The sequence below is a fragment of the Wolbachia endosymbiont (group A) of Volucella inflata genome, from assembly GCF_947250665.1.
Lineage (GTDB): Bacteria > Pseudomonadota > Alphaproteobacteria > Rickettsiales > Anaplasmataceae > Wolbachia > Wolbachia pipientis.
Window position 1 is genome coordinate 1,038,089 of the sequence record NZ_OX366338.1, and the last position, 57,671, is coordinate 1,095,759.

The window sequence follows — 57,671 nt, forward strand, 5'->3', positions numbered from 1 at the left end:
TTCCTCGTCTCTGGGATAAATCTCTTGAGCTACCTGCTACTGTGTCTAAAATTTTATCATCTTGTCCGTTCTTACTTTGGTTAGTGATACCCTTCCGGGTTTTTCTCTTAATTTTAGAATCACCTTGTTGTAAACTACCCAAGTTTTGTTCTTGCTCCGTTCTACCAGATACGCTACTCGGGTTAAGACCTGGATTGGTTATTTTATCTTCTTCACTAATATTCTGCTCATCTAAGAAAGCAGAAGAAGCTTTTTTAACTTTTTCTACTTTTTTATATAGTGTATTAAGTATCGTATTCGGTGAGTTATTTGTGATAAGATTATTTAAATAATCTGTTTTGCTTCCTGCTTTATCAAAACAAAAACCATGCAATTTTTCAAAGGCAGGACAAATACTAAGTCCTACTCTATGTAACACCCTAGATAAATTTTTTGGCGTAAAAAGTTTTTTCTCGGCTAAGAAGTGATTTAAATAATTTTCTTTATTAAAACATAATCTATGAAAATTTCTTAAAATATAAGTGGCCTTATTTCCTGCCATGGATAATATACTGGATAAATCACTCGGTCTAAAACTTGCCTGATAGAAATCATCTAAAGGCTGCGTTCTGTTTCCTGCCTCATCAAAACAAATATCATGAAAATCTTTTAAAGCAGAACAAATATTAGCTCCTGCTCCATGCAATATCTCGGATAAGTTTTCCGGCATAAAACCTTCTTTTAAGAAATGACTCAAATACCCTTTTGCTTCTCCTATAAAACAAAAATCATGAAATTTTTCTAAACTATCCGCTGCCGCACTCAATATGCTGGATAAATCACCTGGCCTAAAACCTGCATTATAGAAATCATCTAAAAGTTCTGTTCTTTCTCCTTCGTCATCAAAACAAACACTATGCAATCTTTCTAAAATAGAGGAAGCACGTATTCCTGTTCCACATAATATAGAGGATAAGTTACTTGGCCTGAAACCTGCATTATAGAAATCATCTAAAAGTCCTGTTCTTTCTCCTTCGTCATCAAAACAAACATTATGCAAATTTTCAAAAGCATCTTTAGCTTTAGCTCCTGCTCCACCTAAAATGCCAGATAAACTAGGCATCATAAAACTTTTTTCCCCATCTTTTTCCTTAATAAAATGCTTTAAATGCTGTTCTTTATTTCCTTGTTCATCAAAAAAAGTATTATATAGTTCTTTAAAAGCTTTAGGAGCATTAGATCCTGCTCCATTCAAAATACTGGACATTTGAGCTAGACCTACTCCATTGTCTTTTAGAGTTTTTAAATATTGTGTTTTATTTTCTTGCTTATCAAACCAAAGATCATATAACTCTTTAAAAGTTTTAGGAGCATTAGATCCTGCTCCATGCAAAATACTGGACATATTAGCTAGATTCATCCCATTTTTTTCTAGAGTTTTCAAATATTGTGTTCTATTTCCTTGCTTATCAAACCAAAGATTATATAACTCTTTAAAAGCTTTAGGAGCATTAAATCCTGCTCCACCTAAAACACTAGACATCTTAGTTAAATTTATTTCTTCTTTTTCTAAAATTTTTAAATATTGTGTTTTGTTTCCTTGCTTATCAAACCAAAGATCATATAACTCTTTAAAAGCTTTAGGAGCTTTAGTTCCTGCTCCATGTAAAATACTGGACATACTAGACAGATTTATCCCCTCTTTTTCTAGAGTTTTTAAATATTGTGTTTTGTTTCCTTGCTTATCAAACCAAAGATCATATAACTCTTTAAAAGCTTTAGGAGCATTAGATCCTGCTCCACCTAAAATACTAGACATATTAGCTAGGTTTATTTTTTTTTCTTCTAGAATTTTTAAAAGTTGTGTTTTGTTTCCTTGCTTATCAAACCAAAGATCATATAACTCTTTAAAAGCTTTAGGAGCATTAGATCCTGCTCTACTTAAAATATTGGACATCTTAGCTAGATTTATTCCTTCTTTTTCTAGAGTGTTTAAAAGTTGTGTTTTGTTTCCTTGCTTATCAAACCAAAGATCATATAACTCTTTAAAAGCTTTAGGGGCATTAGATCCTACTCCATTCAAAATATTGGACATCCGAGCTAGATCTACTCCATTGTCTTTTAGAGTTTTCAAATATGGTGTTTTATTTCCTTGCTTATCAAACCAAAGATCATATAACTCTTTAAAAGCTTCAGAAGCTTTAGCTCCTGCTCCATTCAAAATACTGGACATATTAGACAGATTTATCCCCTCTTTTTCTAGAGTTTTTAAATATGGTGTTTTGTTTTCTTGCTTATCAAACCAAAGATCATATAACTCTTTAAAAGCTTTAGGAGCATTAGATCCTGCTCCATTCAAAATACTGGACATTCGAGCTAGACCTACTCCATTGTCTTTTAGAGTTTTCAAATATGGTGTTTTATTTCCTTGCTTATCAAACCAAAGATCATACAACTCTTTAAAAGCTTTAGGAGCATTAGATCCTGCTCTACCTAAAATACTGGACATATTAGACAGATTTATCCCCTCTTTTTCTAGAGTTTTTAAATATGGTGTTTTGTTTTCTTGCTTATCAAACCAAAGATCATATAACTCTTTAAAAGCTTTAGGAGCATTAGATCCTGCTCTACCTAAAATACTGGACATATTAGTCAGATTTATTCCTTTTCTTTTTAGAACTTCTAGATATTTTGTCCCTTCTCCTGTAATTAAAAAATCTAAAAACTGATTAAATGCAGGTGTTCCTTCTCTACCAACCACACTTTTAGCAAATTTTATTTCTTCGTTAGACAAATCCTGTCTAGGTTCATCTTGTAAATCACTAGGAAATACCGAATCTTCATTACTAGTAACATTTACATCCATGCGCAGCCTCTTTGATACTGTACCATCTTTGTCTGTAACAGAACGCCCCTGTTTTCTACTCGTTTTACGATTTTTCTTACCTGAACTCCTCGAATGACTACCTTGTTCATGTGAGGAGTTTTCAGTATTTTGCAATGGTAACATAAAAACCTCTTGTTGTCGCTAGTCGCATAGTAGCAATAAAAATCAGCAAAGTAAAGTCATTTTTTTATGACTAGTAGCACTACTTTTCAATAGATATATATTTTCATACTCTTTATCATTAAATTAATAATATAGTCACTTTTATTTAATTAAAAATAACAAGCGTGAGAGCTTTTCGTTTTGGGATGCGTTGGACTACCGCTAGATCCGTGCGAACTTTTTTATATGGTGATTTTATTATACGCTAAAATCATTCATATTGGCTCACTTTCGCTAAATCTACATACGAACTAATTTACCTAGGCTCTGTGGACAAAATTTTAGAGAAGCCATACAAGAGCTCCAACAAAATTGAGAAAACCCATAAAAACCTCAGCAGTTTTATCAAATCTGGAAAAAATGCGCCTAAAATTTTTAATTTTACCAAAAAAACACTCAATCAAATGACGTTCTTTGTAGATATGCTCATCGTAATACCTTTGCACTTTTCGATTCCGTTTTGGCGGAATAACTACTGTACATCCCTTGTCTTCAAGACTTGTAACAAAGGCATTGCTATCGTAGCCCTTGTCAGCTACTACAGTAGAGTTATAGATACTTTCGGTCAACACTTGTGCCTGCGTAATTTCATTTCTTTGACCAGGAGTCAGAGTAAATTTAAGTGGATTTCCAAGTGCATCGACAAGCGCATGTATTTTAGTTGTAAAGCCACCTTTGCTCCTCCCTAAAGCTTCTTGATCCTTGGAGTTTTTTGTATATCCAGATGAACATGGATGGGCTCGGATGATCGTACCGTCGATTATAGCAACTTCTAAATCAGGCTCTTGTTTAGTATATTCAAGCAATTTTTTCCAGACATCTCTTTCACACCATCTTTTAAATCGCTTATGTATATTCCTGTAATTACCATAAGTTTTTGGTAAAAGTCTCCATTGGCAACCACTTCGCACTATGTACCACACTGCCTCTATGAATATTCTTAAACGTTTTTCATCTTTGCTGTGCATTCCTTTTACGCTTTTTATGAACTCTAAAATTTGTTTCCAATTTTCCTCTTTGATGTAATATTGCATATGGTAGTTTCTCCATTTTTTACCTATTAGGCTAAACTACCATCTTTTTCTCTCTTTTCATATTTTTTGTCCACAGAGCCTAGCTTCGGTGCAAGAATTTTAAGCTTCTATTTTTATAACCCTATTTTTACGCAACTCGTTCTCAAAAATATACGACCTTTTTTGAAAGAGTAAACAATTGAATTCTTTATAACACTAACTAGCATGGTACTTTTACTAAAGTATTTTTTGAAAAAGTTAGTTGACTTATAAATAATTCTCTACTAATAGTGGCATATGTTTGTTTATTCTGCTGAAGTGGCTCCGCAGGTTACTGTATAAGCTTGAGCAGTTTTTGCACTTCTTATAAAGCATAATCCATCATATTCCTATATATTAAATATAGCTGGTGTTCTCAATTTTGTTGATCTATAGTAAAATTGGCTAAAACTTCCAGTAATAAACAACTTTTAACCTAGTAGTAGTACTCACCATAAAAACTTAACAAAAATATGAGTAGTAAAAATATTATGTTGAAATTAGCTTGACTAATATTATATATTGTACATAATATATTCTATATCTAGGCTAGGAGGTAGTATGGGTACAGAGTCAGTAAAATATGTTGTAGAATCTATCAGTGAACAAAAGCTAGGAGAGGAATTAAATACTGAGCCATGGCATTCAAAAATTGAGCGTAATAGCAATGAGGGAACAACGCCTGAAGATGACATAACAGATTTAGATGATTATAGTTTGTTTGTTCAAGGAATAAGTAATCGTTCGGAATGTTATGACCTTGATCAGAGACATGAAACTAGGGAGGCTGTTGACACATGTGTAAAACATACATTGTCGTATCAGAGTGAAACTGATGATAGTGATTTATATTGGAAAAATTACCCTATTAGTCCAAGAGACTCTGCTTTAATTAAGCTAGATCTACCACTGACTGAAAGTGAGAGAAGTCTAATTGATGAATTTTGTAAAGAGTTAAAAGATGTAGTAGCAAAAAATGATCAAGGTTATAGGGATAAGCATGAAAATTTTACAAACACTGCTTTAGAGCGTATAGAGTGCATAACAAATAAATATTTGCAAAAAGGGATAAGACTCAATTCAAAATATAACGATGATAAGTATACTATAACAAGTTTAATTTTTAAGGAAATAAGAAATATCCCTGATAGAATACGACAGCATAAGGGATTACCACCTTATGAGAGTTTATCAGACGATAGTGAGACTATAACAAGTTTAGTTTCTAAGGGAATAAGAGATATTCCTGCCTACGAGGGTGTATCAGATGACAAAAATATAGGTATTATACGCAATATCATGAGTAATTTACTATTAAAAGGTGGAAGAGTAAAATGCAGTTCCTTTTATGATGATAAGTTATTGTATGCAACTTATGGGTTCAGTTATGAGATTTTTGCAGAACGTGAAGAAATCGATAACAAGCTAAAAAGTGTAGCAGATGAAGGTATTATAAACAGTAGTGCCCAAGGCAAAGCTTTACACGTAGAAATGGATAATGGATATTTTTATGTAAAATATTCGCAAGATAGCACTGTTGAGGTTGCAAAAGTTATAAATAATCCAAAAGTGAAAGATTTAAGTTTTAGACATCATATATTTCATGTTGGAAAGAGTATAGTAAGAGTTGAAAATGTAGGAGGAAAAAGAAATTATACAGACGTTTTAGAAGGTGGCATTGAAATGTCTTTTACTACTGAAGTAGGAAAGATTAGTATTCATCTACGTTCTAGTGATAAAGACAACAATACAATTGAAGTAAAGATAAGTGACGATGATAAGAAGAAACTTGATCAATTAAAAGATAAGGAAGAAATAGGAGAAAATTGCTTACTTGGTGGATATTCAGTACATGATGCGATTAAACGAGGATATTTTGAAAAACATGAAACACTACGTCAATCTTCTGAAAAAATTACCTTATCTAATGAAAAGAAAAAAAATAGTTGGTGTGAGATAGTAACAAATTCAAAACAGACAACAAGCCGTACTGTAGGGTAAATGCTATACTGCTTGATTGTCTAAAGATCTTATATTGCTTACCATAAAAGCTTAACAAAAGCTTAATCATATGAGTAGTAAAAAGATTATGGTTATTGACTTAATGTTACATATCGCATACAATATATCATGTATCTTAGCTTAAGGGGTAAGTATGGGTGAGTCTACTGGGATGGTAAAATCTATCATCAATCTACTAAAGCCAAAATCCAAATCAGAACTATATGATATTGAATATGAATCCATTATAGAACATCTATCATCTAAAGAACATTTATTAAATGAGCTGATGAATGATATGTGGTACTCAGGGGATTTGCCATCAGTTAGAAATTATAATGAACCACCATCTTTAATGGATAGTAAACTTGAACTAAGCGAACAAATTTGTGTTTGGTTTGCTCTAGATCACGATCTTACGCCAAGTCAAAAAAATTTAAACAAAAAGTTACTTAGTGCTCTAAAATGTTTAGCTTCTAACTGTGGTTCATTTGATAATACTGATCCCCTTGAAGAATTTTTATATGACAATAAAAGTAATAAAGATTTAAAAGTAATTCTTAACCTAAAGAGAGGAGAATCTGAGTCAACAGTATTACATGCAATTGCAGGAGCAAAGATTGGTGGATTTCGTCGCACAGGAAATCAGGCTATAGATTTACTCTTAGAAGCAGGCGCAGATCCTAACATACAAGATAATAAAGGAAAAACACCATTATACCTTGCTGCTGCCAAAGGTCATTACGATAATGCAAACTCTCTTCTTTTGAAAGGAGCTAAACCTAATATAACAAGTAGAAAGGGCAAAACTCCACAACGAATAGCAACTAATAATCTCTGCTATGATATTGAAGAATTATTTTTAACTGATAAACAGAAAAAGATGAATAAGGAATTGTATGACTTACTTGTATGTGATTCAGACTGCACTAAAAATTTAAAGGAGTTTTTAAGTAAGCATAAAAGAGATTCAGACCTAAAAGTAGTGCTAAATATTCGGCAAGGAATGGGTGAATCAAAAGTGTTTTCGTATGTTGATCGTTTTGCTTGGGATAATGAAGATCTTGCTCAAGAGTTAAGAAAAGTATTTCTAGAAGCAGGAGCATTAGATTATGGTATAAATATTATTTATCGTCAGCAAAAGAAAGGACAGGCCAGTAAATTACTCGTTAATTTAACCTCAAATCAAAAGGAAAAGTTAAATGAGTTTTCTGATAAGGTGTTTCAGGCTCAAAACATGGCTGAACTTGAAGAGATTGTAAACGATGCTATAAAGTCTGGTGTACGATTAAACTATTCTTCTTCACAAGATTTCTTTTCAGGTAATGAGTACACTTTTACCGATTATGTGATGAAAAAAATCAGTGAATTAGAAAAAAATCCTAAAGTTGCTAGTAATATAATATGTCAATTAGTATCAAAAGGGGCAGTGTTTGGTAATACAGTTGATGCTAACACACTGACATCAAAATTTAAAGAGCATAAAACTAACCTAAAAAAAGCTTATAGAGATTATATTAGCAATTCTCATAAGTTTATTGAAATCGCAAAAAGTGCAACCAATAGCGAGCTAAAAGATGCAAGAGTAGACAACTCCGTTTTTTACTTAGAATATTCTAAAGATAGTAAAATAGACATTATAAAGATAACAGATGGGGCAAGGGATTTAGGTCTAACCGATGGAGATGTAAAGTGTGGAAGAAATATAGTAAAGATCGGTAGTAGTGAAGTAGAAATTCAAACCGAAGGTGGAATAAGGTATTACACAGATCTTACAGAAGGCAGCGATATAGTATTAACCTTCTATACTAGTTTGGGAAATGTAGACGTTAGGCTGTATCCTGACATACAGAATAAAAGCAAAATTATAGTAGAAGTGAGTAATAAAGAGGAAGTATTGGAAAAATTCGAAGGTCATAAAGAAGAATTAGGCGAGGATTGTGCACTTGGTAATTATTATGTCTACGATGCTATTGAACAGGGATATTTTGAAAGATCTGGTGGATTAATTCGTCCTGAAGTAATAAGCGAGTCTAACAACAAAAAGGTTTCATGGGCAGAACGTGAAGAATTAAGAAGGGTTTCTAATTCGAGGGAAGAAATTGCTAGGTAGAAGGTATTAAATATTAACTAAGATAATTAGCAATCTAAGAAACGAATTATCTTAAGCTCTACACAAATCACTCGCTCTTTTTTACAATTAATTTGGTTTATAGAACTACTCGTAGTAATCAAAATAAGATTTTTTCTTATAGTCAAGTTATAGTAAAATGAAATGCGATAAAGTTGCATTATTCTTTCTACAGCTAAATTTTTGCCTTAGCGTATTTATTATACAGGTAGTACAAAGCCATCGTTACACTTATATATCGTCAATAATCTATTAACAATTCCTATAGTATAATTAATTTTGAAGGCTTTAGTAAGGGGGAAGTATGACAGAAGCAAATCCAATAGTTACATTAAAGGCTAAAATTAAAGAATTTGGTTTTAATAAATTAAGAGCTAAAGATAATAAAAGCGCAAATTCTGGTGAGCAAGCATATAAAGACATTAATAGAATGGATTTCATCATTAACGGAGAGAATATAGATAGGGATTTTGTTGACCGATTATATAAAAAACATATTAGCTTGGTTAAAAATAATAAAGATGGAGAAAAGAATTATCGTTCATTTGCAAAAGAGGTTTTTAAGGAGATGTTTCAACATTCTAGGCTCTGTGGACAAAAAATATGAAAAGAGAGAAAAAGATGGTAGTTTAGCCTAATAGGTAAAAAATGGAGAAACTACCATATGCAATATTACATCAAAGAGGAAAATTGGAAACAAATTTTAGAGTTCATAAAAAGCGTAAAAGGAATGCACAGCAAAAATGAAAAACGTTTAAGAATATTCATAGAGGCAGTGTGGTACATAGTGCGAAGTGGTTGCCAATGGAGACTTTTACCAAAAACTTATGGTAATTACAGGAGTATACATAAGCGATTTAAAAGATGGTGTGAAAGAGATGTCTGGAAAAAATTGCTTGAATATACTAAACAAGAGCCTGATTTAGAAGTTGCTATAATCGACGGTACGATCATCCGAGGCCATCCATGTTCATCTGGATATACAAAAAACTCCAAGGATCAAGAAGCTTTAGGGAGGAGCAAAGGTGGCTTTACAACTAAAATACATGCGCTTGTCGATGCACTTGGAAATCCACTTAAATTTACTCTGACTCCTGGTCAAAGAAATGAAATTACGCAGGCACAAGTGTTGACCGAAAGTATCTATAACTCTACTGTAGTAGCTGACAAGGGCTACGATAGCAATGCCTTTGTTATAAGTCTTGAAGACAAGGGATGTACAGTAGTTATTCCGCCAAAACGGAATCGAAAAGTGCAAAGGTATTACGATGAGCATATCTACAAAGAACGTCATTTGATTGAGTGTTTTTTTGGTAAAATTAAAAATTTTAGGCGCATTTTTTCCAGATTTGATAAAACTGCTGAGGTTTTTATGGGTTTTCTCAATTTTGTTGGAGCTCTTGTATGGCTTCTCTAAAATTTTGTCCACAGAGCCTAGAATGTTCTTTGCGGCTTTCGCTTGTATCTCATACGACTTAGACTTCTGATGAGAAGCTCCTGCGTATTGGTGAGTATAGTTATTATAATAAGTACGGAGACTAGAAAGTGCAGAAAGTTTCGCAGTTTCCAGTAATTCCAGCTCAATATCCTCTTTACTCCTTTCAACAATTTTCCCTCCTTCTGTTAAACAATAACTTTTTTGCCAGTCAAAACTCTTTGGTGCTTCATACCAATCATTCCCTGTTGGCTTACTTTCAAGCGTTGTTGTTTCAATTTGCTTGTTGTTTTCAAAATGTATGTAAATGGTCACAATTTCTTCTCACACCCAAATTTTATATGTAGCGTCCAATCCTGGACATTGCCAAGCCCTTAGCGTCCTTTCCACATCTACTTCAAGTCCTGTGGTTAGAAAATTGTTACGTATGTTATAAATCCCCCACTGGATAAATTGACTATAGATATGTATATCACCTGAAAGCATACCTTCACTAACTTTTCCTCTGGAATATAGATAAGATGATGTATAAAGTAATACTGCAACTGTTTTTCCTGCTGGAATTTCTACATTCCCAGATCCAGCAAAGCTGCTACTATAACCCGTGTGTACGTAAACATTTTTCCACGTTATCCTTGAAATTCTTGACTTATTAGCATTTGTGTTATCAGGAGTTCCCACAAATAATCCTGCACTTTGGTTGTATTTTTTACAAATATTACTCCAAGTGCAGCATATGGGTAGTATAGCTCTTTTCATAATAGTCCGGAAAGTTCATAGAAAAGCAGAATCAACAGCATGACGAAAAGATGTGAATAGAGGAATGTTTTTCCTAGGCTCTGTGGACAAAATTTTAGAGAAGCCATACAAGAGCTCCAACAAAATTGAGAAAACCCATAAAAACCTCAGCAGTTTTATCAAATCTGGAAAAAATGCGCCTAAAATTTTTAATTTTACCAAAAAAACACTCAATCAAATGACGTTCTTTGTAGATATGCTCATCGTAATACCTTTGCACTTTTCGATTCCGTTTTGGCGGAATAACTACTGTACATCCCTTGTCTTCAAGACTTGTAACAAAGGCATTGCTATCGTAGCCCTTGTCAGCTACTACAGTAGAGTTATAGATACTTTCGGTCAACACTTGTGCCTGCGTAATTTCATTTCTTTGACCAGGAGTCAGAGTAAATTTAAGTGGATTTCCAAGTGCATCGACAAGCGCATGTATTTTAGTTGTAAAGCCACCTTTGCTCCTCCCTAAAGCTTCTTGATCCTTGGAGTTTTTTGTATATCCAGATGAACATGGATGGCCTCGGATGATCGTACCGTCGATTATAGCAACTTCTAAATCAGGCTCTTGTTTAGTATATTCAAGCAATTTTTTCCAGACATCTCTTTCACACCATCTTTTAAATCGCTTATGTATATTCCTGTAATTACCATAAGTTTTTGGTAAAAGTCTCCATTGGCAACCACTTCGCACTATGTACCACACTGCCTCTATGAATATTCTTAAACGTTTTTCATCTTTGCTGTGCATTCCTTTTACGCTTTTTATGAACTCTAAAATTTGTTTCCAATTTTCCTCTTTGATGTAATATTGCATATGGTAGTTTCTCCATTTTTTACCTATTAGGCTAAACTACCATCTTTTTCTCTCTTTTCATATTTTTTGTCCACAGAGCCTAGAGTGATTAAATCAAAGCGGGGCATTTTCCAAGTGTAATCAATTGAAACTAAACTGCCATCCACTGCTCCTCTTATTTTACACCCTTGTTCATCCACATCTTCAGGGCTCACATGAGTGCGACAACGATAGGTTATCAGGTAACTGCTTCCTGGCGCTGGCTCTTTGCCGGGTAATGACCAATCAACATTTCCTCCACTGAGCTTATAATCTGTACTGTTTTCATAAATTACATCACCTTGCTTAACTTGAATAATCTCCTGAACTGCAGAGTCAGGTATCGGATCAACAACTCCAGAATATGAACCATGTGTCATGGTAATAGTTTTCTGAACAGTTATATCTATCCTTTTTATCTCACTAACCGGAAAATCATGAACTTTAAGTTCCATTACTCTTTGGCTATTTGGCTGAAAGGTGTGAAATTCTGATTTAACTACTTTTATATCTGGATCTTCATCAAAATACACTCGAATACTGTGAGGTAACTGAGTCTCATAGCCATCAACATGAGCTTTTCCCTCATTAATCACAAATACTTGTGCCCCTCTTTCTCCCTCTTCCCTCTGCAAAAACATTACTTCTAGGCCATTTACTACGTAAGATCCATTTGCCTCCTTGTCATAACGGGCAAGAGCAGTGGTCACTATGTTTGCTTGTGGTGGTGGTGAATGTTCTACCAACACTCCGTTTTCAATGTTATAAATTGGGTAAAATTCCCCTACAGCATTAGCAGTTACACCCTCAGCTCGATATCCCCAAGTAATGGTAGCTTTAAGCCTTGCTGCCCCTACTTCTTGATAATTACGCGTACCAACTGCAGGATCACGAAGATTTTCGTCCTCAAGTTCTGTGATGGTAGATTCTACATAATAAACACCTATGCGAACTATAGTATTAAGTGGAATAATAAATTCTTCTTTTTCGACTTTTCTAACTGCTCCACGAAGATAGATTTTTCCTGCTTCAAGTGTAACTTTTTCCCCATCTATGATACAATTGCTTCCTGTTATAACATCACCATCGCGGAATATCGCATCTCCTATGCCTTTGAGCCTCAAAAGAGCATAATCTTGAATCTCATTTAATTCTGCTGATTGCAAACCTCTTCCTGCAAGGAACAAGCTTTTTTCGTATTCTTTGTCAGAGCGATTATAATAGCTATTTAAAGTCATCTTTTTTCCCTTTTGCTAAAATGTAACGACAAAGGCAAAGGTTTCACGGGTTGCTGCAGATCTAATAAGTGGCACTGTGTGCTCTAGAACCAATAAAATTCCCGGGTCTTCTATATCTTGTGGTTCAAAATATCTCTGTCCTGGAAGCAATTCTTTTTTCACTTTTGTACCAACCATAACCCCGAGTTCCCTTATCACTTGATTTGCTGCGTCCGTGAAATCGAAAGTAAATTTGAGATAAAGATTATTGGTTGGTACAGCAGAAGATTTAAACTTCCCAGATGGAGTCAAAAGTTCACCGTTTTCATCACCTGTGCAGAAGAGAACTTCTTGAGCGGTACGTCTACCAAGTTCATTGAGCAGTTTTTCAGACGTAATGGACTCTGGTGGTGTATTTTGAGTATACTCTATAGTGACTGCACCACCATTTGCAATAGAACCATTTTCCGTACGTTTAATCACACCAGTATTGCTATCAACTGTATAGTCTATACTTGGCTGATAAATTATCTGTCCTGTAGTAACCTTCACATCTTTGACGGGGTGGTGATCTAGGGTATCAGGGGTGAAAAAATTTTCTACTTTATGGCGACTCTTCCAGCTTGCATCACCACTTCCCCAAGCAAGATGGTCTGTTCCGCAACTTCAGTGAATACAGTTGAATACTCCCTAAAACTGATTGTCATAACTTTACCCTACTTTGAATAATATTTTGATCATTACATATTGTAACAAAAAAAATCAACTCATTTCTTCCAAAGGCTCTATATTGAAGATAGAAAGTCCAGAAGCGATCTAAGGCTTGCACGAGTTGCAGCGGTAAGGTTTAAGTTGTCTTCTTATATTTTTAATTGTGTAATCTCCTGTGTTTGTAAATGTTTTTTCTATGCCCCACTGCAGTAATAAGTACTCTGCGCTCTGAATGATTTATGCTGTAAATTATACGGTAGTTGCTAACCCTTATCCTATATTGCCCTCTAAAGCTATGACATAAAGGCTTTCCTAGATTAAAAGGATCAACTGTAAGGCGTTTCTTTATGGCCTCCTGAACCATTAATTTAATCTTTGCCGGAAGAGCTGGAATTTCTTTTTCAATAACATTTTTTAAGAATTTTATAGTGTAAGTTTTATTTCCAGATGTTTTCATCATCCTCTACTTCTTCTTCACCTTCAGAGAGGCGATCGTCAGCTATTTTGGATAGCTCTACATCTTCTTCGAACTCTTCTTCCACTAAATCTACTAAAACTTCAGGAATAGTTTTATTTTGAGTCTCTGCCATTTCTGTAAGATACTGAGCCAATTTACTGTCAAAACTTACATTAACATTGAGCTTTTTTTGACTGTGAGCCATATATTAACCAGAAAATACTACTATAAACTATAACATTTTTACTTAATTTTGTCAACTTCTCTATTCGTTGAAAAAACAATCTTGCATAAAAAAATCAACTCATCTCTTCCAAAGGCTCTATATTGAAGATAGAAAGTCCAGAAGCGATGACGTGTGCTAAGGCCTGCACGAGAAACATTCTTGCAGCGGTGAGGTTTAAGTTGTCTTCCAGTATGAAACGCATGTTTAAATCACTTTTGCCATACCCCCATAAAACGTGAAACGCTTCTGTAACTTCAAGTAAGTAGAAAGTAATTCTGTGTGGCTCATAAAGCCTTGCTGCAGTTTCTACCACATCTGGCCACTTTGCTAAGGTTTTTACGAGGAAGAGCTCTCCACCCGTCTTTAAAAGTGAAGGATCTGCTGTTGGAAGCTCTTTTGGAGCATTACGCATTAACGAATGAGCACGAGCGTGCGCATATTGCACATAAAAAATAGGATTATCTTTTGACTGCTCTTTAACTTTGGCAAAATCAAAGTCCAAGACCATATCATTCTTGCGTGTCAGCATTATAAAACGAGTGATATCCCTGCCAACTTCCTCAACTACATCTCTTGCTGTTAGGAAGTTTCCTGATCTTTTGGACATCTTAACAGGTTTGCCGTTCTCGAAAAAATTCACAATATTATGCAGTTTTACCTCTATTTTTGCTTGATCATCACTGAGCGCAGAGACGACTGCTTTGAGTCTTTTGACATAACCGCCGTGGTCACTACCAAGCTCTACGATCATATTGTTAAAACCACGCGATATCTTATCAAAATGGTAAGCGATATCCGAGGCAAAATAAGTCCAACTGCCGTCCTCTTTCTTCAATGCACGGTCAACGTCATCACCAAATTTTGTAGAGCGAAATAACATTTCTTTTCTGGAAGTCCAATTTTCGCTTTCTTTGCCTTTTGGTTTCTCCAGGTACCCTTCATACACCAAACCCTTGTCAGACAATATCTTTATACTCTCTTCGATCTTGCCACTTTTTTGTAGCTCATACTCTGAAGTAAAGACATCATGACTTACCCCAAGTAAGTTCATGTCTTCCTTTATGATTTCTAAGATAGAACTTAAAGTATATTCTCTAATCACCTGATTATCTTGCTTTTCTAGAAGCTCCTTGCCATATTTTTTGGCCAGCCCATTCCCTATCGGTTTTAAATATTCACCTGGGTATAAACCTTTTTCGATGCTGATTTTTTCTCCCAGAGCTTCTTTATATCGCAAATATACTGACTTTATTAGTGTATCTATCTGCGCTCCAGCATCATTAATATAGTATTCCTTAGTAACTTTATAACCAACTTTTTTCAATAAATTTGCCAGAACGTCACCAAATACTGCCCCTCTTGCATGACCAATATGCAGTGGACCAGTTGGATTTGCAGATACAAACTCAACATTGATGGCCTGATTGTTCCCTATATCTAGGGTGCCAAACTCTGTTTTTAGCTCATTTATTTGTTTTAAAATCCCATGCCATACTTTTATTTTTAAGTGTATGTTGATGAAACCAGGGCCCGCTATTTCCACTTTTGCAACTTCATCAAAAAGTTCAAATTCTTTGGCTAAAACCTCTGCAATTTCAATGGGATTCTTCTTTTCATGCTTTGCAAGCACCATGGCAACGTTTGTGTAAATATCTCCATGCGCTCTATTGCTTGGAGGCTCTACGATAAAGTTTGTTGCATTCGTGCTTATAACACCCCTTTGCTTCAACTCATTTAATTTGCTGAAAATTAGAGAGGAAACCTGCTTGAAAATGTTCATCCACTAGAAAAACTATGAAAACCTATAGCAGTATAGTGGATAAATGGGGCTAGTTGAAGATTTATCTTATCTCTACTCTTTGTTTGGTGTAAGGCGACCTTTTCTGGGTCGGAAGACCCAGAAAAATTATAGTTTATATTAAGTCGCTATTGCTAGTATAATAAGAAGCGTTATTGTTCTCACTTCCATACATACTTGTTGCCATATCGGACTTGAGCATCTGGTCATTAAACGCAGGAATTTTTAATATAATCGTTTTATCTCCAGCATCCCAAATGGATTCGTTCAGTGTTTTAATGCACTTCTTGCAGGCTTCACCATTACCACAATCCTCTATCGATTTAGGTCTACCATCATCTTTAAGGTAACGCTGACATACAGCATAATGCTGATCAGTTTCTTCACCATCTTTATTTATTATCTTTCCTGTTTTGTAATTAACAAGCAACAGCGGCATACCCTGCTTCGTAATTATATTTTGTTCTTCCGATCCCATTTGAATAGGTTTACTAACAAGGTTAGGACATTCTTCATTAAAGAAGTTTTTGCTATATTCTTTAGTGTCGTAACTGCTCTTTGCAGAATAACAAAGACTTTTAGTCTCTGTGTCACTCTTGCAAACGGAGTCATTGGGAAGTTCTGTACACTTTTTACACCACATGTTGCTAGGCTCTGTGGACAAAATTTTAGAGAAGCCATACAAGAGCTCCAACAAAATTGAGAAAACCCATAAAAACCTCAGCAGTTTTATCAAATCTGGAAAAAATGCGCCTAAAATTTTTAATTTTACCAAAAAAACACTCAATCAAATGACGTTCTTTGTAGATATGCTCATCGTAATACCTTTGCACTTTTCGATTCCGTTTTGGCGGAATAACTACTGTACATCCCTTGTCTTCAAGACTTGTAACAAAGGCATTGCTATCGTAGCCCTTGTCAGCTACTACAGTAGAGTTATAGATACTTTCGGTCAACACTTGTGCCTGCGTAATTTCATTTCTTTGACCAGGAGTCAGAGTAAATTTAAGTGGATTTCCAAGTGCATCGACAAGCGCATGTATTTTAGTTGTAAAGCCACCTTTGCTCCTCCCTAAAGCTTCTTGATCCTTGGAGTTTTTTGTATATCCAGATGAACATGGATGGCCTCGGATGATCGTACCGTCGATTATAGCAACTTCTAAATCAGGCTCTTGTTTAGTATATTCAAGCAATTTTTTCCAGACATCTCTTTCACACCATCTTTTAAATCGCTTATGTATACTCCTGTAATTACCATAAGTTTTTGGTAAAAGTCTCCATTGGCAACCACTTCGCACTATGTACCACACTGCCTCTATGAATATTCTTAAACGTTTTTCATCTTTGCTGTGCATTCCTTTTACGCTTTTTATGAACTCTAAAATTTGTTTCCAATTTTCCTCTTTGATGTAATATTGCATATGGTAGTTTCTCCATTTTTTACCTATTAGGCTAAACTACCATCTTTTTCTCTCTTTTCATATTTTTTGTCCACAGAGCCTAGATTTTCATCAATGATTTTTTGTATTGCATTATTGATCTCATTTATCTGACCGTTAAAAAAGTCAATGGTTTTTTGGCAACTTTCTTTTATATGCTCGTTTTCAGGTGCTTTCAGTCTACATTTCTCTTGAACTCTCATTTGTGTAATGTCATCACGTCGTTGACAAAGTGCAACTAAGGCTGTTTGTTCTTTTGACATAGGCACAAATAGAGATAGAGTACTATAGCGTTCACATCCATATTGAGCAAGAGCTCTTGCATCTGATTGATCAGACTTTGCTAAAGTTCCATGAGATATGACAAAGCTTTTTACTTTGCGAGTATTAGCTCGATGTACAGCAACATTCTTATCAACAAGAAAATGTGCTAAGCCAAGCTCATATTTTCCAGTGTTTTCCAAAGTTACTAGAGAATTAGGTAGGATATCTGAAAATTTTTGAAACAACTGTTGCCAACCAGTAGCATCATTGTCAAACTTGATAGTGCTCTTTTGGTTGTGAGTTGCGGCAACATTTTTAAATTTTCCGATATCAATTCCAATGAAATTTTGATAAGATGTAATCATAATAAATAACCTCGATAGTTTAATTAATTTAAGATTGTAAACGGGTGCATACATATGTCCCATGCAACTATTCAAACGTATCGAGAGATGGGGCTAGTGTACCTTGATCTGAACGGTTGTAATACCAATGGCTCTTCGGTCGCACATGCCCGTGATAGCCCTATTCCTATAGTGAGTAGGGTTATCTTTCCCTCTTATCTCTTTTATATCACATTTTTAACTTACAATTTCCTTCATTTCACCCTTAGTCTTATCATCAATTTCACACTTAAGGTCTTTCTTCAGTTCATTCTTAACATTTTCCTTTATTTCACCCTTAGTCTTATCATCAATTTCACACTTAAGATCTTTCTTCAGTTCATTCTTAACATTTTCCTTTATTTTACCTTCTATCTCCTTCTGTATTGCATTCTTATCACATCCACCGGTCTTATCCTTGTTGATTACCAGCGGCATATTATTAGTATCACATATTCTAAGTGGTCGGTGATATATATAGCTTTTACCCTGTTGACATGGATAAAAAAGGTTATTTTTTAACATAGTATACCTCCATTGGTAAGTCATGATTATTAAAAATTAATTAATAAGTAGAGGTGCAGTGAATACCCACCTCTGTAGTGCTCCTAAATAACTTCAAAAGTATCTTCTGGTACTGACATCTCTTCAGAAAAAAATGCTGTTACTTTACGTGAATCTGATATAGAAGAATTTATTGTATCCACACAAGCTTTACATGAAGCATCGCTATCACATCCTCCTATGAGTTTATTGTTTGGGCCAATTTCAAGATCGTTTTTAGTTTCTTCTATAATTTTTTGACATTCTTTAAAAATTTTACCAGTAGATTCCTTAGTAGTGGCATCAAGAATCTCGCCAGTAACTGGGTTGATTAGTATTGCAAGCTTTGAAAAGTCAATTGGTTCTTTAGGTTCAGGTTTAGGTTCAGGCTGTGGACAAGGTGGTATACGTATGTTAATGATGGTAGGGTTGCATGGTTCAAAGCAAGGATGGTGGTTCCATAGTTTGGGAGTGTAAGTTGTATGTGTAGGAATACATGGATGCACGTGTGCACAATTTCGTGGTTCAGAGGTGTAAGCCGTGTATGGAGAAGCGTATGATTGTGAAAAAAGATTGTAGTTCATAATAGTTTCCTTAGTAATTAAAAATTACTACAATTATAGTATACAATAGTTAAAAAAATAATAATTTAAAGACTAAAATTAGCATACACAAAGTCCTTAACTTACAGTACATTTCAAAATACGACTTTAATGTAGCAGATATTAGAGTTAAAAGTTTTACTATGGTAGAATAATGATAAGATTCCAAGAAGAAGCTGTCAGTAGTCAAATAGTCAAATTAGTTGTGTTGCTGAAATAAATTGTGATAAAACTGCTATAGCCGCTGTGAATAACAAGTAAGCTCTTGCTTATCTTCTCAAGCAAAACATGAAACACATGGGTTGAATAACACCCATGTGCTCTTGGAAGCACGTATAGCTAGACGTGCGTTTATGAATTGTTTAAAAACAATCTTCTAACAAAAAAACCCAAATTCATCACAAGGATTATGACATGTGTCATAATAGTTATGATATGAGTTAAAATGATTGTGGCACGAATTAGTAGCACAAGGTGCGTATGCAGGTGCACAAGCTTGTGCACAGTTCGATACTGGTGCTGGTAAAGCTGATACTGGCAAATTAAAAGCCGTACATGGTAGTTTTGGTAAATGACTATAATTATAAACCATAATAATCCTTAAAAAAATACTATGAGATTATTATAAATTAAAATGATTAAAAATTTAATAACTTTAATTATAAATCTAGCATATCAACTAACGGTATGATTTAAATTTTCTTTCAATTCCACTGTATCTTCGCCAGTTTTGCATACATCCCGTCTTTACTCATTAGAGAGTCATGAGTTCCTACTTCTTCTACTTTTCCATGATTAATTACTATAATCTTGTCAGTTTTAAGTGCGGTTGATAGCCTGTGTGTAATTACGATTGTTGTTCTGTTTTGCATTAACTTGCTCAATGCTTTTTGCACGAGGTTCTCACTTTTATAATCAAGGGCAGAGGTTGCTTCATCCAGTATTAAAACCTGAGGATTGTTGAGTATGGCCCTTGCTATTACAATACGTTGTTTTTGTCCTTCAGAAAGTTTTAATCCTCTTTTTCCTACAAATGTATCAAATTTATCAGGCAGCTTATCAATAAATTCCATCGCATAAGCGCTGATGGCTGCTTGCTTCACTTCCTCATATTCGGCACCTGGTTTGCCATATAGTATATTTTCCATTATTGAGCAAGAAAATATCATGTGATCTTGTGGCACTAAGCCAAACAACGATCTGAGGTCATTTAGCGCAATTGACTTAATATTGTGCCCATCGATAGTAATGCTACCTTTGTTTGGATCATGAAAACGGAGCAGAAGCTTTAAAATGGTGCTTTTACCACTGCCAGATGGTCCAACAATTGATACTGCTTGACCTGCCTCTATAGAAAATGATACGTTATCTAATGCTGGCTTATCAGCATAAAAAAATGTTACACCATTAAACGAAATTCCCTTTTGAACACTACAAATTTTTATAGGATCATCGGGATCTGCTATAGAGCTTTTCATATTTTTAAATTCAAATAAACGCTCTACTATTCCAAGACCTCGTTGTAAATCACTGATATTATCGCTCAAATTATTTATAGCTCCTGCTGCGAGCGCTGAATAAAACACAAATGAGGAGAGTTTTCCAATAGTTATATTATTGCTTAAGACTTCTTTAATACCAAAAAAGAGCAAAACAACTAGTGAACCTATCACACACGTGATAACTAGAGTTACTAGAATAGCACGCAAGAGTACTAATTTTACGTATGATTTTGATACTGAGTTTAAATACTCCTTAAAACGGGTTTTTTCATTTTCTTCGAGTACAAACGATTTGATAGTCACTATAGATCTAAAATTTTCCTCACTAAATGACGCAAGCTCACTTAATTTATCCTGGGCAAAGCGTGCATAGCTACGCACTTTTTTTCCAAGTGAGGTCATGATAATTAGTAGTATAGGTATTATTGCGGCTGCATACGCAGTTAGTTGTATATTTGTATACAATAACATAGCAACACTACCAATCAGAATCACAAAATTTCGTAATATGGTTAGTAAGCTGCTGTTTATTATTGATTGCAACACAGATGTATCAGTAACTAACGCTGAGATAACATCTTGTACGCCTGTGTTCTCAAAGAAACTTGGTTGCAAGTTAGTGATACTGCTATATAAGTCATATCTGATTCTTGCGATAACTTTCTCGCTGCCAATGCCAATGAAATATAACCGAGTAAATGCAGTGAGAGAAATGGCTAAAACTATAAGTATTGCAACTAATAGTTTGGTAGTAAAATCGTGCTCTGTGCCAGAATCAATTATATCGTTTAAGCCTCTGCCAAAGAGGAGGATCGTTAAGGCTGAAAATAAAACTGCAATAAAAGCTATGATGAAATAAGATAGATTAGGCTTTATATAGTAAAATAACTGCCTAATATTAGATCGCATCGTATTTTAAAGTTTCTAAAGTTAAGTATATAGATTCTAGTTTCAGGGGAAAGGGAAAAGGTATGGCATTAGTCTACAGCATGTCTTCCAAGCGTAACACGCTCACGAAACTTTAATGCGATAGCTTGGTTTCTACTGAAAGACAGCATTATGCCAAGTGCGATGCTCGAAGATAAAAGAGAAGAACCACCATAGCTAAGTAACGGCAGGGTTATGCCGGTGGTAGGAAAAACACTCAATGTTACCCCTATGTTTATTATGAATTGTGTGATGAATTGCATTGAGATACCGAGAATCACTAACAGATTAAATAATTCATTTTCCCTATATGCAACGTAAAGCAAGCGGGCGGAAATGATACCAAATAACATCAATGTGGCTAAGCACGTAATCAAACCAAATTCTTCTGCTAAAACAGAAAACACAAAATCTGTATGACAATCAGGAAGAGAGGCTTTTACGCTACCTTCACCAGGTCCAACTCCAGTTAATTGACCTCTTTTGAATGCTTCTAATGATTTTGTGACTTGAAAGTTATCGCGCTGCGTAAAAAAGACAAAATTGTAAATCCTTTGCTTTATATGTGGGAGGCATAAGTAAGCTATTGTAGTTCCAGTTGTGGCCATTCCTATTATGCATAGAAAGTATAAAAATGGTATACATGCAATAAACATTTGACCAATAAAAGAATATGTTAAAAGCATGGACATACTGAAATCAGGTTGCAAAAGTAACAACACAAAAACTAACAGAAATATTATGATTGATATGCGCATTTTAAACCTCATTTCGCTGGCCAAGATACTAGCTATAACAACAGAAAAAAATGGCCTTACGAACTCAGATGGTTGAACAGAAATTTTGACAATATGTAACCATCGTTTCGCACCTTTTACCTCTATACCAAGTATTATCGCAATTGCTACTAGAATAGTAAATAAAATGAAACCTGCGAACGAGAGGTTAAGTATAGTTCTTGTGTTGAGAAAAGAAAATGTCACCAAGGTAATTAGTGACAGGACTATATAAATTGTATGGCGCCGTATAAAATAATCCTGTGGTAGAAAAAGACGCTGCGCAATTACAGGGCTTGCTGAATAAACAAGAATGAAGCTTATAGTGAGCAAAAAAAACACTGGAAGGATGAGATAATAATCCAGCGTTCTATACCAGAGTTTAATATTCATTTTGTTCCAATGTGTAATGCCACTATTCCATAGCTCATATTATGAAACTCAACATTCTTAAAACCTACCTCTTCAATCTCCATTTTAAAATCAGCCTGAGTTGGAAATTCTCTGATGCTCTTCACTAAATATTCATAAGAACTCTTGTCTTTAGCAACTATGCTGCCAATTTTAGGAATTACTTTAAATGAATATAAGTCATAAAGTTTGGTAAATATCTCATTTTGATAGTGCATAGGGGCAAATTCTAAGCAGATAAATTTTCCATGTGGTTTTAATACCCTGTGCGCCTCATTTAAAGCCTTCTTACGGTCAGAAACATTTCGAATGCCAAAAGCTATTGTGCAATAATCAAATTCGGTGTCTTCAAATGGTAAACTTTCTGCACTTGCACATACCCAATCAAAATTAATTTGGTTTGAATTTATAGCTTTATCACGTCCTCTGTTTAGCATGTTTTGATTTATATCGCATACTGTAACCTTAACACTTGGCTCTTTTCTTACTACTCTTATTGCTATATCTCCAGTTCCTCCAGCAACATCTAAAACCTTAGAGTTTTTTGTAAAATGCACACTATTTACCATTTTATCTTTCCACAATCTGTGCATTCCGAGGCTCATTATATCATTCATGGTGTCGTAGCGATTTGCTACGGAGTCGAATACCTCTTTAACTAATTGCGATTTCTTCTTGATTTTTATAGTAGACATTACGTAAAGTCGCTCAACTCCTTTATAATTAGTAAAAATTAATTTGAATTAACGCAAATGTCAACGACAAGCCTTAAGCCTGTTAAAATCTTCTTCAGCGTGGTATGATGACCGAGTTAGTGGGCTTGATGCAACCACTAAGAAACCTTTGGAGTAAGCAACGTATTTATAATGCTCAAATTCCTCTGGGGTAACATACCTATCAAGTTTTGCATGTTTTGGAGTTGGTTGTAGATATTGACCAATTGTAATAAAATCAACCTCAGCACTGCGCAAATCGTCCATAACCTGAAATATTTCCTCTTTTGTTTCTCCAAGACCAACCATAAGCCCCGACTTTGTGAAAACTTTAGGATTAATCTGCTTTACCATCTTCAGCAAATATAGTGAATGAAAATAGCGAGCTCGTGGTCTTATTTTTGCATACAATCTCGGCACTGTTTCAATATTGTGGTTATAGACATCAGGTGATGCAACAGCAATTGCTTCAAATGCTCCTTTCTTATTTAAAAAATCAGGAGTTAAAATCTCTATTGTTGTTTCTGAAGTTATCTTTCTAATTTCTTCTATGCACTGTATAAACTGATTTGCGCCACCATCTGGTAAATCATCACGATCAACAGAAGTAATAACAACATGCTTCAAGTTCAACTTTTTTATCGCTTTTGCTAAATTTTCTGGCTCATGAGGGTCTAACTTATCAGGAATGCCAGTTGCAACGTTGCAAAATGCACAAGCACGAGTGCAAACAGAACCGAGAATCATCACAGTAGCGTGACGTTTATTCCAACATTCACCAATATTTGGACATGCAGCTTCTTCACATACCGTATGTAAGTTATGCAGTTTAACGATGTTTAAGGTTTCATTGAATACTTCACCGGTCGGAGCTTTTGCTCTGAGCCATGGAGGCTTACTATGCATCTGAAACGGCTAACTCTACCTCTTGCTTTACTAAAACTTTTTTCAACCTTCTTTTTATCTTCTGCGCTTTCTCACTTAGTTTAATCGTTCTTGTGTTGAGCAAAAAAGCATCCAAATCACCTTTGTAATCTATAGTTCTCAAAGTTCTTGTTGCTACACGAAATCTAAACTTTTTATTCAATATATCACTCGTCAACGTAACCTTATGTAAGTTTAAAAGAAAGGTACGCTTTGTTTTACGATTTGAATGTGATACCTTATTACCAAAAGACTTTTTTCTATTTGTTAATTCGCAAACTCTACTCACTTTAATATTACCGAAGTTATTCTATGTACTTAGATTACCTTATATAGTCAAATAGTCAATACTCTCTTGCTTAATTTTTATACCATATACTGCTTTATAACCAAAAAATATCGTAATTTTTTCTATTATAAGAGAAATCATATGCTGAATTTCCAATGCTTTACTGCCATTTGTTACTACCAGATGCAACACACCCGAATTTATATTCTGTGCATATGAGATCTTTTTCGGTTTTGTACACTCTGCTATTTCTTTCCCTACTATATTTCGCCAGTTTAAAATCAGACGTATTTCATTTTTACTAATCTTATTTTTCATGCATTTCAATGCATAGTTTTCAATTATAGACTTTAATTTTTTTGGACCGCTGTGTTTGAGCATTTTTCTGTTTTGTTTCTAGTATAACTAAATAAGTAAGGTTTACCACTACATTGGATTTCTTAAAGCCCTGTCATTCCAGTGCGTACTGCACGAACATTGTAATTTGAGTCCACCAGGGAGGATGTCATCCCAGTGCTCAGACACAGTTATCTAAGTGGAGAAAGTCACCTCTCTCCACTCGACTTCAAAACCGGACTTGTGACTTTCACCACATCCGGCTTCTCTCTAACTTGGTGTTTGTCATACATACTTCTCCATGTAATTAACATTTCAAAGCTTGGTAAATTTGTTTTTATAGCTTAAATACAGCATTCTCTATATTACTAGAGAAGTCGTATTCATTCATACCTAACACTTAATGTTGGCTCATAACATATTAACCACTACTCACAACTTTACCTTCCAAATTACAGTGTCCACGTCAGCATATCCTAAACATTATTTTAGGCCTTGGCTTCTTAGACAATCCCTCATTATAGGTGCATACGGGTGGCTCCCTGCTTAAAGAATAAGAGCATCTATAATGTTACTCCGTTCCATGAAATTGTTTCATGTTAGACTTAGGTTCCAACTTTTTGCCGGGAGATGGGAAACATCTTAATCAGACCAGTCAAGTTCTAATTATCCACTTTCTCCGTACCTTTTGGTCTATGCGTTAACCAACCTTATTTCGCATATCGTTCGTTACGACAATTCAGGCATTGGTTCCTCTCGTAACCATATCTAACTCTGTTTGCAGGGATTCACTATAAGGTTTAGTGTTACCTGCTTTTATCTCATGCTTGCATCCTAGAGGTTGCCACTCTCTAAAATGTGAGACATACATTATCCCCGATGTCTAGGCTCTGTGGACAAAAAATATGAAAAGAGAGAAAAAGATGGTAGTTTAGCCTAATAGGTAAAAAATGGAGAAACTACCATATGCAATATTACATCAAAGAGGAAAATTGGAAACAAATTTTAGAGTTCATAAAAAGCGTAAAAGGAATGCACAGCAAAGATGAAAAACGTTTAAGAATATTCATAGAGGCAGTGTGGTACATAGTGCGAAGTGGTTGCCAATGGAGACTTTTACCAAAAACTTATGGTAATTACAGGAGTATACATAAGCGATTTAAAAGATGGTGTGAAAGAGATGTCTGGAAAAAATTGCTTGAATATACTAAACAAGAGCCTGATTTAGAAGTTGCTATAATCGACGGTACGATCATCCGAGCCCATCCATGTTCATCTGGATATACAAAAAACTCCAAGGATCAAGAAGCTTTAGGGAGGAGCAAAGGTGGCTTTACAACTAAAATACATGCGCTTGTCGATGCACTTGGAAATCCACTTAAATTTACTCTGACTCCTGGTCAAAGAAATGAAATTACGCAGGCACAAGTGTTGACCGAAAGTATCTATAACTCTACTGTAGTAGCTGACAAGGGCTACGATAGCAATGCCTTTGTTACAAGTCTTGAAGACAAGGGATGTACAGTAGTTATTCCGCCAAAACGGAATCGAAAAGTGCAAAGGTATTACGATGAGCATATCTACAAAGAACGTCATTTGATTGAGTGTTTTTTTGGTAAAATTAAAAATTTTAGGCGCATTTTTTCCAGATTTGATAAAACTGCTGAGGTTTTTATGGGTTTTCTCAATTTTGTTGGAGCTCTTGTATGGCTTCTCTAAAATTTTGTCCACAGAGCCTAGGCTAGATCCAAAAAATAGCATAATCAATATGCAAATTGTAATAGAAATCACGTTTGCGTATGGTTTATTGCTATGCGGTTAATCTTTCCTCAATCCAAGCTGCTTGAATAGCTTCGAGTATTTTTTCGTTACAGCGTTTTTCATCATCATCAAATTCCTCTAAACTCAAGACCTTTTTTTTAAGCTCAGTGAATCTGATACTAATTATATTCTCATCTGGAAATTTTTCCTCCAGAGCTTCTACAATATCTTCTATATCAAGCCATTTCATACTTTTTTGTATTTATCTGCTAAGTTAAATTGGTGCCCATGGGGAGACTTGAACTCCCAAGGTCGCAAAACCCACGGATTTTAAGTCCGCTGCGTCTACCGATTCCGCCACACGGGCTTTTTTTATCTATCTAGAGTAAAACTCTACTACTAAATTGACTTCCATGTCTGCTGAATAAGGAACCTCAGAATATTGAGGTGACCTCAAATACTTCACTGAATGCTCTTTACTATCTGCTTCTAAATAATCCGGAGCCTTGCGCTCTTGTTTTTGTTCAGCCTCTACTACTACAGGAATTTTTGCTGCCCTTTCTCTTATTTTTATTATATCACCTGGCTTCACTCGATAACTCGATATGTTAACCACCTTATCATTAACTGTAACGTGCTTATGAGATATGAGCTGCTTTGCTGAGTAAATTGTTGGAACAAGACCAGAGTGGTATAAAACAGAACTTAATCTCGATTCTAAGATACCGATAAAATTATCAGCCGTATAACCCTTTCTGTTATAAGCATCTAAAAATGTACGTCTGAGCTGCTTACTTGAAATCGCATAGTAAAACTTAAATTTCTTATGCGCAGCAAACTGCTTACCAAAGTCGGATAACTTCTTGAATCCAAGAATACCATGTTGACCTGGAGGGTATTTCCTTTTGTTTACTGGGTCTTTAGCTCTACCCCATAAATTTACACCAAGTCTACGGCTAATCCTATACTTTCTAGTGATAACAGTTGTCATATAAAAACTCTCACGACTTAACTTTAGATTATTAAGGATTTTAGCACTCAGTGTCAACTTGTTTTTGCTGATATAATCTTTTATACTTCATTTTTAAGTTTTTCTATTAACACATGAATCATTCACATTTAAAATCTATGGCAAACGCCATCCGTTTTTTATCAATTGATGCAGTACAAAAAGCAAACTCTGGACACCCAGGTATGCCACTTGGCATGGCAGATGTTGCAACTGTTTTGTTTGCTAAATATCTGAATCATAATCCTGATGATTCTAAATGGTTCAATAGAGATCGCTTTGTTTTATCAAACGGTCATGGGTCAATGTTACTATATTCAATATTATATTTGACAGGTTATATTAGCATAGATGAGCTAAAGAATTTCAGGCAAATGGGATCCAAGACCCCAGGTCATCCAGAGTTCGGCTTGACTTCCGGGGTAGAGGCAACAACAGGCCCGCTCGGTCAGGGGTTTGCCGCTGCTGTTGGCATGGCACTTGCTGAATCGATTCTTAAAGAACAATTTGGAGATAGCTTAATTAATCACTACACTTACGTGATGCTAGGGGATGGCTGTCTTATGGAAGGAATAAGCCATGAAGCAGCATCACTTGCTGGGCATCTTAAATTGAATAAGCTGATAGCTCTTTTTGATGATAATGATATCTCTATAGATGGCGCTACTTGTCTTTCCTGCTCTGATGATGTAGAGAAACGCTTCTTAGCGTATGGATGGAATGTTGACAAAATTGATGGCCATGATTTTGATGCCATATCCCTTGCAATAGAGCAAGCAAAAAAGTCTGATAAACCTACAATGATCTGCTGCAAAACCATTATCGGAAAATTTTCAAGCCGTGCTGGCACATCCTCTGCTCACAGTGGTGCTTTTTCGGAGGAAGATATAAAACAGATGAGAGAGAAATTAAACTGGAATTATGAACCATTCCATGTACCAGAAGATGTGAAAAATGCCTGGAAGAAAACTGTTGAGAGAGCAAAACAAAACTACACGATGTCATTCCAGAGCGTGACGCTGGAATCCAGGAAAGAAGAAAAAGAATGGATCCCAGTGTCAAGCACTGGGATGACAAGAGAGAGTACTGGGATGACAGAAGAGAATGCTGGGATGACAGGGTATCATGCAGAACTTCAAAGACGGTTAGATAAACATCTACCAGATAATATCGCTGGTGTTTTAGCTGACCTGAAGAAACAAATATGTGAGCTAATGCCAAACGAAGCTACTCGATCTTCTTTCGGCAGAGTAATGGAACTTTTAACTGAGTCTATGCCGGAATTAATCGGCGGTTCTGCTGATCTTACTGGGTCAAATTGCACTAAATATAAGCACATGCAGGTAATAAATAGCAATAATTATAGTGGCTCTTATGTCCACTATGGAGTGAGAGAGCACGCTATGGCAGCTTGTATGAATGGTATGGCACTTCACGGCGCGATTCTTCCTTATGGCGGCACTTTTTTGGTATTTTCCGACTATTGTCGTCCTGCTATACGTCTTTCAGCTCTGATGAAACAGCAGGTTATGTATGTCATGACTCACGACTCAATTGGAGTGGGAGAAGATGGCCCAACTCACCAACCAATAGAGCATTTAGCTTCTTTGCGTGCTATACCAAATCTATATGTTTTTAGACCAGCCGATGCAGTTGAAACTCTGGAGTGTGTTAGCATTGCACTCGAAAAGAAAGAATCTCCAGCACTGTTTGCGCTCTCAAGGCAAAACGTAAGTTACATGCATTCTGATATTGATCAATCTGCTAATCTATCGAAGTTTGGTGCATATATTTTGTGTGAATGTTCAAAAGAATTAAAAGTGACAATATATGCTACCGGATCTGAAGTTGAAATTGCAGTTGAAGCAAGGGAGAAATTGCAGGAAAAGGGTATAGGTACAAGGATTGTTTCTATGCCATGCTGGAGGCTTTTTGACGAGCAAAGCGATGAATATAAAGCGGCAATATTAAATAATGACAGCATTAAAGTTGCAATTGAAGCCGGAAGTGAAATGGGTTGGCATAAATACATAGGTTCAAACGGTATATTTATTGGCATGAAAAGCTTCGGAGAATCAGCACCTTATAAAACACTTTATGAGCATTTTAATATCAGCGCCGATCATGTGGTAAAATGTGTGTGTGAGAAACTGGTTTACATTCAGTAGACTTCTTGCATAACCATATGAAAGCCCACTCTTCTTTGTCATTCCAGCGCGTGACGTTATCCAATGATGTCATTCCAGTGCTTGACACTGGTTCCTTTATGACGACAGTGCCCAGAGGTGTCATCCCAGTGCCCAGACACTGGGATCCAGTTTTCTTTACAAATTCACCAAAAGTGCTTCATTCTATAACGCAAAACCCATACTCACCAGACCCAATGTATTACTTGCAATTAAGTTTCCTGGATCCCAGTGTCTGGGCACTGGGATGACACCTCTGGACACTGCCGTCATAAAGGAACCAGTGTCAGCTACTTGAATACATACCACCATGTCATTCCAGCGCGTGACGCTGGAATCTAGTAAACCTCTGGCTATATTATGTCATTGCCTTCTGAACTACTTGGTGATTCTAATACAACTGGTTGGTCAGATTCAGATGATGATTGTGTTGGCTCATCAGACCCAAACAACCATGAAAAAAACCCACCAAAAAATGATGCAACTAATGAAAAAGGCTTCATAAGTATACTAAACAAACTACCAAAAAAAGAGCTCGGCTGTTCTTCTGTTTGTGCAGGTTCTGTGGAAGCAACAGGACCTACATCGTTGTCTTGTACATCAGTTCCTTGTTCTGCACTGGTGGTGCTGGTTTTTTCCCCTTCTTTGCTATTATCTGATTGTAGTTCAGTATCATCACCTACTCGTTTTTCTTCCTCTTGACCCCCTTCACTATCTGTCGATGATCCACCCGCTGAACCATCATCAGATTTTTCTGCTGGTTGCAATAGAGTTTTTATTCCTTCATCAGTGGCTAATTTGAAAGGAGTATTTCTATCTTCATTTTCTATATTAACATCTGCTCCTTTTTTTATTAAGAATTTTACTGTTTCCGCAGAGGCGTTTGCTGGACGATCTGCATAACCCATAAACACTTTATTTTTTGTAGCAAAATGTAAAGGAGTCCATAGATCGTTATCTTGTATATTAACATTCGCTCCTTTTTCTAATAAAAGTTCTGCTATATCCGTATAACCTTCTCTAGCAGCCCAATGCAAAAGAGTATGTCCATATGAATCTACTGCATCAGCATTTGCTCCCTTGTTTAATAAAGCTTTAACTATATCTTTATGGCTACTATTGTAATTATATTCCATCATACTCTGAAGAAGTGATTCCATTACTGTATCAACATTTGCTCCATTATTTAATAAAACTTCAGTTGCATCTTTATGACCATAGAAAGCAGCTTCAAATAAAGGAACCCTTCCATTTTTATCTGCTATATTAACATCTGCCCCTGTTTGTATTAGAGCTCTTACTATTTCTACATTGCCCTTTCTAGCAGCAAAATGTAAAAGAGTTTTTCCATCGTTGTCTATTGAATTAACGTTTACTTTTTTACTTAATAGACTTTGAACTTCCTCATAATTATCACTTTTAACGGCTGAATACAAAGCTTCGATGTCCTTTTGCGTTTCTTCTAGAATTTTTACTATATGTTGCCTGCCTTGTTGAGAGGCAAGATTTAAAGGAGTGCTGCGAGTATTATCTAGTGGAGTAACATAAATTCCTTTTGCTTCTAATAGAACTGTTACTATTTTCTTATCGTAACTTTTAGCAGCTTCATGTAAAGGAGTTTTTCTATCTTGATCTGCTATATTAACATTGATCCCTTCTGCTTCTAATAGAGCTTCTATTATACTTGTATCAAGTGGTTGCATTTTGTTGGCTTCGTCAACAGCAACATGTAAAAGAGCGCGTCCAGTTTCAGACTGTGCATTAACATCTGCTTTGCTATCAATTAAAAGCGAGACCATATCTTTGTTTCCTTTGGCAATAGCATGCCGTAAAGGAGTAAATCGGTTTCCATCTAATGCATTAACATCTGCTCCTTCACTTATTAGACGCTTTACTTCATTAATATTACCACTTTTAGCAGCCTCAAATAAAGCAGCATTTTGTGGAACTTGGCTTTCTTCTTCATCATCTTGCAATACTGGACTAGCATTATCGGTTTTTCCTGCGTTTTGTAGTAGAGTTTTTATTTCTTCGTTAGTGGCTAAACCTAAAGGAGTCTCTCCTTTATCATCCTCTGCATTAACATCTGCTTCTTCACTTATTAGACGGTTTACTCCATCAATATCACCACTTTTAGCAGCCTCAAGTAAAGCAGTATCTATTAATAGAGTGCGTATTTCTTTGTTAGTGGCTAAATCGAGAGGAGTATCTCCATTTCGATTTACTGCGTTAACATTTGCCCCATTATTTAGTAAAACTTCTACTACCTCTTTACTATCTTTTCTAGGCTCTGTGGACAAAAAATATGAAAAGAGAGAAAAAGATGGTAGTTTAGCCTAATAGGTAAAAAATGGAGAAACTACCATATGCAATATTACATCAAAGAGGAAAATTGGAAACAAATTTTAGAGTTCATAAAAAGCGTAAAAGGAATGCACAGCAAAGATGAAAAACGTTTAAGAATATTCATAGAGGCAGTGTGGTACATAGTGCGAAGTGGTTGCCAATGGAGACTTTTACCAAAAACTTATGGTAATTACAGGAGTATACATAAGCGATTTAAAAGATGGTGTGAAAGAGATGTCTGGAAAAAATTGCTTGAATATACTAAACAAGAGCCTGATTTAGAAGTTGCTATAATCGACGGTACGATCATCCGAGGCCATCCATGTTCATCTGGATATACAAAAAACTCCAAGGATCAAGAAGCTTTAGGGAGGAGCAAAGGTGGCTTTACAACTAAAATACATGCGCTTGTCGATGCACTTGGAAATCCACTTAAATTTACTCTGACTCCTGGTCAAAGAAATGAAATTACGCAGGCACAAGTGTTGACCGAAAGTATCTATAACTCTACTGTAGTAGCTGACAAGGGCTACGATAGCAATGCCTTTGTTACAAGTCTTGAAGACAAGGGATGTACAGTAGTTATTCCGCCAAAACGGAATCGAAAAGTGCAAAGGTATTACGATGAGCATATCTACAAAGAACGTCATTTGATTGAGTGTTTTTTTGGTAAAATTAAAAATTTTAGGCGCATTTTTTCCAGATTTGATAAAACTGCTGAGGTTTTTATGGGTTTTCTCAATTTTGTTGGAGCTCTTGTATGGCTTCTCTAAAATTTTGTCCACAGAGCCTAGAGCAGCCTTACGTAATTCAGCATTTATATCTCTGTTTGAATTGCTCATCCCATACCTCCTGTAAAACTATATTGTTATGATAAAGCCGTTAATAATCTATGAGCTCTCACCCCCTGTAAAATTATATTATCATGATAAAGTCATTAATAACCCATGAGCTCTATGTTCCTGGATCACGTAAATAATGGCTATTCCCCGTGTTTTTCAGTACATTTGAGCTGGCTGTACATAAGAATTGCAATTGTAGAGCATGCTATTGTTAATAGTAAATTTGGTAAAATACCATAGCGAAAAAATTTTCCTACTATATATATTCCAATAGCCCCAAACATCATATTGCAGAATGAGAGGACTGCACTACCAAGCCCTATACCTCTGATTGTTTCTAAAGCAGAAGTTACGTTATTGCTGATTACTAATGCAAGTCCGATATTGGCTGGAATCCAAGCAGCTTGAAGAATGAATATATTCAACTTGTCCGCGAAATAAAAATATACCAATAAACTATCGGATATTATCGGTAACACCAAACCTATTATTAGCATTTTGCTAACCCCTACTTTTGGTACATACCTTCTATTAATTAAAGTTCCAATTATGTAGAATATGACTATGATCGATATGAGGTAGCCAAAATACTGTACTTCAATGCCCATCGATTCAAATATGAACGGGTAGTTAGCAATGTATGCCCAAAGCCACATGAAAGTTAATCCATGAATGGCTGAAAACCCAAGGAAACGATAATTTCTAAATATTGATATATATTGCTTGAAGATATTAGTAGTTATGTTAGTTATACTGGTTTCATTTTTATTTACAGTGAGTGTTTCTTGTAACTTAAAGTAGATAAAAATAAGTATAGCAATTGCTGCGAATGACATAATAAAAAACAAAAATTTCCAATGATAACCATGTGAAATTATATAACTGCCCACCACTGGAGCTATCCCAGGTGAGAGTGCCACAACCATATTTAATTTTGAAATTACTCTCGAGTATTCACTACCCGAGTACATATCCCTTATTGCTGCATACCCAACAACACCTGCAACACCAGCCCCTGCCCCTTGTATGAAGCGAATTAGTATCAAGAGCGCAATGCTGTCGGCTATATAACACATGACACTTGCTAAAGTAAAAATTGTCATACCAATCAGCATCATTGGGCGCCTACCATAATGGTCCGATAATGGACCATAAATTAATCCAGATACCGCAAATCCAACTAGATTCAAGCTAATTGTAAGCTGCACTACACTGCCTTCTACTTTAAAATAATTGGCAATGCTTGGTAGTGCAACTGAGTACAAATCAGTTGCCATATCGACAATTGCTACAGACAATATCATAATAAGAGAGATGATATTTTGCGAAAGAGCTGTTTTCACTTGATGATTTATTGGTAAATATGCTTAATTATAATATATTTTTTTCATTAGTATATTAATTTAACTACTGAAATTAAGAGCAGCTATTCGAGAAAAAGCCTGTGAAGGCTCTATCCAGTAGGGTGTCATCCCAGTGCCCAGACACTGGGATCCAGGAGAAATATGGTCAAGCGCTGGAATGACACCATCACTTAAATAATGGTTATATGAAGAACTCAATACACCAAAACGTAGCACTACTATAAGCCCCTCGTCGGTAGGTTCCATTACATATCCGTAAGTAGACTGTTTATTTGTGCTTGCGATAGGCTTATAATCCTTATCGTTGTACGAAACAAAGAGTGTTGCTCCCTTCCAATTCCTTTCCTCACCAATTAAAGTAAAGCTTGCGATATTACCTTTAACATGCGGTAAATCCATCATTTCTACGATGGTTTTGCTGATATGAGAAGGAGGGTATTCCTTCAGCATAAGAGACCTTGTTGAAGGAAAAGAAAGCTTATATATGGAGCTGTCATAACCAACACCACTTACTTGAATGGACATGCTTTCAAATTTTATTTTTATAATTCTCACCGTATCCTTTTTCTCACCGTCTAAGATCGCTATCACGTCGCTTGGCGCAAGCCATGCATATTTTATCGGCAGCTTGAAATTATATATATTTCTCTCTTGCCACGAAGAATAAAGTAAAACCTCAGCGATATTTTGCGCCTCCCCCTCCTCCATAATGAGTGGTATTTCAACTGTTATAGCAGTGCCTTGCTTTGGCAACTCAGCATATTTAACATCAATTGGATAGCCAAAATTGCGATTAAAATAAACGATGTTAACTTTATTGTTTAAATCCAGTTGACTAATATTAACAAGTTTTGAATTGTTACTGAAAACCGTTTCACCAATTGGCATTACAGTTGTAACTCCCCTGCCCTTTTGGACAAATTTCAGTTTAGAGTCCTGTTCAACCACATCAAAAAAATAGCAACTTTGCAGCATTTTAATAATAGAACGTACGGGTTGCTGGTCGTTTATCACATATCCAGACAATAACCCTTTGACGTTGCTTGTATCGAACTGATCGCTTTTTAAACCTGCTTTTTGTAACAGATCCGATAAAACATCGGAAATATTAAGCTGTGAAAGCTTTCCCTGAATCCAATGTTCCTGTCTGCCAGTTATGGCAGTCAGTCCACATATCACACAAATTGGGGAAATAAGGAAATGGCCTTGCATCCCATGCCCAGAGAAACATTTTTTCTACCATTTCCGAGCTTTGCCACTTCTTTAGCGTTCCTTCAATTGCAATTTTTTGCGAAAGAAAGCTCACCTCTCCGTTTGAATATCGTGGATATTTGCTCTCTATGCTGCCTTTATCAACAAACACATTTGGCTCATTAGTGCAGCCGTTCATACTGGGAAATCCATACTCAGTAAACCATATTTTTTTCATTTTTGGTTGCCATTTTGTTTTGCTACCACCTGGATTTGTATGAGTTTCACTCCACCATTTCTCTATATTTTTCCACGCATACCTGCTGTCGTTATACTTTACTTTTTCAGGCTCACTCTTTGAGTCATCATAGAAATAATCATACCCCACTCCACTGCTCCAACCACCCATTACATCTTCCGCAGAATAGCCAAAAGGAGGCTCTGGACCATCAGTCAGTGGAAAATAAGCATCTATGCCAATAACGTCGATGTACTCTGAAGACCAAAGCTCATCCATATTATACCAACCATCATATGAATGGTATTCGCTCCAATCCGCAGCGTAAGTTACCGTTACTTCTTTTCCAAGCTGAAGTTTTATTCGCTTTGCAAGCTTAACTAGCTCTATAACGGCAGGGTAATTCCCTTGTTCATCCCTGATTTTGGTAAGTTGCGCAAATTCAGATCCGATGATAAACCCTTCCACTTTAGTTTGTTTGGCAATGCTTGCATAATGCTCTATAAATTTGTCATATTGATTCTCAAAAAAATCACTTATATCCCCAGGGGTCCCGCTCAATTTTCCTCGCCACTCTTTGTTCTTTGTGTCAAGCAAGGGCATCGGATAGAGCATCACCTTGTAGCCTCTGCTATGCAGCTCTTCTATATATCTTATTAGCGCTGCATCACTAACTGTGCCACCATACCTTGGGTTTCCACTCGCATCTTTTGAAATTAGCTGAGCATTATTTCTGGTTACATCCCCTACTTGCCAATCATCAGGTAATATTGCGGAATCATCTTGAAATTCAACTGCAGGATATATTTTACAATCTTTAATGTTCAGATCATTCACAAACCAATTGACTACTACCGATACCCACTCAACATTTGGTAAATCTCCCTTTAATTGATCCAAAGAAAGCACTGCATCGCTCTTTTTAGTGTGGTTGTTGTGATTTACCCTTTGCGCCAGTCCATACGGGATATATTGGTTGCTGCTTATTTTCTCTTGCGCGATTTTCTTCTGTATTTTTGTATCATATACAAACTCTCCTGAGCCTGGTATTATATTGATATTCCGAATATTTTCTGCTATTGAAAATCCACTGGGTTTTAATGCAGTTCGCACTTCAAATGTAAATATCGGGACGCGATTGTTATAGTCTGCTAAAGGAAAATTCTTGATAACTATGTAAGATATTCCCCTATAAGCTGGTACATTCTTCTCACCTTCAATTGATGATATGAATGGATCAGGATTTTGGTCTTCTCTGCCGCTGTAAAAAGTATAATCTATTTCATCAAAGCTAAGTGATGTTGTATCTGCCCAGATTCTGTTTAATTTTTCTACTTTCCCCTTGCAGATCGCAATTGCAAGCGTTGCATAGTAATTATATGTAACGTTCATACCTCTTCCAATTTTACTTTTGGTGGTTATCGCCTCTTCTTTTATTGGCTGTGCCCAAATAATATTCCCTGCAACACGAGCAGTGCCATAGATAATTGGTATCAACTATGTTTTTTTAAATTTTTTGAATTTAGTCTTATTACAACTCTTGTTTATAACTTTGTATTTTTATTCAATTAAAAAATGTATTTTTGGCAACAAAAACCCTAGGCTCTGTGGACAAAAAATATGAAAAGAGAGAAAAAGATGGTAGTTTAGCCTAATAGGTAAAAAATGGAGAAACTACCATATGCAATATTACATCAAAGAGGAAAATTGGAAACAAATTTTAGAGTTCATAAAAAGCGTAAAAGGAATGCACAGCAAAGATGAAAAACGTTTAAGAATATTCATAGAGGCAGTGTGGTACATAGTGCGAAGTGGTTGCCAATGGAGACTTTTACCAAAAACTTATGGTAATTACAGGAGTATACATAAGCGATTTAAAAGATGGTGTGAAAGAGATGTCTGGAAAAAATTGCTTGAATATACTAAACAAGAGCCTGATTTAGAAGTTGCTATAATCGACGGTACGATCATCCGAGGCCATCCATGTTCATCTGGATATACAAAAAACTCCAAGGATCAAGAAGCTTTAGGGAGGAGCAAAGGTGGCTTTACAACTAAAATACATGCGCTTGTCGATGCACTTGGAAATCCACTTAAATTTACTCTGACTCCTGGTCAAAGAAATGAAATTACGCAGGCACAAGTGTTGACCGAAAGTATCTATAACTCTACTGTAGTAGCTGACAAGGGCTACGATAGCAATGCCTTTGTTACAAGTCTTGAAGACAAGGGATGTACAGTAGTTATTCCGCCAAAACGGAATCGAAAAGTGCAAAGGTATTACGATGAGCATATCTACAAAGAACGTCATTTGATTGAGTGTTTTTTTGGTAAAATTAAAAATTTTAGGCGCATTTTTTCCAGATTTGATAAAACTGCTGAGGTTTTTATGGGTTTTCTCAATTTTGTTGGAGCTCTTGTATGGCTTCTCTAAAATTTTGTCCACAGAGCCTAGATTTTCATCAATGATTTTTTGTATTGCATTATTGATCTCATTTATCTGACCGTTAAAAAAGTCAATGGTTTTTTGGCAACTTTCTTTTATATGCTCGTTTTCAGGTGCTTTCAGTCTACATTTCTCTTGAACTCTCATTTGTGTAATGTCATCACGTCGTTGACAAAGTGCAACTAAGGCTGTTTGTTCTTTTGACATAGGCACAAATAGAGATAGAGTACTATAGCGTTCACATCCATATTGAGCAAGAGCTCTTGCATCTGATTGATCAGACTTTGCTAAAGTTCCATGAGATATGACAAAGCTTTTTACTTTGCGAGTATTAGCTCGATGTACAGCAACATTCTTATCAACAAGAAAATGTGCTAAGCCAAGCTCATATTTTCCAGTGTTTTCCAAAGTTACTAGAGAATTAGGTAGGATATCTGAAAATTTTTGAAACAACTGTTGCCAACCAGTAGCATCATTGTCAAACTTGATAGTGCTCTTTTGGTTGTGAGTTGCGGCAACATTTTTAAATTTTCCGATATCAATTCCAATGAAATTTTGATAAGATGTAATCATAATAAATAACCTCGATAGTTTAATTAATTTAAGATTGTAAACGGGTGCATACATATGTCCCATGCAACTATTCAAACGTATCGAGAGATGGGGCTAGTGTACCTTGATCTGAACGGTTGTAATACCAATGGCTCTTCGGTCGCACATGCCCGTGATAGCCCTATTCCTATAGTGAGTAGGGTTATCTTTCCCTCTTATCTCTTTTATATCACATTTTTAACTTACAATTTCCTTTGCTAAATCAATCTTTTGCGGATCTAAACCATTGTTAGTGATGATTTTTTCACTTAACTTATTTAAAATAGGAATTGCATGAGTTTCATCTTTAAGCAGATTATATATATTTCCAATATTATTTACATTTAGCTTTTGACAAACTATCTTATAAAGCTCCAAACCATTGCTCCCTAAGCTTTGGTTTTGTGTACTAAGTATTTTTAATAGCTTCTCCTTATCCAAAGATAATAACTTCTTAATGTGTGTAGCATATAAATCACTTTCTAATAATTTTTCTATTATTTTATCAAGCGTACCAGAATTAACTAAGCCACTACTTATTAGTCCACTTCCATCATTAAGTTGATCTCTTACAATCAATTCTACAATGTAAGGAGAGAGACACCGTATTTCTAGTAACTTATTCCAAACTTGACTGGAGAAATTTATGTTATTATGCGTTAAGAAGCTAAGAAAAGTTTCGTCACGAAAGCTTCCTCTACATTCTTAAAGACGTTTTTATATTGGCTAGCTATACTGTCAAATAGCTTAAGTATGTTTACAACAAACCTATCAGTACTGACATCTACTCCATTGATATTTACTATCTCACCTTTAGGAATACTTTTGAATTTTTCTTCAGTAGATCCCTTTTTGGCTTGCAAGCTTTCCCTCTTGCCATAAGATTCGATTATATCACTAATCTTAAGATCCTTGACTTTCCCTTTTATTTTAGATACAGTGCCAATGTCATCATAAATTCTTTTAATGAACTGATCTCCATTTATATTATTCTTACATTCCACATATAGACTAATCATTGAATCAAAACTAGATTTTAGTATTCCATATCTGTTTTTCAATTCCTTTGCAAATTGCACTTTGATTAGCTTATATTCATATTCATATGATGAACCCTTTAAGTACAGCTGCTTAAGAAGATTAAAATGCTCATATAAATACAACCTCATATCACTTAGCCGATCATAATTATCAGTAAGCTGATCATACCGTTGTGGTAATGAAGGACCTTTTTTCTTTCTTTTTTGTATTTCATCCTCATTATCAATAAAATGCATTAACTTAACATAGTTGCATTAACTTAACATAGTTGCATTAACTTAACATAGTTGCTGAACAGATACAAAAAATCTATTGTTTTTTTATAAATTAAATCCTAAGGCATTTTTTACTGTAGATTAATCATTTGATTATAGTATCATTTTAATTAAGCTTATGCTTGGGATATTTATGAAAAATATTTTATATTTTATATTATTAGCTGTTGTATTCGGATCACTGAGCCTATTTGCTGTAGAGCAATTTGAAGAAAAGAAAATTGAATCAGTTCATAAAAACGAAAATGTAGGTGTAAGGAAGCAAGATAGCACAAATCAAAAAGATGAGTTAAAAAGCAACGTCGATGCTAAACAAACACAAGAGGCTGAGAGCAAAAGATTAGACGGCACTACCGATAAAGAGAAACTGCAACACAACGAGAACAAAGCTTTCGTGGTTGAAAAAACTATAAGTGAAGGTGAAAGGATTGATAAAGATTTGCCAAATGACCAGCTAGAAGGAAGCACAGACAAATTTGCTCAAAATTTACCAAATGTGGCCAATAAAGAAGTGAATAAAGATTTGAAACCAGAGCCTTTGCCTTTAAGTGCTGATTTAAATGAGAATATAGCTAACCCGCAAAAAAATCTACAAGCTGATCAGAAGATTGATATAAAAGATAATGAACTTTCAAAAAGTGATGCGAGTCAATTATTAGAGGGAAAAAAAGAAAAAGTAGAGAATCAGTCTGAAGAAAAAAAAGTGAAAGAAACAAACAGTAATTCCAAGGACCACAATAGAGTAAAACCTATAACTAAAAAAGATGAAGAAGAGCAAAGTGAAAAGAAAAGTTTACAAAAATGGACAAAGCTAAACAGAGAACCAATAAAAGAATGGGGTCATAAAGACATACAAAGCAAGTCAATATATAAACGACAATATGATAGCCTTAATGAGCATCTTCCTACAACTGTGTTTATTGATGATTACAGTAAGCAATTTTTTTACTGCATTAAGAAGAACAACTTAACTTGCTTAAGAGGAGTAATAAGTAAGCTAGAAAAAATTGGATTAACAATTCAAGAGATACTAAGGTTTAGAAATAAATTGGGTGATACTCCTCTCATTTATTCAGTTAAACAAGGTGAGGTAGACATAGTGCGCTTTCTCTTATTACAAGGTGCTGATCTTAGAGTAGTTAACAATAATTTTCAATCCCCAATTGATATAGCAATCGAAAAAAAGCAGATCAATATAATAAATGCGATTGCCGAAATGATGCCACATCTTTTGGAGGATAGAAAAATAGACAATAAAGAAAGCTCAGCAATGTACGATTGGGCTGTGAAAACGAAAGAAATGCAGTGCGATAAGCAAGATGATTAGATTTTTGATATTAATTTTAGTTGGTCATTTATGTTATGGAAACGAAATAAATGATGAAAAAAATCAGATTAGTGATTTTTTAAATGCTCTGCGTGATGCAAAATACGTATCTTACAGTAAGAAAGACTTTGCTGAATTTTTGGTGCAGTGCCACAAAGAGGGCGTGCCAGAAGATTTTAAGAAAGGTTTTGGTTCTAACTTAAATGGAGCTAACTTTAACCAACTGTACCTAAGTAAATCTGTTTTTGATGGAGTAAGTCTGATTGGTGCCGATTTTTCTAACACCGATTTATCCGACGTGTCTTTCATTAATGTTGATTTACGTGGTGCTAATTTCTCCAATGCTAATTTACATGGCATTAAAATAAAAGGTACAAATTTGAGTTTTACAAAATTTGTTTCTGCAAACTTAACAGATATCGTATTTGATCAGTCTAATGTTAGTTATGCTGATTTTATCAGTTCCGATCTCAAAAAAGTAAGTATGCACAACGTAATTGGTTTGCATACTAATTTCTCGAATGTGAAAATGAATTTCTCCAACTTATCAAACTCGAATGTTGGCCACGTAAATTTTAGTGATAGTGAAATAAACGATACCGTTATGCAGAAAAACAACCTTGATAATGCAAGTTTCTTTGGAGTGAATGCATATAAATTAAAGATACAATTTTCTTCATTAAAAAATGCTAACATATATGGTGCAGAGTTAAAAGAATCAGACTTTACAGGTAGCAATCTTTCCGATGCCTACCTTAATTCTTCTATCATAATTAATAGTAACTTCGACGAAACTAATTTAAGCAACACACAAATTTCCTATGTGAATGACGATAATTCAAGTTTTGTTCAATCTATACTAAATGGTTCCAAGATAAAGCATACATATGTTTCTGAAGCAAATCTTCAGGATGCTGATTTATCTAATATTGATTTTAGTTTTAGTGAACTGCATCAAGTTAATGTCTCTAATGCTGATATTCGTCACGGAAAGTTTCATAATACTAAAGTTGCGAATTCTAACATGAATGGCTCATTTTTTGACTATTCACTATTCACCTCTGCGAAGATAGAAGATTCAGACCTTTCTACAACTTCAATGTATAAGATAAAAATCCAAGACTCTCAAGTTTATAACAGTACGCTTTCTCACCATAATATTGATTCCAGTGAAATAGAAAATTCAACATTCTTTAATTTATTAGCTGATAATTCAAGCTGGTCCAATTTAAAAGTAACCAATTCAAATTTTATTGAAAGCGATTTCAGATCTTCTTTGCTTCACGCTAATGCCTTTAGGAAAACTAGCTTTTTTCTTAGCAATTTGAGCAATTCAACAATTAGTGATATGTCTTTTCACTCTTCAAGCATATATAAAAGTTCAGTTGCTGATGTTCACTTAACAGGTTGCAAATTTGATAATTCAATTTTGATTGACAATCAAGGGCAGGAGAAACTCACAGGTTCAGAAAATGCTATAACTTCAATTGAAAATTTGCAAGAGAAAATATCACAGGGTGAAAAATTTAATGTAAATTATTCTTACTTTGAATTTAAGGATATGAATTTAGAAAATGCCGATTTTTCTAATTCAACATTGAGTAGAGCAAAGTTTGTAAACGTTAATTTGAATAAGGCAAATCTTGAAAAAACCGATTTGCGCTATCCCGTCTTTGATAACTCTTCTCTTATTGGCACCAACTTATCAAATTCTAATTTAGAAGGTTCTAGCTTCTTAAACTCTGATCCAAAAAGCGTCATGTTAAAAAATGCAAAGAAAAATGACCGTAAAAAGTGAGGGCGTATTATTGGTTCTATCCTCCCCTTCTGGAGCTGGAAAAACTACCATATCAGCAAAATTACTTAAGCAATCAACTAATTTAGTTAGGTCTGTTTCTATGACTACGCGCAAGCCTCGCTCCGGCGAAATAAATGGAAAAGACTATTTTTTCGTTACCGAAGAAAAATTTCACGAGTTATGCGAAGCTGGTCAGATGCTTGAATACGCCAAAGTTTTTGAGAATTTTTATGGTATACCAAGAGATTTTATAGAGCAAAACTTAAGCAGTGGAATAAGCGTTTTACTAAGCATAGACTGGCAAGGAGCATTTCACTTATTCAAGCTCATGAGAAAAAAAGTTGTGAGTGTTTTTATACTTCCCCCTTCAATGGAAGAGCTTAGGTTGCGTTTGCAAAAGCGTAATAGTGATGATGCAAGCGAAATAGAGCGCAGATTAGCCGAAGCTCAAAAAGAGATAAGCAAACGTGATAAATATGATTATGTAATAATCAATGATGATATTGATAAAAGTGTAGAAGAGATAAGCTCCATACTAAATAAAGAAAGACTTAAAAAATCAGAAGAAAAACCAAGCCTGGAAGACTGATAAAAACATCAATTTGCAGCTATAGTTTCTTATCCTATTTTAGCCAGTGGCACGTTTTGCAGTTTAGCTATATTTATTATTTTTTAAGACAAAATGGTTAAAATAGTAGACAACTGTTCAAGTGAGGTTTAACTATGACGGCAAACTTTCTTACAGAAATTAATTTTCTGCCTTCTTACCTGCCTTTCTATCTGTATTTCAACTACATATAGCTAAAAGTAACTTAGGTTTACCGAAATATGTTTATGGTTAATTATAGGTGATATCTTAAGGTGTCATTCCAGCGCTTGACGCTGGAATCCAGATCTTTTTAGACTGGATCCTATGGTCAAGCCATAGGATGACAGAAGCGGGCTTTGTTAGCTATATACAACGTTTGACTTAATTAAAAAAATTGAATCTTAGCTGACAACTTAAATAGCTTTTAATATTGAGGTTTTAGTATGGATATAGATCTAAACGCACTAACTACTAATGCAAAAAAATTAGATGAATACATAGATAAAAATGAAAAGCAAGAGCGGGATAGAAAAGACGAACAATTGTATGGCATTATAGAGAGAAAGGTAAAAAAAGAAGAACACAAGCGTGAAAAACCAAGAGGTCAAGATGGAGCTCTCAAGGAGTGTAAAAGGTTATTCAAGGAAGGTGCTAGCCCTGAAGTATTAACTAAATTAGAAGAATCACTTAGAGAACAAGAAAAATATTATAGGTATTATGTCCAATGCTTCCTTCCAGTGCTAGATAAAGCAATAAAACGATCGAAAAAAATATCAAATGAAACAAAAGAACGAGTAAAGCAAGTAATTTCAGAAATTACTGATAATAGCAAATATTGTTCTAATAGTATTACCCACAACAAAAATGATCGTAGGAATAGTGAAGATAGTGAAGCAGAAAGTGGCTACTGTAGCGATATTGAAGATGATCATAAAGTAGAAATAAGCAACGAAATAACAAATAGCAATGCTCTATTACTAAAAGCGATCAAAAATGGAAATAACAGGAAATTTAAAAAATATCTAAAAGATTGTACGGATATTAATAGTGTGAAAGGTGAAAAAGACAACAATATTTTACACCTTATCGTGTCGTTGGAAAAGAAACAGAAATGCAAGTTTCTAGGTACCCTAATAAAAACGGTCACCGAGGAAGATTTAGCACAACTCATTAATAGTAAAAATCAGGAAGAACAAACGCCTCTTCATCAGTTGCTTCAGCATATAAAAGAAAAGAATGAGGATCGATCATGTACAGATAGAAAATTTGAAAAAACAAATAGGTATAAAGCCTTAGAGTTATTTCTACAAAATGGTGCAGATATTACTGTGCAAGATAAAGATGGAAAAAATGCTCTGCACTATATTGCTTCATTCAAAGGAGAACAAAAAGTTACATGTTTAGAGTTGATTTCAAATAAAGATGATGCTGTAAATACTACTAACAGGGAAGGATTAACACCTCTTCATCAGCTGCTTCAGCATATAAAAGGAAAGAATGAGGATCGATCATGTACAGATAGAAAATTTGAAAAAACTAAAAGGTATGAAACCCTAGAACTATTGCTAAAAAACGGTGCAGATATTACTGTGCAAGATAAAGATGAAAAAAATGCTCTGCACTATATTGCTTCATTCAAAGGAGAACAAAAAGTTACATGTTTGGAATTGATTTTAGGTTTAGTAAAAAATGGAACAATATCTAAAGATAAATTAGGTAAAGCTATAAATGCTAAGAATGGAGAAGGGAACACACCCCTAGAATTGGCATTAAAGAAAAAAGCAGAAAAAAGAAGTATCGAATACCTACCGCAAGGAACAATTTTTGATACAGCAACTGCTTATGACAATACAACAAAATTTTGTACAATGCTGCTAGAAATAGGCGCTGATCCCTGTTCTCTGGAGCTGAAAGATCCAAAATTCCATACTAAAAAGTACTATTTAACTTTACGAGATCTAAAAGATTATTCAGGGACTCCACAGAAAGCACAGGAGAAAGCTAAAGAACTAAAAGAGAAGCTTGAAGAAAAATACCACTGTAAAACTGCTTCAAAAAAATGCAAGTCTGGCATTAAAGAAGCAGGTTCTGGTATAAAAAAAGGAGTATCTGCTGTAGCAGGATTCATAGATCCAGCAAAAAGGACCCGCGAACTGTTAGCAATCACGATAACGATTACTGTTATTGCAATGGTAACATTTGCTTTCTTTCAGGGTCAAATGGCAATTGGAGCAGCCATTCCTATCATAGCTGTTGCTGGAGTTATATGCCTTACTTTAACTTTAGGATTTAGTGGTATTAAGAAACTTTTTGAAAAATCAACCAACAAAGCACAGGACACATTTAACGACAAAAACCGCTCTAATTCAACAACAGAGCAGAATCAAGCTTCGAAGAACCTTGTTAATAATGATCAACAGAATTTAAGAAATGAGACTAAAAATCAAGCAGTACAAGAGTCACCAAATCAACCAGAGCATACAGAAAACCCAGCTACTAAAATGAGCGATGTATCAATACTACGTCAATTCATGAATAAGCTAGATGGGCTGACTAATAAACCCTCTTCTCTGGCACTATGAAATCAATCTCACCGCTCAGAGTTTTTTCAGCCACTTTTTTATAATCAATTTTTACGTTAATTTGCCCTTTCTTTTCTTCAAGCCACGCTATAGTGTGCTTCATCCAGTTTTTGTCATCACGTTCAGGAAAGTCTTCACGAGCATGGGCACCTCTGCTCTCCTTTCGATTGGCTGCGCATTCCATGGTAATAACCGCTTGTGGGATCATGTTAGCAAGCTCCAGTGCTTCAACTAAATCACTATTCCACATCATACTGCGATCCTCAAGTGAAATATCAGGCATCATTTTTGCTACCTTTTTTATAGCTTTTTTGCCTTCTTCTAAAACTTCAGCAACACGGAACACTGATGCGTACTTTTGCATAGTGTGCTGCATTTCGCTGCGTATTTTTGCTACTTTGAGCTTCCCAGAAGCAAATCGCATTTTATTAAACCTATCTATTATCCAATCTGTACAATCTGAGCTCAATTTTTTATGTGGTGTACAGGATTTTAGTTTCTCTTTTGCTCTGAGCGCTGCAGCTCTGCCAAAAACCACAAGATCAAGAAGCGAGTTAGAACCAAGTCGATTTGCACCGTGCACAGAGACACACGCAGCTTCTCCAATTGCAAATAGTCCATCTACCACTTCTTCCTTACCTTGCTTCAGCGTGATCACTTCTCCATAATAATTGGTTGGAATGCCACCCATGTTATAGTGAACAGTCGGAATGACCGGTATTGGATCTTTAGTGACATCAACTCCACCAAAAGTTCTTGCGGTTTCGCTAATGCCCGGCAATCTGAGTTTTATTACTTCCGGATCAAGATGTGCTATAGTTAAATACATGTAATCTTTTTTTGGTCCAACTCCCCTTCCCTCTCTAATTTCAATTGTTATTGCGCGACTTACCACATCACGAGAAGCTAAATCTTTTGCTTTTGGTGCGTAACGTTCCATAAACTTTTCGCCCTGAGAATTAACGAGATATCCCCCTTCGCCACGGCACCCTTCTGTCATCAAGCACCCTGAGCCATATATTCCTGTTGGATGAAATTGTACAAATTCCATATCTTCAAGTGGTAATCTAGCCCTTACTACCATGCCATTACCATCACCTGTGCAGGTATGCGCACTTGTTGCAGAGAAATAAACACGTCCATATCCACCTGTTGCTAGCACCACCCTATGCGCGCGAAATCTATGTAATGTACCGTCGCATAGCGACCAAGCAAGAACTCCGCAGCATGCTCCGGTTTCGCTATCCATAATTAAATCAATCACAAAGTATTCAACAAAAAACTCAGCGTTGAATTTAAGACACTGCTGATATAGAGTGTGAAGGATTGCGTGCCCAGTTTTGTCTGCTGCCGCACAAGTGCGTTGAGCTGATTTTCCTTTACCAAAGTGAGTTGTCATTCCACCAAAAGAGCGCTGGTATATTTTGCCATCTTCTGTACGAGAAAAAGGTACGCCAAAATTTTCAAGTTCAATAACAGCTTTAGCAGCGTTTTTACACATATATTCTATTGCATCTTGATCACCAAGCCAGTCTGAACCTTTTATTGTGTCATATGCATGCCAGCGCCAATCGTCTTCACCGATATTACCTAAAGCTGCACTAATTCCGCCTTGTGCTGCAACTGTATGACTTCGTGTAGGGAAAATTTTAGAAATGCAGGCAACTGAAAAATTAGTTGCAGCCATCCCAAGCGTTGCTCTGAGCCCTGCTCCACCTGCACCTACTACTACCACATCATACTCATGTTCTATGATCTCATACGCTGACTTATCCATATTTACTTATTTTATCATCACGGGCTTATGATATCACAGAAGTAGAAAAAATCTATACAAGTTTTCTATAGCTATATCGCTGCGGTATTTCATAATAGATCCCGCTAACACGTAGCGGGGTGACAGCAGTCCTACGTCATACCGCCGCAGTATCTCAGCCACTAACACGTAGCGGGATGACGGTTGTCAGGGTGTCATCCCAGTGCCTCTATGATGTCATCCCAGGCTTGACACTGGGATCCAGCTTTTTTGTAATTTTATTGAAAATGTTGTATAGTCGTTTGTTTACAATCAATTTTTCTAGATCCCAGTGTCAAGCACTGGGATGACACCCTACTTAGCCGTCATACCGCGATTCATTTGCGGTATCTCATCCGCTAACAAGAGATCCCGCTAACACGTAGCGGGATGACGAGCTTATTGTCATGCTGCCGCGAACCGTCATACCGCCACGAACCGTCATACCGCGATTCATTCGCGGTATCTCTAGGCTCTGTGGACAAAAAATATGAAAAGAGAGAAAAAGATGGTAGTTTAGCCTAATAGGTAAAAAATGGAGAAACTACCATATGCAATATTACATCAAAGAGGAAAATTGGAAACAAATTTTAGAGTTCATAAAAAGCGTAAAAGGAATGCACAGCAAAGATGAAAAACGTTTAAGAATATTCATAGAGGCAGTGTGGTACATAGTGCGAAGTGGTTGCCAATGGAGACTTTTACCAAAAACTTATGGTAATTACAGGAGTATACATAAGCGATTTAAAAGATGGTGTGAAAGAGATGTCTGGAAAAAATTGCTTGAATATACTAAACAAGAGCCTGATTTAGAAGTTGCTATAATCGACGGTACGATCATCCGAGCCCATCCATGTTCATCTGGATATACAAAAAACTCCAAGGATCAAGAAGCTTTAGGGAGGAGCAAAGGTGGCTTTACAACTAAAATACATGCGCTTGTCGATGCACTTGGAAATCCACTTAAATTTACTCTGACTCCTGGTCAAAGAAATGAAATTACGCAGGCACAAGTGTTGACCGAAAGTATCTATAACTCTACTGTAGTAGCTGACAAGGGCTACGATAGCAATGCCTTTGTTACAAGTCTTGAAGACAAGGGATGTACAGTAGTTATTCCGCCAAAACGGAATCGAAAAGTGCAAAGGTATTACGATGAGCATATCTACAAAGAACGTCATTTGATTGAGTGTTTTTTTGGTAAAATTAAAAATTTTAGGCGCATTTTTTCCAGATTTGATAAAACTGCTGAGGTTTTTATGGGTTTTCTCAATTTTGTTGGAGCTCTTGTATGGCTTCTCTAAAATTTTGTCCACAGAGCCTAGGATGCAAGCATGAGATAAAAGCAGGTAACACTAAACCTTATAGTGAATCCCTGCAAACAGAGTTAGATATGGTTACGAGAGGAACCAATGCCTGAATTGTCGTAACGAACGATATGCGAAATAAGGTTGGTTAACGCATAGACCAAAAGGTACGGAGAAAGTGGATAATTAGAACTTGACTGGTCTGATTAAGATGTTTCCCATCTCCCGGCAAAAAGTTGGAACCTAAGTCTAACATGAAACAATTTCATGGAACGGAGTAACATTATAGATGCTCTTATTCTTTAAGCAGGGAGCCACCCGTATGCACCTATAATGAGGGATTGTCTAAGAAGCCAAGGCCTAAAATAATGTTTAAGATATGCTGACGTGGACACTGTAATTTGGAAGGTAAAGTTGTGAGTAGTGGTTAATATGTTATGAGCCAACATTAAGTGTTAGGTATGAATGAATACGACTTCTCTAGTAATATAGAGAATGCTGTATTTAAGCTATAAAAACAAATTTACCAAGCTTTGAAATGTTAATTACATGGAGAAGTATGTATGACAAACACCAAGTTAGAGAGAAGCCGGATGTGGTGAAAGTCACAAGTCCGGTTTTGAAGTCGAGTGGGGAGAGGTGACTTTCTCCACTTAGATAACTGGAATGAATCGCGGTATGACGTAGGATTGCTGTCATTCCAGTCTGGAATCCAGGAAACTTAACTTTACACCAGGTAATAAGAACTGGATCCCAGACTGGGATGACACCTCTGGGCACTGCCGTCATAAAGGAACCAGTGTCAGCTACTTTCATGACATCAATAATTGACCTCGACTTACCGTCCAACTAGAAAGTTGTATATAGAACGACAGAAATCCAGATGTTATTCATTTACTTTCGATCTTTTCTATCAATTTTTTAACTAAGCCTCTTAGCTTTTTACTGGATTCATCAAGCTCTTGAATCTGCGAGCTGTGCTCTTTCATTAGTTCCTTATAGTTACCTCTTATGTAGTCACTCATTTCCTTCATCTGAGCAATCATCTTGTTGATATCCATACTGCCCAAATCAGGTATCATGCCAGGCATAGCCCCTTCTAACATACCGCCAGCCATAAGCTGCTGAGACATTTGCATAAATGGTTTTAAAGTCTGATTAAGCAATTCAGGATCCTTGGCTAATTTTTCTATTTGCTCTTTGCAAGTATCCATATACTGCTTCATAAATTCATCTTCTTGCCCTTTGCCTATCATAATTATAACCTACCTAAAAATACGTGTTCTTTATTATATATTATTTTAAAATTAAAAACAATACAAAATACCTGTCACAATTGCATTAATACTTTTTAAATAATAAAAAATGCTCCTTTGCTTATAAAGGGTCACATACCTTCTTTAACCATTCCTTATCTTTTACGCTATTTTCTAAGTTTTTATAGACAAATTGATGGTAGCCATTTATCCATTCAATTTCATCCTTAGTAAGCATTTGCACATTTATTAGTCTTCTATCATATGGAATAGAGGTCAGTTGTTTAAAGTTTAAGAAGCCGTCTTCTTGTCTGTCGACATATATCAGATTTTCAATTCTTATTCCATACTCTCCCGGAATGTAATAGCCAGGTTCGTTGGATAGTATCATGCCTGGCGTGAGTTTCACTTTATTTCCCTTTGATATTGCTTGTGGTCCTTCGTGTACTGATAGGTAACTTCCTACTCCATGCCCTGTACCATGCATATAGTCCATTCCAAATTTCCATAAATGCGTACGTGCCAATATATCCAATTCTCCACCAGTAGTGCCAGGAGGAAAGATGACACTTGCTATAGCAATGTGAGCTTTCAACACTATTGTATAGTGGATTATTTGCTCATTGGTCGGATTACCAACTACTACAGTTCTTGTCACATCAGTTGTGCCACTAAGGTATTGGCCACCAGAGTCAATCAAATATAGTCCATTTTTCTGAATTACCTTATTCGTCTTACTGCTTGCACGATAGTGAATTATTGCACCATTTTCATTAAATGCGGAAATTGTTGGAAAGCTCAATTGTTTAAACAAATTCTGCTCTTTTCTGTATTCTAAAATCTTTTCTTCAGCTTCAAGCTCTGTACCAACATTACTTTCAAGCCAATGTAGAAAATTTGTAACTGCTGCTCCATCTTCAATGTGTGCATTTATAGCCCCAGCTATTTCAGTTTGGTTTTTTACTGCTTTATAAATTAGACAAGGATCCTCTCTTTCAATTACCTGTTTATCTTTTATTACAGCCATGATACTCATTGGAGTTGTGTTTGGATCTATAACTATTGAATTTAGCTTGTGCAGCGAATTTTCTAGCTCACTAATATCAAAAATATTTATATGATTGCCTAAATTTGCTTCTATAGTTGAATGTTCTTTATCTTGAATAAACAAATCAACATTACCGCTTTTATACAATATAGCACGACCCAATATACATGGAGTATATTTAGCATTTTCGTTTCTTAAATTTAATAACCATGAAATTGAATTTGGATCAGTTAAAAGCACTGCTTCAGCTTCTTTATCTACGCTTCTAGCTATTTTTTCACATTTGTCCTTACTACTTTTACCAGCATATTTAATAGAATGTAAAACCACTGCTTGTTTTCGATAGTCACTTTTTTTTCCAGCTAAACAGGGTATTAATTTACAGATATTCTCATACTTTCTTATATCTTCTATGGTAAAATATTGCAAATAATAACCTAGTGAGGCAGTCGATGTTAAGTTTGCTTTTATCCATTCGCGTGGATCCTCTTCTTGTATATTATATACTTGAAAATTGTCCCGATCGAGCTGATTGCGAGCTTGTGTGATATAGCGTCCATCCGTAAAAAATGGGCACTTGTTGTCTTTTGTAACGATAAGTAGCCCATTTGTTCCTGTAAAGCCACACAGCTTTGTTAGCTCCTCTGAATACTCATTTAAATATTCATCTTTAGTATGCAACATAAATGCATCAACGTTTATCTCGTGCATAAAAGAACGAAATTCTTCGATTTTTGACATAGAACACCTCATACAAAATTAGCAGCCACTTTCGTTTTCCTGTTTCTCAAATACACTAATATGCTCACTATCGCTGCAGGAGTGATGCCTTGTATTTGCTTTGCAATGCCAATCGTCGCTGGTTTTATCATCTGCAACTTTTCTATTACTTCATTTGACAGGCCTTTAACTTGTGAATAGTTGAAATCAATTGGAATTTGAGTGTTAATTTCCTCTCGTAAAAACTTCATATCCGCTTCTTGTCTTATTAGATAAGGTTTGTATTTTGCTTCAATTTCAACCGCTTCGCATATTTCATTCTTAGCTCTATTATCCGCTTTGGTGTGTCCCATTTTGTCATTCCAGCGCGTGACGCTGCTTAACTCCAGCCATATTTCTTGTAATTTATTCCAGTCGATGTTTGGATAGCTAAGTAAATCTAGTGCCGTTTTTCTTATCCCATCATAAGATATTTTGATACCATAAGACCTAAGCTGCTCAGGAGTAATCGTCAGACTCCCTAACTTCTCTTCAAGCTGCTTAATGGATTCAAGTTTATTCTGTAAAACAGAGTATCTCTCATGCGAAACAAGGGAAATATCATAACCTTTTTGTGTTAATCTTCTATCTGCATTGTCTGACCTGATAGCTAGCCTATATTCTGCACGCGAGGTAAATAATCTATAAGGTTCGATCACCCCTTTGGTGACTAGATCATCTATCATTACGCCGATATATGAGTCTGTGCGATGAAGAACAAAACTTTCTTTTTTGCCAGATGAGAAGAGTGCTGCATTAATTCCGGCGATAATTCCTTGCCCTGCTGCTTCTTCATATCCAGTGGTGCCATTAATTTGGCCAGCAAAATATAGGCCTTTAACTTTCTTAGTTTCAAGAGTATGAAACAGCTCTCGTGGATCAATATAATTGTACTCAACCGCATATCCAGGTCTTAATATTTCTGCATTTTCAAGTCCTTTGATACTCTTTATCATTTCACGCTGCACTTCAATAGGCAATGAATTTGAAATTCCGTTCGGGTATACAGTATCATCATCCAGGCCTTCTGGCTCTAGAAATATTTGATGACTACTTTTTTCTGCAAATTTATTAACTTTAACTTCAATGGATGGACAGTATCTTGGTGCTATAATATCATCCAAATACGAAGAAGCTGACCTGTGCAGATTCTCTCTAATTATTTTATGCGTGTTTTCATTAGTATGGGTAATAAAGCATGATACCTGAGGTTGGTTAATTTTTTCTGTGAGATAAGAAAACGGCACAGGTGGATTATCACCCACTTGTTCTTGCAATATTGACCAATTTATAGTGCCACGATCGAGCCTTGGTGGAGTTCCGGTGCGCAGTCTACCTAATTTGAAATTATATTTCTTCAACGTATTTGCAAGTTCTACGGCAGGCTTATCTCCCATTCTCCCTGAAGGAGTTGTTTGCTCTCCTATATGAATTACACCTTGCAGGAAAGTTCCCGTAGTTAAAACAACTTTACCTGTTAGTATATGTTCCCCTGAGCTTGTTATTACAGCTTTAATGCACAATTCTCCATTGTTATTACTCTCTATAAGGAAATCGTCAACCGACTCTTCTTTTACCGTCAAATTGTTATAATTTAGAATGATTTCCTGTATTGCTTGCTTGTATAATTTTCGATCTGCCTGTGCACGTGGTCCCCACACCGCCGCACCTCTGCTGCTATTTAAAATGACTGAGTGTATGCTTGCTTGATCGATTGCTCTTCCCATTATTCCATCAAGAGCGTCAACTTCCCTGACTACAACACCCTTTGCAACTCCTCCGATTGCTGGATTGCAGGACATTTCTCCTATAGTTGAAATTTTATGAGTTATGAGCAGCGTGCTTGCACCAAGGCGAGCTGCGGCTGCAGCCGCTTCGCACCCTGCATGACCACCACCTACTACTACTACATCATATTTATGCATGCCTTCTTGAGTAATTCTTACCCTACTAATATTCCGACTATTAGCGGTTAATGTCAAATTTTATAGTGATACCTCTCCTGTTACTCCGTACTGCACATACAACTATACGCACATTCGTTTTTGCTAAGGTAATTCGCACGACAAATGATGTCATGCCAGCACGTAACGTACAGCTGTACAAACATTGCAGTTTGCAGGTAATTTGTGTGGCAGGTAGTCAGTGCCCCTATAATGTCATCTCAGTGTCCTCTTCTTGTCATTCCAGTGCTTGACACTGGAATCCAGCCTTCTCATAATCATCAAAACGTTGTATTTTAACATAAAAAGGCTACTTTTATGCTTACCAACTTAATAAAATTTCTGGATCCCAGTGTCTGGGGACTGGGATGACACCCCTTTGTGTTTGAGGCAAAACCGGCTATAACACTTAACACACTGCCTTTGCAAACAAATGTTCGTACAGCTAGTGCGACCCGAAAGTCGTGATTTTGTGATGGTTAAATTCCATCTTCCCTAGACATCGGGGATAATGTATGTCTCACATTTTAGAGAGTGGCAACCTCTAGGATGCAAGCATGAGATAAAAGCAGGTAACACTAAACCTTATAGTGAATCCCTGCAAACAGAGTTAGATATGGTTACGAGAGGAACCAATGCCTGAATTGTCGTAACGAACGATATGCGAAATAAGGTTGGTTAACGCATAGACCAAAAGGTACGGAGAAAGTGGATAATTAGAACTTGACTGGTCTGATTAAGATGTTTCCCATCTCCCGGCAAAAAGTTGGAACCTAAGTCTAACATGAAACAATTTCATGGAACGGAGTAACATTATAGATGCTCTTATTCTTTAAGCAGGGAGCCACCCGTATGCACCTATAATGAGGGATTGTCTAAGAAGCCAAGGCCTAAAATAATGTTTAGGATATGCTGACGTGGACACTGTAATTTGGAAGGTAAAGTTGTGAGTAGTGGTTAATATGTTATGAGCCAACATTAAGTGTTAGGTATGAATGAATACGACTTCTCTAGGCTCTGTGGACAAAAAATATGAAAAGAGAGAAAAAGATGGTAGTTTAGCCTAATAGGTAAAAAATGGAGAAACTACCATATGCAATATTACATCAAAGAGGAAAATTGGAAACAAATTTTAGAGTTCATAAAAAGCGTAAAAGGAATGCACAGCAAAGATGAAAAACGTTTAAGAATATTCATAGAGGCAGTGTGGTACATAGTGCGAAGTGGTTGCCAATGGAGACTTTTACCAAAAACTTATGGTAATTACAGGAGTATACATAAGCGATTTAAAAGATGGTGCGAAAGAGATGTCTGGAAAAAATTGCTTGAATATACTAAACAAGAGCCTGATTTAGAAGTTGCTATAATCGACGGTACGATCATCCGAGCCCATCCATGTTCATCTGGATATACAAAAAACTCCAAGGATCAAGAAGCTTTAGGGAGGAGCAAAGGTGGCTTTACAACTAAAATACATGCGCTTGTCGATGCACTTGGAAATCCACTTAAATTTACTCTGACTCCTGGTCAAAGAAATGAAATTACGCAGGCACAAGTGTTGACCGAAAGTATCTATAACTCTACTGTAGTAGCTGACAAGGGCTACGATAGCAATGCCTTTGTTACAAGTCTTGAAGACAAGGGATGTACAGTAGTTATTCCGCCAAAACGGAATCGAAAAGTGCAAAGGTATTACGATGAGCATATCTACAAAGAACGTCATTTGATTGAGTGTTTTTTTGGTAAAATTAAAAATTTTAGGCGCATTTTTTCCAGATTTGATAAAACTGCTGAGGTTTTTATGGGTTTTCTCAATTTTGTTGGAGCTCTTGTATGGCTTCTCTAAAATTTTGTCCACAGAGCCTAGTAATATAGAGAATGCTGTATTTAAGCTATAAAAACAAATTTACCAAGCTTTGAAATGTTAATTACATGGAGAAGTATGTATGACAAACACCAAGTTAGAGAGAAGCCGGATGTGGTGAAAGTCACAAGTCCGGTTTTGAAGTCGAGTGGAGAGAGGTGACTTTCTCCACTTAGATAACTGTGTCAGCTACTTGCATGACGCCATTGCCTGAACGGGTACCAATGATTACCTATCAATCTCACCAAAAACTATATCGAGTGAGCCAATAATTGCTGCAACGTCAGCAAGCATGTGTCCTTTTGCCATAAAGTCTAAGGCTTGTAAATGCGCAAAGCCAGGTGCTCTTATTCGGCACCTATAAGGTCTATTGGTACCATCTGAAACTATATACACTCCAAACTCACCTTTTGGTGCCTCAACAACTGCGTAAGCCTCACCTTCTGGTACGTGATATCCTTCTGAATAGAGCTTAAAATGGTGAATCAGAGCTTCCATAGATTTTTTCATCTCTGCTCTTGACGGTGGAGAAATTTTTCTATCTTCAGTTTTTATTGGCCCTTCAGGCATTTTCTCTATGCACTGCTTCACCAAACTGATAGATTGCCTAATCTCTGCCATTCTAACTAGATAACGGTCATAACAGTCGCCATTTTGGCCGATCGGTATATCAAAATCTAGTTGATCATATATCTCATATGGCTGGCTTTTTCGCAAATCCCAAGCAAGCCCAGCAGCGCGCAACATTGGGCCACTAAAGCCCCAATCAAGTGCCTGTTTAATTGATATTTCACTAATTCCTACAGTGCGTTGCTTCCATATCCTATTTTCTGTTAAAAGTTCATCAACATCGTCTATATATTTTGGAAATTGCTCTATAAACTTTGCAATATCCTCAATCAAATCTTCTGGAACATCTGCTGCAATTCCACCTGGCCTGATGTAAGCTGCGTGAAACCTTGCACCTGAAGCTCTTTCATAAAATTCCAGTATTTTTTCTCTTTCTTCAAAGAGCCATAAAAGAGGGGTCATTGCTCCAACATCAAGTGCTTGAGAAGAAACGTTCAGTAAATGATTTAGTATTCTCGTCAGTTCACAAAACAAGACACGTAAATACTTTGCCCTAATTGGCACTTCACATTGCAACAATTTCTCCACACAAAGTGAATATGCATGCTCTTGTGACATTGGTGATACGTAATCAAGGCGATCAAAATAAGGCAAAGCTTGAAGATACGTTTTATGTTCTATTAATTTTTCAGTACCGCGGTGCAAAAGCCCAATATGGGGATCTGCCCTCTCGATCACTTCACCATCCATCTCT

At 35.9% G+C, this 57,671-nt stretch carries 45 protein-coding genes, 1 tRNA gene and 5 pseudogenes (2 of these 51 running past the window's edge); 15 read left to right on the forward strand and 36 right to left on the reverse strand.

Going from position 1 to position 57,671, the window contains the following annotated elements; translation table 11 throughout:
• Together OOK85_RS05370 and OOK85_RS05375 are read right to left on the reverse strand one after the other, a co-directional pair.
• Window positions 1-2,989 carry the 5' portion of a hypothetical protein gene (locus OOK85_RS05370; RefSeq protein ID WP_264702616.1) on the reverse strand. The gene continues 1,202 nt to the left of window position 1, outside the view, so only the first 2,989 of its 4,191 coding nucleotides appear in the window; it begins with the start codon at window positions 2,987-2,989; the stop codon falls past the left edge of the window.
• Window positions 2,990-3,309: 320 nt separating this feature from the next.
• A complete protein-coding gene (locus OOK85_RS05375; RefSeq protein WP_264702604.1) occupies window positions 3,310-4,062 on the reverse strand; it encodes an IS5 family transposase in 753 nt (250 codons plus the stop codon).
• Between the two features lie 579 nt (window positions 4,063-4,641).
• Here OOK85_RS05375 and OOK85_RS05380 point away from each other — a divergent pair.
• The 4 genes from OOK85_RS05380 to OOK85_RS05395 all read left to right on the forward strand — a co-directional run bounded on the left by OOK85_RS05380 (window position 4,642) and on the right by OOK85_RS05395 (window position 9,629).
• Window positions 4,642-6,081 (forward strand): hypothetical protein, encoded by a 1,440-nt coding sequence (locus tag OOK85_RS05380; RefSeq protein ID WP_264702618.1) that lies wholly within the window; start codon window positions 4,642-4,644, stop codon window positions 6,079-6,081.
• A gap of 154 nt (window positions 6,082-6,235) precedes the next feature.
• Entirely contained in the window at window positions 6,236-8,194 is a 1,959-nt protein-coding gene (locus tag OOK85_RS05385) for an ankyrin repeat domain-containing protein (RefSeq protein WP_264702620.1), read from the forward strand.
• Window positions 8,195-8,516: 322 nt separating this feature from the next.
• Window positions 8,517-8,819, forward strand: coding sequence for a hypothetical protein (locus tag OOK85_RS05390; RefSeq protein ID WP_264702622.1), 303 nt, complete (start codon window positions 8,517-8,519; stop codon window positions 8,817-8,819).
• A 57-nt stretch (window positions 8,820-8,876) separates the two neighbouring features.
• Complete coding sequence (locus OOK85_RS05395) at window positions 8,877-9,629, forward strand: IS5 family transposase (protein ID WP_264702624.1); 753 nt, start codon at window positions 8,877-8,879, stop codon at window positions 9,627-9,629.
• Here the strand turns inward: OOK85_RS05395 and OOK85_RS05400 are convergent.
• The 19 genes and pseudogenes from OOK85_RS05400 to OOK85_RS05490 form a co-directional block, all read right to left on the reverse strand.
• Window positions 9,621-9,962 (reverse strand): annotated as a pseudogene (locus tag OOK85_RS05400) (hypothetical protein); the annotation flags it as partial. The gene OOK85_RS05395 and the pseudogene OOK85_RS05400 sit on opposite strands and share 9 nt — an antisense overlap.
• 9 nt (window positions 9,963-9,971) lie before the next feature.
• Window positions 9,972-10,393 (reverse strand): annotated as a pseudogene (locus OOK85_RS05405) (hypothetical protein); the annotation flags it as partial.
• Between the two features lie 107 nt (window positions 10,394-10,500).
• Complete coding sequence (locus OOK85_RS05410; protein ID WP_264702253.1) at window positions 10,501-11,253, reverse strand: IS5 family transposase; 753 nt, start codon at window positions 11,251-11,253, stop codon at window positions 10,501-10,503.
• Between the two features lie 74 nt (window positions 11,254-11,327).
• Window positions 11,328-12,509: pseudogene (locus OOK85_RS05415) on the reverse strand (DUF4815 domain-containing protein); the annotation flags it as partial.
• Between the two features lie 15 nt (window positions 12,510-12,524).
• Window positions 12,525-13,040 (reverse strand): hypothetical protein, encoded by a 516-nt coding sequence (locus tag OOK85_RS05420; RefSeq protein ID WP_264702626.1) that lies wholly within the window; start codon window positions 13,038-13,040, stop codon window positions 12,525-12,527.
• Between the two features lie 316 nt (window positions 13,041-13,356).
• Window positions 13,357-13,656, reverse strand: coding sequence for a type II toxin-antitoxin system RelE family toxin (locus OOK85_RS05425; RefSeq protein ID WP_264338436.1), 300 nt, complete (start codon window positions 13,654-13,656; stop codon window positions 13,357-13,359).
• Window positions 13,637-13,861 carry a hypothetical protein gene (locus OOK85_RS05430; RefSeq protein WP_010962565.1) on the reverse strand — a complete coding sequence of 75 codons (225 nt, stop codon included), beginning with the start codon at window positions 13,859-13,861 and terminating at the stop codon, window positions 13,637-13,639. Before OOK85_RS05430 ends, OOK85_RS05425 begins: the two co-directional genes overlap by 20 nt.
• Window positions 13,862-13,955: 94 nt before the next feature.
• Window positions 13,956-15,662 carry an arginine--tRNA ligase gene (argS, locus tag OOK85_RS05435; protein WP_264702630.1) on the reverse strand — a complete coding sequence of 569 codons (1,707 nt, stop codon included), beginning with the start codon at window positions 15,660-15,662 and terminating at the stop codon, window positions 13,956-13,958.
• 133 nt (window positions 15,663-15,795) lie between these two features.
• Window positions 15,796-16,344: a hypothetical protein gene (locus OOK85_RS05440; RefSeq protein ID WP_264702632.1), complete on the reverse strand. Its 549-nt coding sequence runs from the start codon at window positions 16,342-16,344 to the stop codon at window positions 15,796-15,798.
• A gap of 4 nt (window positions 16,345-16,348) precedes the next feature.
• Entirely contained in the window at window positions 16,349-17,101 is a 753-nt protein-coding gene (locus tag OOK85_RS05445; protein WP_264702164.1) for an IS5 family transposase, read from the reverse strand.
• 44 nt (window positions 17,102-17,145) lie between these two features.
• Window positions 17,146-17,748, reverse strand: a pseudogene (locus OOK85_RS05450) (IS110 family transposase); the annotation flags it as partial.
• A gap of 216 nt (window positions 17,749-17,964) precedes the next feature.
• Complete coding sequence (locus tag OOK85_RS05455; protein WP_264702634.1) at window positions 17,965-18,291, reverse strand: hypothetical protein; 327 nt, start codon at window positions 18,289-18,291, stop codon at window positions 17,965-17,967.
• 83 nt (window positions 18,292-18,374) lie between these two features.
• Window positions 18,375-18,893 (reverse strand): hypothetical protein, encoded by a 519-nt coding sequence (locus OOK85_RS05460; protein ID WP_264702636.1) that lies wholly within the window; start codon window positions 18,891-18,893, stop codon window positions 18,375-18,377.
• Between the two features lie 722 nt (window positions 18,894-19,615).
• Window positions 19,616-21,322, reverse strand: a complete 1,707-nt coding sequence (locus tag OOK85_RS05465; RefSeq protein ID WP_264702638.1) for an ABC transporter ATP-binding protein — start codon at window positions 21,320-21,322, stop codon at window positions 19,616-19,618.
• Window positions 21,323-21,390: 68 nt separating this feature from the next.
• Window positions 21,391-22,509 (reverse strand): FtsW/RodA/SpoVE family cell cycle protein, encoded by a 1,119-nt coding sequence (locus OOK85_RS05470; protein WP_264702640.1) that lies wholly within the window; start codon window positions 22,507-22,509, stop codon window positions 21,391-21,393.
• Window positions 22,506-23,222 (reverse strand): bifunctional demethylmenaquinone methyltransferase/2-methoxy-6-polyprenyl-1,4-benzoquinol methylase UbiE, encoded by a 717-nt coding sequence (ubiE, locus tag OOK85_RS05475; protein ID WP_264702644.1) that lies wholly within the window; start codon window positions 23,220-23,222, stop codon window positions 22,506-22,508. The genes OOK85_RS05470 and ubiE overlap by 4 nt, the downstream gene beginning before the upstream one ends.
• Before the next feature lie 60 nt (window positions 23,223-23,282).
• Window positions 23,283-24,146, reverse strand: coding sequence for a lipoyl synthase (gene lipA / locus OOK85_RS05480; RefSeq protein ID WP_264702646.1), 864 nt, complete (start codon window positions 24,144-24,146; stop codon window positions 23,283-23,285).
• Window positions 24,139-24,453: a 50S ribosomal protein L28 gene (gene rpmB / locus OOK85_RS05485; protein ID WP_006279619.1), complete on the reverse strand. Its 315-nt coding sequence runs from the start codon at window positions 24,451-24,453 to the stop codon at window positions 24,139-24,141. The genes lipA and rpmB overlap by 8 nt, the downstream gene beginning before the upstream one ends.
• Before the next feature lie 39 nt (window positions 24,454-24,492).
• Window positions 24,493-24,834: a DUF721 domain-containing protein gene (locus tag OOK85_RS05490; protein ID WP_064125521.1), complete on the reverse strand. Its 342-nt coding sequence runs from the start codon at window positions 24,832-24,834 to the stop codon at window positions 24,493-24,495.
• Between the two features lie 921 nt (window positions 24,835-25,755).
• On the opposite strand from OOK85_RS05490, the gene OOK85_RS05495 reads away from it, so the two are divergent.
• Window positions 25,756-26,508, forward strand: coding sequence for an IS5 family transposase (locus tag OOK85_RS05495; protein ID WP_264702259.1), 753 nt, complete (start codon window positions 25,756-25,758; stop codon window positions 26,506-26,508).
• Between the two features lie 91 nt (window positions 26,509-26,599).
• Here the strand turns inward: OOK85_RS05495 and iscX are convergent, their stop codons facing one another.
• The 3 genes from iscX to rpsD form a co-directional block, all read right to left on the reverse strand.
• On the reverse strand, window positions 26,600-26,800 hold the full coding sequence (gene iscX, locus OOK85_RS05500; protein WP_010962556.1) for a Fe-S cluster assembly protein IscX: 201 nt from the start codon (window positions 26,798-26,800) through the stop codon (window positions 26,600-26,602).
• 30 nt (window positions 26,801-26,830) lie between these two features.
• Window positions 26,831-26,917, reverse strand: a tRNA-Leu gene (locus OOK85_RS05505).
• Between the two features lie 9 nt (window positions 26,918-26,926).
• Complete coding sequence (gene rpsD, locus OOK85_RS05510) at window positions 26,927-27,541, reverse strand: 30S ribosomal protein S4 (RefSeq protein WP_010962555.1); 615 nt, start codon at window positions 27,539-27,541, stop codon at window positions 26,927-26,929.
• Between the two features lie 113 nt (window positions 27,542-27,654).
• Between rpsD and tkt the strand changes: the two genes are divergently transcribed.
• Window positions 27,655-29,727, forward strand: a complete 2,073-nt coding sequence (tkt, locus tag OOK85_RS05515; protein WP_264702652.1) for a transketolase — start codon at window positions 27,655-27,657, stop codon at window positions 29,725-29,727.
• 371 nt (window positions 29,728-30,098) lie between these two features.
• Here tkt and OOK85_RS05525 read toward each other — a convergent pair whose 3' ends face one another.
• On the reverse strand, window positions 30,099-32,045 hold the full coding sequence (locus tag OOK85_RS05525; protein WP_264702654.1) for an ankyrin repeat domain-containing protein: 1,947 nt from the start codon (window positions 32,043-32,045) through the stop codon (window positions 30,099-30,101).
• Between the two features lie 66 nt (window positions 32,046-32,111).
• Between OOK85_RS05525 and OOK85_RS05530 the strand changes: the two genes are divergently transcribed.
• Window positions 32,112-32,864: an IS5 family transposase gene (locus OOK85_RS05530; RefSeq protein WP_264702164.1), complete on the forward strand. Its 753-nt coding sequence runs from the start codon at window positions 32,112-32,114 to the stop codon at window positions 32,862-32,864.
• Window positions 32,865-33,073: 209 nt separating this feature from the next.
• On the opposite strand, the gene OOK85_RS05535 is transcribed toward OOK85_RS05530, so the two are convergent.
• The 3 genes from OOK85_RS05535 to OOK85_RS05545 form a co-directional block, all read right to left on the reverse strand.
• The gene (locus tag OOK85_RS05535; RefSeq protein ID WP_264702657.1) at window positions 33,074-34,237 is read right to left on the reverse strand and encodes a multidrug effflux MFS transporter; all 1,164 of its coding nucleotides are present in this window, start codon (window positions 34,235-34,237) and stop codon (window positions 33,074-33,076) included.
• A gap of 99 nt (window positions 34,238-34,336) precedes the next feature.
• Window positions 34,337-35,476, reverse strand: coding sequence for a phage tail protein (locus tag OOK85_RS05540; protein WP_264702659.1), 1,140 nt, complete (start codon window positions 35,474-35,476; stop codon window positions 34,337-34,339).
• Window positions 35,406-37,223: a baseplate megatron protein TIM-barrel domain-containing protein gene (locus OOK85_RS05545; protein WP_264702661.1), complete on the reverse strand. Its 1,818-nt coding sequence runs from the start codon at window positions 37,221-37,223 to the stop codon at window positions 35,406-35,408. The genes OOK85_RS05540 and OOK85_RS05545 overlap by 71 nt, the downstream gene beginning before the upstream one ends.
• A gap of 184 nt (window positions 37,224-37,407) precedes the next feature.
• On the opposite strand from OOK85_RS05545, the gene OOK85_RS05550 reads away from it, so the two are divergent.
• Entirely contained in the window at window positions 37,408-38,160 is a 753-nt protein-coding gene (locus OOK85_RS05550; RefSeq protein WP_264702164.1) for an IS5 family transposase, read from the forward strand.
• Window positions 38,161-38,181: 21 nt separating this feature from the next.
• Here the strand turns inward: OOK85_RS05550 and OOK85_RS05555 are convergent.
• From OOK85_RS05555 to OOK85_RS05565, 3 genes and pseudogenes are all read right to left on the reverse strand, one after another.
• Window positions 38,182-38,745, reverse strand: a pseudogene (locus tag OOK85_RS05555) (IS110 family transposase); the annotation flags it as partial.
• A 216-nt stretch (window positions 38,746-38,961) separates the two neighbouring features.
• Window positions 38,962-39,342: a hypothetical protein gene (locus OOK85_RS05560; RefSeq protein ID WP_264702663.1), complete on the reverse strand. Its 381-nt coding sequence runs from the start codon at window positions 39,340-39,342 to the stop codon at window positions 38,962-38,964.
• Window positions 39,343-39,422: 80 nt separating this feature from the next.
• On the reverse strand, window positions 39,423-40,040 hold the full coding sequence (locus OOK85_RS05565; RefSeq protein ID WP_264702665.1) for a hypothetical protein: 618 nt from the start codon (window positions 40,038-40,040) through the stop codon (window positions 39,423-39,425).
• 172 nt (window positions 40,041-40,212) lie between these two features.
• Here OOK85_RS05565 and OOK85_RS05570 point away from each other — a divergent pair, with 172 nt between their 5' ends.
• From OOK85_RS05570 to OOK85_RS05585, 4 genes are all read left to right on the forward strand, one after another.
• Window positions 40,213-41,406, forward strand: a complete 1,194-nt coding sequence (locus tag OOK85_RS05570; RefSeq protein ID WP_264702667.1) for an ankyrin repeat domain-containing protein — start codon at window positions 40,213-40,215, stop codon at window positions 41,404-41,406.
• Window positions 41,399-43,204: a pentapeptide repeat-containing protein gene (locus OOK85_RS05575; protein WP_264702669.1), complete on the forward strand. Its 1,806-nt coding sequence runs from the start codon at window positions 41,399-41,401 to the stop codon at window positions 43,202-43,204. The genes OOK85_RS05570 and OOK85_RS05575 overlap by 8 nt, the downstream gene beginning before the upstream one ends.
• On the forward strand, window positions 43,188-43,793 hold the full coding sequence (gene gmk, locus OOK85_RS05580) for a guanylate kinase (RefSeq protein WP_264704201.1): 606 nt from the start codon (window positions 43,188-43,190) through the stop codon (window positions 43,791-43,793). The genes OOK85_RS05575 and gmk overlap by 17 nt, the downstream gene beginning before the upstream one ends.
• 443 nt (window positions 43,794-44,236) lie before the next feature.
• Complete coding sequence (locus tag OOK85_RS05585) at window positions 44,237-46,375, forward strand: ankyrin repeat domain-containing protein (RefSeq protein WP_264702671.1); 2,139 nt, start codon at window positions 44,237-44,239, stop codon at window positions 46,373-46,375.
• Here OOK85_RS05585 and sdhA read toward each other — a convergent pair.
• The gene (gene sdhA, locus OOK85_RS05590) at window positions 46,347-48,152 is read right to left on the reverse strand and encodes a succinate dehydrogenase flavoprotein subunit (protein WP_264702674.1); all 1,806 of its coding nucleotides are present in this window, start codon (window positions 48,150-48,152) and stop codon (window positions 46,347-46,349) included. The genes OOK85_RS05585 and sdhA overlap by 29 nt on opposite strands.
• Before the next feature lie 569 nt (window positions 48,153-48,721).
• On the opposite strand from sdhA, the gene OOK85_RS05595 reads away from it, so the two are divergent.
• Both OOK85_RS05595 and OOK85_RS05600 read left to right on the forward strand, forming a co-directional pair.
• The gene (locus OOK85_RS05595; RefSeq protein WP_264702259.1) at window positions 48,722-49,474 is read left to right on the forward strand and encodes an IS5 family transposase; all 753 of its coding nucleotides are present in this window, start codon (window positions 48,722-48,724) and stop codon (window positions 49,472-49,474) included.
• On the forward strand, window positions 49,462-49,590 hold the full coding sequence (locus OOK85_RS05600; protein WP_264702676.1) for a hypothetical protein: 129 nt from the start codon (window positions 49,462-49,464) through the stop codon (window positions 49,588-49,590). The genes OOK85_RS05595 and OOK85_RS05600 overlap by 13 nt, the downstream gene beginning before the upstream one ends.
• Before the next feature lie 777 nt (window positions 49,591-50,367).
• Here the strand turns inward: OOK85_RS05600 and OOK85_RS05605 are convergent.
• From OOK85_RS05605 to mnmG, 3 genes are all read right to left on the reverse strand, one after another.
• Window positions 50,368-50,733: a hypothetical protein gene (locus tag OOK85_RS05605; RefSeq protein ID WP_264702678.1), complete on the reverse strand. Its 366-nt coding sequence runs from the start codon at window positions 50,731-50,733 to the stop codon at window positions 50,368-50,370.
• A gap of 121 nt (window positions 50,734-50,854) precedes the next feature.
• Window positions 50,855-52,522: an aminopeptidase P family protein gene (locus tag OOK85_RS05610; protein WP_264702680.1), complete on the reverse strand. Its 1,668-nt coding sequence runs from the start codon at window positions 52,520-52,522 to the stop codon at window positions 50,855-50,857.
• Between the two features lie 8 nt (window positions 52,523-52,530).
• Window positions 52,531-54,465 (reverse strand): tRNA uridine-5-carboxymethylaminomethyl(34) synthesis enzyme MnmG, encoded by a 1,935-nt coding sequence (gene mnmG / locus OOK85_RS05615; RefSeq protein ID WP_264702682.1) that lies wholly within the window; start codon window positions 54,463-54,465, stop codon window positions 52,531-52,533.
• 1,111 nt (window positions 54,466-55,576) lie between these two features.
• On the opposite strand from mnmG, the gene OOK85_RS05620 reads away from it, so the two are divergent.
• The gene (locus OOK85_RS05620; RefSeq protein ID WP_264702259.1) at window positions 55,577-56,329 is read left to right on the forward strand and encodes an IS5 family transposase; all 753 of its coding nucleotides are present in this window, start codon (window positions 55,577-55,579) and stop codon (window positions 56,327-56,329) included.
• A gap of 246 nt (window positions 56,330-56,575) precedes the next feature.
• Here the strand turns inward: OOK85_RS05620 and OOK85_RS05625 are convergent, their stop codons facing one another.
• Window positions 56,576-57,671, reverse strand: the 3' portion of a protein-coding gene (locus OOK85_RS05625; protein WP_065106821.1) for an NADH-quinone oxidoreductase subunit D. 77 nt of this gene lie beyond the right edge of the window; only the last 1,096 of its 1,173 coding nucleotides appear in the window; the start codon falls outside the window, past its right edge; the stop codon is at window positions 56,576-56,578.

Excerpts from the sequence above, each read along its gene's own strand:
- gmk (WP_264704201.1), top strand. The coding sequence starts at position 43,188 with ATGACCGTAAAAAGTGAGGGCGTATTATTGGTTCTATCCTCCCCTTCT.
- OOK85_RS05395 (WP_264702624.1), top strand. The coding sequence starts at position 8,877 with ATGCAATATTACATCAAAGAGGAAAATTGGAAACAAATTTTAGAGTTC.
- OOK85_RS05390 (WP_264702622.1), top strand. The coding sequence starts at position 8,517 with ATGACAGAAGCAAATCCAATAGTTACATTAAAGGCTAAAATTAAAGAA.
- OOK85_RS05375 (WP_264702604.1), bottom strand. The coding sequence starts at position 4,062 with ATGCAATATTACATCAAAGAGGAAAATTGGAAACAAATTTTAGAGTTC.
- OOK85_RS05465 (WP_264702638.1), bottom strand. The coding sequence starts at position 21,322 with ATGCGATCTAATATTAGGCAGTTATTTTACTATATAAAGCCTAATCTA.
- OOK85_RS05575 (WP_264702669.1), top strand. The coding sequence starts at position 41,399 with ATGATTAGATTTTTGATATTAATTTTAGTTGGTCATTTATGTTATGGA.
- OOK85_RS05410 (WP_264702253.1), bottom strand. The coding sequence starts at position 11,253 with ATGCAATATTACATCAAAGAGGAAAATTGGAAACAAATTTTAGAGTTC.
- ubiE (WP_264702644.1), bottom strand. The coding sequence starts at position 23,222 with ATGTCTACTATAAAAATCAAGAAGAAATCGCAATTAGTTAAAGAGGTA.
- OOK85_RS05570 (WP_264702667.1), top strand. The coding sequence starts at position 40,213 with ATGAAAAATATTTTATATTTTATATTATTAGCTGTTGTATTCGGATCA.
- OOK85_RS05595 (WP_264702259.1), top strand. The coding sequence starts at position 48,722 with ATGCAATATTACATCAAAGAGGAAAATTGGAAACAAATTTTAGAGTTC.
- OOK85_RS05530 (WP_264702164.1), top strand. The coding sequence starts at position 32,112 with ATGCAATATTACATCAAAGAGGAAAATTGGAAACAAATTTTAGAGTTC.
- OOK85_RS05565 (WP_264702665.1), bottom strand. The coding sequence starts at position 40,040 with ATGCATTTTATTGATAATGAGGATGAAATACAAAAAAGAAAGAAAAAA.
- OOK85_RS05600 (WP_264702676.1), top strand. The coding sequence starts at position 49,462 with ATGGCTTCTCTAAAATTTTGTCCACAGAGCCTAGGATGCAAGCATGAG.
- OOK85_RS05605 (WP_264702678.1), bottom strand. The coding sequence starts at position 50,733 with ATGATAGGCAAAGGGCAAGAAGATGAATTTATGAAGCAGTATATGGAT.
- iscX (WP_010962556.1), bottom strand. The coding sequence starts at position 26,800 with ATGAAATGGCTTGATATAGAAGATATTGTAGAAGCTCTGGAGGAAAAA.
- OOK85_RS05425 (WP_264338436.1), bottom strand. The coding sequence starts at position 13,656 with ATGAAAACATCTGGAAATAAAACTTACACTATAAAATTCTTAAAAAAT.
- OOK85_RS05460 (WP_264702636.1), bottom strand. The coding sequence starts at position 18,893 with ATGAACTACAATCTTTTTTCACAATCATACGCTTCTCCATACACGGCT.
- OOK85_RS05490 (WP_064125521.1), bottom strand. The coding sequence starts at position 24,834 with ATGCTCAAACACAGCGGTCCAAAAAAATTAAAGTCTATAATTGAAAAC.
- OOK85_RS05445 (WP_264702164.1), bottom strand. The coding sequence starts at position 17,101 with ATGCAATATTACATCAAAGAGGAAAATTGGAAACAAATTTTAGAGTTC.
- mnmG (WP_264702682.1), bottom strand. The coding sequence starts at position 54,465 with ATGCATAAATATGATGTAGTAGTAGTAGGTGGTGGTCATGCAGGGTGC.
- OOK85_RS05385 (WP_264702620.1), top strand. The coding sequence starts at position 6,236 with ATGGGTGAGTCTACTGGGATGGTAAAATCTATCATCAATCTACTAAAG.
- tkt (WP_264702652.1), top strand. The coding sequence starts at position 27,655 with ATGAATCATTCACATTTAAAATCTATGGCAAACGCCATCCGTTTTTTA.
- sdhA (WP_264702674.1), bottom strand. The coding sequence starts at position 48,152 with ATGGATAAGTCAGCGTATGAGATCATAGAACATGAGTATGATGTGGTA.
- OOK85_RS05430 (WP_010962565.1), bottom strand. The coding sequence starts at position 13,861 with ATGGCTCACAGTCAAAAAAAGCTCAATGTTAATGTAAGTTTTGACAGT.
- OOK85_RS05470 (WP_264702640.1), bottom strand. The coding sequence starts at position 22,509 with ATGAATATTAAACTCTGGTATAGAACGCTGGATTATTATCTCATCCTT.
- OOK85_RS05585 (WP_264702671.1), top strand. The coding sequence starts at position 44,237 with ATGGATATAGATCTAAACGCACTAACTACTAATGCAAAAAAATTAGAT.
- argS (WP_264702630.1), bottom strand. The coding sequence starts at position 15,662 with ATGAACATTTTCAAGCAGGTTTCCTCTCTAATTTTCAGCAAATTAAAT.
- rpsD (WP_010962555.1), bottom strand. The coding sequence starts at position 27,541 with ATGACAACTGTTATCACTAGAAAGTATAGGATTAGCCGTAGACTTGGT.
- OOK85_RS05620 (WP_264702259.1), top strand. The coding sequence starts at position 55,577 with ATGCAATATTACATCAAAGAGGAAAATTGGAAACAAATTTTAGAGTTC.
- OOK85_RS05495 (WP_264702259.1), top strand. The coding sequence starts at position 25,756 with ATGCAATATTACATCAAAGAGGAAAATTGGAAACAAATTTTAGAGTTC.
- OOK85_RS05380 (WP_264702618.1), top strand. The coding sequence starts at position 4,642 with ATGGGTACAGAGTCAGTAAAATATGTTGTAGAATCTATCAGTGAACAA.
- OOK85_RS05455 (WP_264702634.1), bottom strand. The coding sequence starts at position 18,291 with ATGTTAAAAAATAACCTTTTTTATCCATGTCAACAGGGTAAAAGCTAT.
- lipA (WP_264702646.1), bottom strand. The coding sequence starts at position 24,146 with ATGCATAGTAAGCCTCCATGGCTCAGAGCAAAAGCTCCGACCGGTGAA.
- OOK85_RS05535 (WP_264702657.1), bottom strand. The coding sequence starts at position 34,237 with ATGATATTGTCTGTAGCAATTGTCGATATGGCAACTGATTTGTACTCA.
- OOK85_RS05550 (WP_264702164.1), top strand. The coding sequence starts at position 37,408 with ATGCAATATTACATCAAAGAGGAAAATTGGAAACAAATTTTAGAGTTC.
- OOK85_RS05610 (WP_264702680.1), bottom strand. The coding sequence starts at position 52,522 with ATGTCAAAAATCGAAGAATTTCGTTCTTTTATGCACGAGATAAACGTT.